We start from the raw sequence: 57671 nt of genomic DNA on the forward strand, positions 1-57671 counted from the left end.
AAAGACAGTGTAGAAAAAGTGGATGAAGGTTCGCGTCTGGTCGATGAATCGGGAGAAACCTTAAACGAAATTGTCGATGCCGTGGCCAAAGTATCAGATCTAATCGCACAAATTGCCTCTTCCAGCCAAGAACAATCGACGGGAATTGACGAGATCAATCGCGCAGTTGCTACCATGGATGAAATGACTCAGCAAAACGCTTCTCTGGTAGAAGAAACTTCTGCAGCTAGCCAATCGTTGAAAGACGAAGGTAAAGAGCTGCTCAAGTTAATGAACTTCTTTGTCACTGACGCTAACGTCGCTTCGTTTGAGTCAAACTCAGCCCCAAGAGTAGGCGCGAAGCCAACGAGTAATGTGAGAGATATACGATCAACCAAGGTCGCCAATACCACCTTTAACGCGCGTGAGGATGGAGACGAATGGGAAGAGTTTTAGCCCAAACTGAACGTATGAAATCCAACGAGTTTGAGTTTACCGACAAGGACTTTAAGTTTGTGCAGTGGTTTTTGCACAAGAACGTCGGTATTTATCTTTCCGACCGTAAACGCACAATGGTTTACGGCAGAGTAAGCCGCCAAATTCGGCGGCTTGGCTTGCAGCGTTTTGCCGAGTACAGAGAGGTCATCGAAAGGGATGACGAAGAGCGCATTAGCTTTATTAACTGTCTCACTACAAACAAGACCCAGTTCTTTCGGGAATACCATCACTTCGAATTTATGGAAAAAGTGATGATGAAAGAGTGGAAAAGCCAAGGTTTGAAGTCCTTGCGAATCTGGTCTGCAGGGTGCTCTACCGGAGAAGAACCCTATAGCTTTATCTCCTCTCTTTACCATTGTGGTGCGTTTCAGTGGTTTGATGAAATAGGAATTGTCGCCAGCGATTTAGATACAAATGTGCTCAATACAGCTAAAGATGGCGTCTATTCAGAAGAGGCATTAGACAGTATTCCCAATGGTTATTTAAAGCCTTGTTTTGTCAAAGGACGCGGGGATAGGCAAGGGCAGATTAAAGTATCGGGTACCTTGCAAAAGTTTATCGATTTTCGCCAGATCAACTTGCTGGATGAGTGGCCGTTTGAAAACGAGTTCGACATCATTTCTTGTCGAAACGTAATGATTTATTTCGACAAACAGACGCAAGAGAAGTTGCTAAGCCGTTTTTACCAACAGCTCAAACCCAACGGCATTTTGTTTATTGGCCACTCAGAAAGTGTGGGTGCATGTGCGCCCATGTTTCGCCATTTGGGTCATACCATTTATGTGAAGCAGTGAGGTGCTTATGTCTTATATGTCAGAACACCGCCATTCACCTTATGACAACACGCATTTTAGTCGTTTTTTTCATCCGACTAAGGGGCAGCACATGATCAAAGTGATGCCCGGTGGACTTTACTGTACCGATGAAGAAGAAATCATCTGTACCGGTTTGGGATCTTGTATTGCCGCATGTATGTGGGACCCATTTGCCAAAGTTGGAGGGATGAACCACTTTTTGTTGCCATTTGACAATAGCAATCAGGCGAGACACTGGCATCCAGATGAAATTGTCTCTACCGCGTCGCGCTACGGCAGTCATGCGATGGAGATGCTGATCAACGCTTTGTTGGCCAAGGGAGCCGTTCGGTCAGGGCTGAAAGTGAAACTGTTTGGTGGAGCGCAGATGTTAGGTCGACACTCGATGATTGGCGCAAAAAACGTCGAGTTTATTCTTAACTATGTGCAACAAGAAAGGTTAGAGGTAGAGGCCCATGATTTAGGTGGCATCGAACCTCGAAAAATCATGTTTGAACCGACAACCGGTAAGGCTTGGCTTAAACGCATCGCCTTTAATGAAGTGCACCACTTACAACACGAAGAAGAGAAATATGCCCGTAAGTTGGATGAAGAGAGCCATCGCCCTCACGATGATGATGTGGAGTTGTTTTGATGAAAAAAGTGAAAGTACTTGTTTGCGATGACTCCCCAGTGTTTCGAGCGCTACTTACCGAGTTGATTAACTCCGATCCAGACCTTGAGGTGGTGGCCGCGGCTGAAGACCCGTACCAAGCCAGAGAGTTGATTAAAATGCACAATCCAGATGTGCTCACCTTAGATATTGAGATGCCAAAGATGAATGGCGTCCAGTTTCTAAAAAACCTAATGAGATTGCGACCAATGCCAGTGGTGATGATATCGACGCTGACTCAGCATGGCGCAGAGCCAACACTTACCGCATTAGAGCTTGGAGCCGTGGATTACTTTCCAAAACCGTCAGTGGAAAATACCGCAGAAATGGCTAGTTATAAAAACTTAGTAAACGAAAAAATCAAAGTGGCCGCTGGAGCAAATTTAGATCAGTTATCCCACGCTCCCAGCAAAAGCGATGTTTTAGAAGTGACCTCAAAACACACTCAAGTTGAGGTGATCGCCATAGGCGCTTCTACCGGAGGGACAGAAGCTGTTAAGCAAGTTCTTTCGGCATTGCCAGCAGGTATTCCTCCAGTGATCATCACGCAGCATATCAGTAATAAATTTAGTGGTTCATTTGCGCAGCGTCTCAATGAAAACAGTCGACTGGATGTAAAGGAGCTTACTGCAAATCGCTCTCCATTGGTTAATGGGTGTGCGTACTTGGCTCCTGGCGATAAACATCTGGTTATCGTTAGGCGTGGTTCGCATTTGTATTGCCAGCTTGATGATAGGCCTCCAGTTAATCGCCATAAACCCTCGGTGGACGTAATGTTTGATGCGGTTGCAGAGACCGTCGGAGGCAACTCGATTGGCATCATTTTGACTGGTATGGGCCAAGATGGCGCACAAGGGATGCTGAAAATGAAGCAGAGAGGGGCTTCAACTATAGCGCAAGACGAGCGAACCAGCGTGGTGTGGGGGATGCCAAGGGTTGCGGTTGAAGTCGGTGCAGCGGACGTGGTCAGTGCACTGGAAAAAATTCCAAAATTGATATTTGAGCGGCTGTATCACAATTGAGTTAAGTGTGGCTGGGGACAGAAAGATGACAACGATAATACCCAAAAGAAACTTTATTCTGGCAATGACACTTCAGGTGATATTGCTAACCGTTAGTGCCTTGTATTTCTCCTCTATGTGGCAGCTTTCCCTTACCATAGTGGCTGCCGCCATACCGTGGTTTGTGATTCGTCAGGGGGAGTGTAAATCACATGCCGACACCGAAAGTGAACAACCTAAATCGTCCGAGCACGATGTGAGTTGTCTAAACAAAACCGATCCAATATTGCGAACACTTTCGGCCCAACTCAGTGAGCCTCTCAACAAACAGCAGAGCGTCGTCAACGAATCGGTAGAAACCTTGAACACTAGCTATTTTGAACTTCAAAAGGTCGCCGAAGAGCAAAATTTGATTACCGCAAGGTTGGTAGATCAGTTGGTGGGAGCGGGAAATAGTGAGTATGACCTCAGCAAAGTCCTACCCAAAACCGAAGCTATAATTACTCAATTTGTCGATACCCTAGTCAACATTTCGGAGAAGAGTATCTCTGCGGTACACAGCATTCACGATATGTCAGATAAGCTCGACAAAGTATTTCATCTACTGGAACAAGTTAGAGGGCTATCAGAACAAACGAATCTATTGGCGTTAAATGCGGCGATAGAAGCCGCGAGAGCTGGCGAAGCAGGGCGAGGCTTTGCCGTGGTTGCACAAGAAGTCAGAAACCTCTCCGTTAAAGCTGAGGCCCTTAACAATGAAATTGGTGATGAGATAAACGTGGCTCAGGAGACGGTTGAAACCGCAAACAAAACCGTCGGTGAAATGGCGTCTATCGATATGACCGAAGCGATAGAGTCGAAAGAGAAAGTGGATGACATGCTAAGGGGAGTGCATGAAATTAACCGCGAGGTCGAAGCCGAGGTTCATAAGATTAAGTCACTAGGCAGTAATTTAAATCTCCATGTCGACAATGGGATAAGAGCGCTTCAGTTTGCGGACATTATCATTCAGCAAGGGGATTACGCCAAGTTGTCAGTCACGTTTTTAGATGGGTTAACCGAAGTACTAAAATCGTATGCTGGCAATCGAATGAGTGATGAAGAGTTAGTGAGTGCATTAGACGAGATACGCTGTCATATCGACAATCGCTCTGCGCCAGCGGCATCTCAAGCAAGTATTGAAGAAGGTGAAGTCGAGTTATTTTAAGGAGAAAATATGTCTGTCGAAGCACAAGTAGATTCTGGAAGCAAGCAAGTGACTATAGCGGTAGAGGGCGCTTTTGGCTTCAACTTAGTACAAGATTTTCGCCGTTGTTATAGCGAAAAAAAGGATTACCGCTTTACGCTCGATATGAGAAAAGTGGATTACATCGATAGTGCGGGTTTGGGGATGCTGCTTAATATGCACAACTATCTAGAGCAGGATGATGGCATGATCCGCATTACCAATACCATGCCACAAGTGAGAAAAATTCTTCTTATTTCCCGGTTCGATAAAAAATTTAGTATCGAATAAATAGGGGGTTGTCCATGCATGTAATGATTATCGATGACCATGCAACAAACCGAGAACTCTGCCGGTTTATGCTTGATCATGTCGCGGAAAAAATTGAAACCTTCGAAAATGGTGAAGGTGTTGTAGAAGCGATGCAAAACATGGCAACGCTGCCTGACCTCATCTTGTTAGATGTAATGATGCCAATTAAAGACGGCTTTACCACGGCTCACGAAATTCGCCAGGCATTTCCAGACCAGCATGTACCGATAATTTTTCTTACCGCATTAGATGATCATGACTCTTTTGAACGCTGTTTGACCTTAGGCGACGACTTTATACTCAAGCCCGTAGAACGTAGCGTCTTGTTAGCGAAAGTACAAGCGCACTTTCGAATCGTTCGCATGCACAACGAGGTGACTGAGCAGCGCGACCAACTCAGAGTGTTTCACGAACAGGTTAGGTATGACTACGCCATCGCTGAATCCATTTTTTCTAATTTGATGGATGAGATGAGTGCACAGGTTAAGCATATCTATGGCATTAACTATATCTCAACGCCTTCCACCATCTTTAACGGCGATCTTATCGTCGTTGCCAACCGACCTCACGGTGGCGTTTATGTGATGATAGCGGATGCGACTGGCCATGGTTTGCCTGCTGCCATTTCAGCTATACCAGCGACGCGAGCCTTTTTCTCAATGGCCGCAAAAGGCTTGTCACTTGGCGAGATAGTGACGGAGATTAACGACTCTCTTACTAAATTTTTACCTTTGGGAATGATGTTAGCGGCAAGTGTTTTTGAAATTCGCGCCAATGGATTTGAAGTTTCGTGGTGGGGTGGCGGACTACCTGATACTTACGTATTAGATCAGGATGGAACGATTTGCAGAAGGCTGGTGTCGACTCATATGCCTTTAGGTGTATTAGAGCGCGACGAATTTGAAACGGATATCGTCAATCTTAAGTTAGAGCCTGACCAGAGAATTGTGTGCTACACCGATGGTGTCATAGAAGCGATGAACAAAACAGGAGAGCAGTTTGGCAATCAACGATTAGAATCCGTTTTATCAAATAGCAAAAATGTTATCCCCGCGGTGTTTGAAGCAGTAAAATCCTTTGTCGACCGACCGATGGATGACGACCTTTCCATATTGTCCATGCAGTTCCCAATTTCTACGGGTACGGCGGATAGCGGCAAGCAAAAAAGTCAGCAGTTATCAGGGCTTTCCATATCCTCGACATTAACTCTGCCGGCGGATGTACTTAGAGAAGCGGTCGTGATGAACGAAGTTCGTCATTTTCTCAACGGCGTAGTAAGAGGCGGAGCGGACCTCGATCTATTGTGTTCAGTGCTTTCAGAACTATTTGCCAACGCCATAGAGCACGGATTACTTGAGTTGGAATCGAGTATTAAAGAAGAGCCGGACGGCTTTTTTAAGTTCTATCAACTCAGAGAAGAGCGCCTGAAAACCTTGAGAGACGACGCTTGGGTGACACTAAATGTCGATTTTGACCACAAAAATGAACAGATGACATTGGTGATGGAGCACAATGGTGTTGGGTTCGATTATCAAAAATTAGAACGGGTAGATGGTGATCAAAGTCATGGTCGCGGCATTGTTCTTGCTTCAGAATTATGTGATTCGCTGCGGTATTCTAAGCAAGGAAAGTGTGTAACAGCCGTTTATAGTTTCGGTGCACCTCACCATTTTCCAAGCTCTGCATAATTAGGCAGAATTTACACTGTAAAGCTCGTTGCAATAGTGACGTATGCCCTAATTTGTCACATATTTAATACTGTAGATGACTCATTTTATATACACTGCGATAAACCTAAGTACTACATGTTGTATGCATAGGCGTATCACGAATGGGCAAAGTCAGGTTACACAATGTGGAAGAAAATCGTTAGTTTATCTGAAGACAATCAATCGGTTATCGCTAAACTATCGCCAGATTTTAATATTAGTAACAGTTTTGATAGTAAGGGGCTCTCCGAGGTGCTTAAAAGCCTTGGTGCCGAAGACTTCTTTGTGATTGAAGAAGAGGTCTCCCGTTTTATTAATCTCGCCAAAGAGGAAAAAGGGGAGTCTTATTCAGGTGTGACTGTCGCCGAAGTTCGTGATGCAGAGGTCAAGGTAGAGCTGAGCGAAAACGATATGCTCGCCAGCATGATTGTGACCGGAGCATATAAAGGTCAACCTTTAAAAGGGCCACAAATTGTAAAAGCGCTTTCCGATGCTCAGGTGACAAAAGGGATAAATAAACTGGCGTTGAAAAAGGTGCTGATGATGAGCCACCAACTCAAGCCCGGTGAAACCTTTACTCAGCCCGTCGCGCGCGGCAAAGACCCAGTACAGGGCAAAGATTCCAGATTTATCGCTATGGTAGCGGATCCGACAAAGCAGATCCTCGCACCTAAAACGGAAGGCGAAGGTAAAGTGGATATGCTTAACCTTGGCGAAACCATAACTGTTGCCGAAAACGATGTATTGATGAAACGTGTACCGGCAACAAAAGGGACGGCAGGAATTACCGTACAAGGCAAAGTGATTCCGCCTAAACCTGGCACTGATACCATTCTCAAACCGGGCAAAGGCTCGGAAATCTCTCCAAGTGATCCCAACCAACTTATCGCTGTTGTTTCTGGCATGCCTGTTATCAAAGAGAAAACCGTTGATGTAGAAGATGCCTTGTGCCTTCCTGCCATCGGCGTGGCGACAGGACACGTTAAGTTCAAGGGCAATGTCGTGGTGCTGGGCAATATTGAATCGGACATGATGGTTCGTGTCACAGGTTCGTTGACTGTCGGAGGTTTTATCGAGTCGGCAGATATCCAAGTACAAGGGGATATTGAAGTTGCCAAAGGCATTATAGGACACACTATGGGCGATGATGGCACTAAATCATGTGTGGTTAAATCCGGTGGCACAATTCGCGCAAACTACGCTCAGTATAGTGAACTTCAAGCATCAGAAAATATCGAGCTTGCGGTTCATTGTATGAATAATGAAATTCGGTGTGGCGGAGATCTCGTTGTTTGTGATAGCAATGAGCGCCAAGGCACCATAGGTGGCGGCAGTGCGAAGGCGGGCGGCAAAGTGACATGTGTGCAGTTGGGAGTGGAAGGCGACACAGCTACGGAAATTCATGCTTTTGCCCGCTTTGGCAGTATGAAAGAGCGTCAAAGTAAGTTTAAAGAGCACTATAACTTAGCCCAAGAAGCGACCATGGACGTGGTGCGCAAAGAGTTAGAGTTTAAGAAAAAACCAAAAGCAGAACGCAGTGAAGAAGTCGCGATTAAGATTGAGAAAATGAAAGCCCAATCTAACGAGCGCTTAGAAAAAGCCAAAGCGGCAAGAGAGCAGTTTGAAGCAGACTTTGAAGCGCTGCTGGAAGAAAACGTAGTGGAAGTGAAGAACAAGGTGTTTTCCCACGTTACCGTGCTCTTTGGGGATGAAAAAGTGCGAACTAAACGCTCTCATGGGCCAAGCCGTTTTAGTTTTGACCAGTTTGCTATCAAGTTTTCATCTCTACTTGGAGATGAAGCGTTCGAAGATGAAAACGATATTTAACGTCGGCACCTTATATTTGCTTTTTTTCCTATCTCTCAGAAACTAAAAAGCTGGCATTAAGCCAGCTTATTTATGGTTTGTCTCAATTAAGACTTTTTATCTGCATCTTTTTGGCAGTCTTTCCAATACTGAATGCGCACGCGATGTAATTGCGCTTTTCTTACTTTTTTCATTATGTCCCTCACTATAGCGATAGGGGCTCGTTATTGAGCTTTAACTTACTGTTTTATAATATTAATTGCCAACAGACTCTAACCGTGTTTCTACCTTCTCTCTACGATCCGAGTCACATAATCATTAAAGCACATTTCGCCCTCAATGACCGTGTCTAAATTGATACCAGTAGTGGTTCGTCAATTCAATGGCAACTTATCAATCTTCATGCAGATTTCATACCGTTGTTATCGTTCTGCAACGGAAATTTAAAGAATACGTCATCTACTTACTCTAGCCTTTGCTTGTCAGTAAGTGACTAAGAAATCAGTAACCTAGTCGCTTGCAGCAATAACTACAAACGTCACTTTCAAAGGAGTTGACCATGCAAAGGCATGATGAGCAAGATTCACAATTTACGCAGATGGTAGATGCGCGATTGTCTCGCCGCCGTTTTTTAACCGGCACTGCTGCGGTGAGTGCGGGAACGTTTTTAGCGCTTAATCCGGTTTCTAAGGCGATGGCCGCTAAAGAGTCCAGCCCACTATTAAACTTTGAAGCTGTACCTGCCTCCACGGCGGATACGGTTGTTGTACCAAAAGGCTATCAAGCGACACCGCTTATTTCATGGGGAGACCCTATTTTTAGCAGCGCCCCAGAGTTTGATGAAAGTGGCCTACAAAGCTCAGAAGTACAAGCCCTTCAGTTTGGTGATAACACCGATGGGATGAGCCTATTTCCTATCAGTGAAAACCGCGCTGTACTGGCTATTAATAATGAGTACACCAACTACGAATATCTGTTTGCCCATCAAGGCAAGGCAATGACCGCTGACGATGTCAAAAAGGCGCAGGCGGCCCATGGGGTGACAGTGGTGGAAATTGTTAAACAACAAGGTCAATGGAAGGTTGATCGATCCGGTAAGCGCAATCGCCGTATCACTGCAAATACGGAGATGATGCTAACAGGTCCAGCGGCGGGTCACGACCTGATGAAAACCGACCTAGACCCAAGCGGTTTAAAACCTTTAGGCACCTTTAACAACTGTGCAAATGGCGAAACACCTTGGGGAACCTATCTAACGTGTGAAGAAAATTTTCACGGTTATTTTGGTTCAAAACAGAAAGGTGGAGTATCCATATCCGCGGATCACAAGCGCTATGGCGTAAAAGCTGGCTCCGGACGTTATCAATGGCATGAGAGCGACGAACGCTTTGACATCAGTAAGCACCCCAAAGAGCCGCACCGATTTGGTTGGGTGGTGGAGATCGATCCTAACGACCCAACATCGACACCGCTAAAACGCACAGCAATGGGGCGATTTAAACACGAAAATGCGGCATTGGTGATCAATGGTGATGGACACGTTGTTGTGTATATGGGCGATGACGAACGCGGTGAGCACCTGTATAAATTTGTGTCTAAGGATCGTTATGAAGCTGGAAATACGGCTTTAAACCGCAACTTGCTAGAAGAGGGGACCCTCTACGTCGCTAAATTTGGTTTTGACAATGATGACGTTAAAGGCGAAGGCCAGTGGATAGAACTGACCTTTGGTAAAAATGGCTTAACTAAAGAAAACGGTTTTAATGACCAAGCCGAAGTGGTGACGTTTGCTCGCCGCGCAGCGACTCAAGTTGGAGCCACTACGATGGATCGCCCTGAATGGGTAGCGATTCACCCTGACGAAAAGCACGTTTTCTGTACATTGACCAATAACAAAAATCGCGGCGTAAAAGAGAATCAGCCTGTTGGCGGGCCAAATCCGCGCAAAGAGAACCACTACGGACAAATCGTTCGATGGATGCCGACAAATGGCGATCACACCAAGGCAAGCTTTACGTGGGATCTATACCTGATTGCAGGCAATCCTATGGTGCACAAGGGTACGCCATATGCGGGTAGTGCCAATATTGAAGTCGACAATATGTTTAACAGCCCCGATGGTATCGGTTTTGATAAAGCAGGGCGTTTGTGGATTCAAACCGACGGCAACTATTCAAACAAGGGAGATTTTGCCGGACAAGGCAACAACCAAATGTTGTGTGGTGACCCAGTAACAGGAGAGGTGAGACGTTTTTTAACCGGACCTATTGCTTGTGAGATCACTGGCCTCACCTTTTCTGCGGATCAAAAAACCATGTTTGTAGGTGTCCAACATCCGGGAGAAAAGGGCAAACCATCTCATTATCCCGCTGGTGGTAATAGCAAGCCGCGTTCTACCGTGGTGATGATTACCCGTGAAGACGGTGGTGTGATAGGGGCCTAACCCCGGCTTATCACATATAAAGGCGGGAGCACGGTCTCTCGCCTACTTTCCTTTTTGGTTTGCCTATTGTATACCTATTAAGTGTCTATTCATCTGTTGAATCTAATCTAGAGAACTAAGATACGTTCGCCAGTTTGTGAACGACAAAACATTCACATAACTTTGATGTACGTCGACTAACACAAATCGAGAATGTATCGATAACGTGAACAGCGCGCAGGTTTTTTTAAATTTGGGTGGTAAATCGAACGAGAGTATGAGTAATCTCATGGCAGGTGTTTAGGTAAGGACAGCGCTTAAAAGTAGCAAGCAAAGGTATGGAAACCGCTTTAATGGACATTGAATACAACTACTTGGAAATTCGGCGTCGCGTCGAACAAGTGATTCAGCGAGAAGCTGACGGGTCCTATTTCGCTGTTTACAATAACCTTGTTTTTAGAAGTGTTTTTCAACCAATTTTTGACTCCAACAAAGAGATCCTAGGTGTTGAGTCATTGATCCGAATTCGAACAACCTCTGGAGAGGCGGTCTCTCCGCAAGTATTTTTTAAAGAAGTTGAAGAGAACAACACCCATTGGGTTTTCTATACCCTGTTGTGCTCAGTGCTACACGTACTGAACTTTTCCATCTCTGCATTTTGCAAACACAAGTTATTTATCAATGTCGCCCCACCGATTTTTGAGCTGATATCCAATGATGATGCTGCCATTGCGCATATTATGGCGCGCTTGGAACAGTATCAAATTCGTCCAGACCAGATCACCTATGAGCTGATGGAAAGCAGAGGCCGCAGCCCGGAACTTGTATTAAAGGGCATGAAGAAAATGTCGTCACACGGGATTCATATCGCTATGGACGATTACGGGGTAGAGCACTCAACCATAGAGCGTGCCGAGTTAATCCGTCCTCACTATTTAAAACTCGATAAGAGCTTACTGGTTGGTAGCGAAAAAGCTGTGATAGAGGAAGTCAATTCGGCGGTGGCGCTGGCTCGTAAAGTGGGCGCAAAAACAATAGCGGAAGGTATTGAAACCAACGCCGTTCTGCAAATCTGCCAAGATGCCGGGATCGAGTACTTTCAAGGTTATTACCTCGCCATGCCGGAGAAGGCCCCACCCGTTAATGAACGTGTCGAATTGACGCAACGTAAAGAGAGGGGCTAAACGCCCCATCGTCTCATATAAGGAAGGCTTAAGCGGCAGTCAGCTGTGCAGCCAAGTCTTTACCATTACCTCGGAACTTATCTATCGTACTGGCGAAGTTTCCGGGAATGTGAAGAATTCTTGAATCAGGGTGCTGCGCAATGTAGACCAGCTTTTCGTCATCGCTTGTGAATGAGTCCCATTTTTCGTGGATTGCGCGGGCGAAATGTAACAGAACCGCCATCTTGGGTGATAGTTCTGCATCCCTCGGGTCGTGAAAGTGAGCAATAGCGTCAACCATTTTGTCTGGGAACTTCCACGTTTTTGCCAGTTGTGCACCAAGGGCAGGGGCAGACACGTCAAGCACCTCTTCTTGAGCATCAATTGGGTCTGCCCCCGCTTGAACTTTAGCGACAATTTCTTGTGCCTGCTCAGGCGTTAAGGTGTGGATCATAAGTTCACCGATATTGTGCAAAATTCCAGCGGTAAACACCTCATTGCCATCTAGATTGATTTCTTCGGCCAATTTACTGGCGATTACCGAGACTTCGAAGGTGTCGGTCCAATAGTCTTCTAAATTTAAAGTTGGCACTTTGGGAAATGAGCTCGACAGTACGGAAGCCACGACCAAGGTTCTTACTGGGCCAGTACCTACGCGAAGCAGAGCCTCATTGACCGACGATACGGTTTTGCTACCGCCAAAATGGGCTGAATTTGCCATTCTGAGTAATCGAGCACTGAGCACTTGATCCATAGCGATTTTCTTAGAAAGTTGACCAAAATCTACGTCGTCTTGGTTCACCATGTCTAACAACTCTTGAAGGACTTTTTGTAATCGGGGTAATTCGTTTAAGCGTGAAATTAAGCCGGCCTGACTCATAGTAAGACTCCTTATGGATCGTTGTGTTTATTTACTATAGGTCAGGAATTTTGATCTGCCCAAGTTTCAGGTAAACATCGGATTCAACAGAGATAGTTATTCTATTGGTCGCCAGCGAGAAGGGTTTGGATTTTCTCTGTTACGGAGTAAAAGCGCGCTGGCTGTTGGCGGTGTTTTTTACATACCAGATAGACGGGCTCTCGCACTTGCTTTTGAGGTTGGTAGATGGTCAGTTTGTCTTTTAAAGCGGCGCTTTCGACGGCAGAGTGAGGAAGTACCGTAAAGCCCAGTCCTTTGGTAACGGGTAAAAGGATTTGGTTTAACTGATTGATGTAACCGCTCTGTCGAATCGTACTCGGATCGGTATTGAGCAACTCAGTATTACCACATTGCTCAAAGTAGAGACAGAGGTAATGGTGAGCGTCGGGGTGATTAATCAGTCCCAGTTGGTTTAACGAGTCGACTGTGAGGAGATGAGAATCGAACATCGAGGGCAAGACAAGGCTCATGTACTCATGGCCTATGTGTTTACTCAGTAAAAGAGGATGATTGGGTTTTTCGGTCACAATACCAAAATCAAGCTCTCCGTTGACGATGTGTTCAAGGATTCGACTAGTAGGAGCAACTTCCAATTCGTTGATTAACTTGGGGTGTTTACATTGTAAATCCAGCAACATGGGGTAGAGTTTCTGGGCCATCGCCCCTGAACACGATATCCGGACTTTACCGGCCCATGGGTCATCCCCAGTGATAAGGCTTCTCAGCGCCTTTTCTTGTTGTTGTTGTGCTACCACATAACGGTAGACCTCTTTTCCCGCATCGGTTAGCTCAAATGACTTGTTCACTCTCTGTATAAGCGGTACACCACACGCCTGTTCCAGTTTTTTGATGTGCTGACTTACCCCCGGCTGAGTCATAAAGAGATGCTCTGCCGTTTTAGTAAAGTGGCCGATATCCACAAGCGTTTTAAAGGTGTGTAACCAGTGAGCGTTGAGCAAAAACAATATCCATAACCAAAAATTATCATAACAAGAATAATTGATAATTATTATTTTTCAATTAATGGATTTAGTATTTGCTATATCAAGAGTTCACCACTACTAACGAGGTCATAATGTCTGCTACCTATCCAAGATCATTTTCTCATATCGGTATATCTGTTCCTGATCTAGAAGCCGCAGTTAAGTTTTACACAGAGGTTTTGGGCTGGTATCTGATCATGGAACCGACGGAAATCGTCGAAGATGATTCCGCTATCGGCGAAATGTGCACGGATGTTTTTGGCGAAGGCTGGGATCGTTTTCGAATTGCACATCTATCGACAGGAGATCGAATTGGCGTAGAACTGTTTGAGTTTAAAAACCAAGAGAATCCAGAAGATAATTTTGAATATTGGAAAACCGGCATTTTCCACTTCTGTGTTCAAGACCCAGATGTTGAAGGCTTAGCAGAAAAAATTGTTGCCGCGGGCGGTAAAAAACGCATGAAAGCCCCGCGCTACTATTACCCAGGAGAAAAGCCTTACCGCATGATTTACATGGAAGACCCGTTTGGGAATATTCTGGAGATCTACAGCCATAGCTATGAGCTACATTACTCAGCAGGTGCTTATTCGTAAGTAAGTACTCGTTGTTAAGATTACACCCCCTAAAGGCAGGAAAAACTTAGTGTTTTTTCTGCCTTTTCTTTTTCTATCTACAGGCAGTGTCAGCGATATAAACGCGTATTAACACACAAAATTAAAGGATATTTGTCCATAAAACTCGACACATATTACGACAAGCAATCAGAAAATTTCCCGTGCACACCGATGAGAATTACTGTTATTATCGGCTCAAATAGTCGGGGAGCCGCAGTATGGCTGAGATCGCAAAGCGAGACCCGTTGAACCTGATTCAGTTAGCACTGGCGTAGGGAACTATCTATATCGGCGTCGCTTGGGAGTTTGCACTTTATGGTGTGATCGATATAGGCCAACTCTGACTTCATTTGAAGTATCCAGACCGGCAAGTTTCTCTACATCAGATTGAGGAGCATGCATGGCAACCACTACTAAAAACAATACCCCTATCGTACTTACAATCGCTGGATCGGATAGCGGAGGTGGTGCCGGTATTCAGGCTGATATTAAAGCCATTTCAGCGACCGGAAGCTTTGCCTGCAGTGCGATCACTGCACTAACCTCTCAAAACACCTTAGGCGTTTCCGCTATTTTCCCAGTCCCTCTTGATCATGTTTCCAGTCAACTAGACGCCGTGTTTAGCGATTTAGATGTGGTTGCCGTTAAAGTGGGCATGTTGGCGGACTCAGAGATCATTAAAGTTGTCGCAAGCAAAATTAGGCAGTACCAGCCGCAGTTTTTGGTTGTTGACCCCGTTATGGTCGCAACCAGTGGTGACCTGCTTCTTGCCACTGATGCTATTGATACACTAAAGCAAGAGTTGCTCCCTCTTGCGGATCTCATCACACCAAACCTTCCTGAAGGCGCTGCACTAACTGGGCGTTCAGTTCCAAAAATTGAAGCCGACATGGAAGCCATGATTGAAGAGCTTAGAGCTTTGGATGCTGGTGGTGTACTGCTAAAAGGTGGGCACTTAGAGCAGAGTGAATCGAGTAGTGACCTGTTGATTTTCCCTGACCGAGTAGAAACGCTCTCTGCCAAACGCGTGGCCACTGCAAATACACACGGTACGGGTTGCACACTTTCATCGGCTATTGCCTCTTACTTAGCGCAAGGAAACGAGTTACATAAGGCTGTGCATCTGGGCAAGCAATATATTACACAAGCTATCCTTCACGCAGATGAACTCAGCGTCGGAAAAGGTCACGGCCCAGTAAACCACTTTTTTACTGGACATCAGAATGTTCGCTGAACCAGTTTCCATAACTATTGAAGCCGGAGCGCTTACATATCAAGGCAACCAAAGTCCGACGCTCGCCAACTGCGACTTAACTTTTCCCGCGGGGAAGTGGACTTGTATTTTAGGTCGCAGTGGTTGTGGTAAAAGCTCATTGCTCAAACATTTAGCAGGTTTACTCGGAGAACAAGCGATCTGGCAAGGTGAAGTGACGGTTAATCCAGATATTCATCTGCCGAGTAATATCGCCTATATGGCTCAACAAGATCTTCTTTTGCCTTGGCTAAATGTCATTGAGAATGTCTGTCTTAGCGCCAAATTTGGAGAACAAAAAACACCAAATATTAAGCGTGCCCAAAGCTTGTTAAAAGCTGTTGGGTTAAAAGAGTACAGCTGCGCCAATATCAGGCAGTTGTCTGGAGGTATGCGTCAACGAGTCGCGTTGGCGAGAACCTTAATGCAAGACAAACCAATAGTTTTGATGGATGAACCATTTTCCGCCTTAGATGCCGTCAATCGATATCGATTGCAGACACTGTTTTCCGACCTTCTAAAAGACAGAACCGTGGTACTCATCACCCATGATCCACAAGAAGCGATACGGCTGGCCGATCAGCTTTATCTTTTACACGGTGTGCCTGCTAAGGGGAAAGAACTCAAGTTACCGGATTCGTCGCCACCAAGAGATCTCAATCGCGACAGCGTTGAACTGCAACAAATTATTTTAAAGATGTTGGAGGCTGACCATGAATAATCTTATCTCGCTAAAGTTGGCCGCGCGCGCGCAACAGGGAGCCAAATCACTTGATCACCCTTTGCCAAGGCTGATTATCACCTGCCTTGTGCTATTGGGGATCTGGCAGGGCATTGTTGAAATATTTGCCATGCCGTCATTTATCTTACCCCCTCCAGCAGCGGTGTTGGAGCGATTAATTGAGCGCTATGACGTGTTGCTGAAACACACCCTAGTCACCGGGCAAGAGATCCTTTTAGGACTACTACTCGGCTTAGTTATGGGACTGGTGTTTGCTTTGCAAATGCTGATGTTTAAGCCGGTAAAACGTTGGTTGTTACCCGTATTGATAGCAAGCCAAGCGGTGCCTGTTTTTGCCATTGCTCCAGTACTTATGCTGTGGCTTGGCTATGGCATCGCATCAAAAGTCGTTATGGCTGCCATTATTATTTTCTTTCCAGTGACGACATGTTGCTATGACGGATTGAGAAATACCCCCAAAGGCTATCTAGACCTCGCGCAGACTATGGGGGCGACTCGATGGCAGCGATTGAGGCATATACAGTTGCCCGCAGCTTTACCAACACTGGCTTCTGGCATTCGCGTCGCGGTGGTTATTGCACCTATTGGTGCCGTCGTTGGTGAGTGGGTTGGCTCCAGTGCTGGGCTTGGCTATTTAATGCTCCAAGCCAATGCTCGAATGATTATTGATGAAATGTTTGCGGCTCTATTTATTTTAGCTGCGCTGTCGGTGGCCCTTTACTTCGTCACGGACAAATTACTTAAAAAGCTTATCCCTTGGGAAAATGCATAACAAAAGGAAGTCTTCATGAAAAAAACAACGATCGCTACTGCATTATTTGCTGCGCTTCTCGCTTCTCCATCTATCGCGGAAGAAAAAAAACTAACTTTGATGTTGGATTGGTTTGTTAACCCCAACCACGGTCCCGTCGTGATCGCTCAGCAAAAAGGTTACTTTGCAGAACAAGGTGTGGAAGTCAATATACAAGAGCCAGCAGACCCAAGCACACCACCTAAGTTAGTAGCGGCGGGAAAAGTGGATTTGGCAATCTCTTATCAGCCAACGCTAACTATCGACGTGGCGGCTGGTTTACCTCTTATTCGCTCAGCAACATTGGTTGCTACACCGCTTAACACACTAACGGTATTAGACAACGGTAAGCACGACAAACTGGCCACTCTAAAAGGCAAAAAAATCGGTATTGCCATTTCGGGAAGCGAAGAAGCGACCATAGGTACAATGTTGAGCCAAGAAGGCGTGAGCTACTCAGACGTTGAGATCATCAACGTCGGTTGGGCCCTATCTTCGTCTCTGGCATCGGGCAAAGTGGACGCGATTTGGGGTGGTTTCAGAAACTTTGAAACTAACCAGTTGGCGATTGAAGGATACAAAGCGAAGGCGTTCTATCCAGAAGAGCACGGCGTACCAACTTATGACGAGCTAATTTTTGTTGCCAATGCTAATACTCACGACAAAGCAGCGATTCAAGCTTTTAACAAAGCACTAGAACAAGCGACCACTTACATCGTTAACCACCCTAAAGCGGCGTGGGAAGAGTTTGTCGCATATTCACCAGACACGCTTAACAATGAGCTGAACAAACGCGCATGGCGCGACACGCTTACGCGTTTTGCGCTGCGACCTTCGGCGGTAGACCACAAGCGATACGATGAATATGCAGAGTTTATGTACTCACAAAAACTGATCCCAGTGTTGCCTAAAGCGAAAGACTACGTGCCGGAGCTTGACCGATGAAATATCAAGACCTCATTGAAGCCTGCCAGTCTGACTGGCAGGAGTACACCGAACACACATTTGTTCAGCAACTTGCTCTGGGAACCTTGCCACAAGAGAGTTTTTTGCACTATCTCAAACAAGATTTTTTGTTCCTAAAACAATACGCTAGGGCTTATGCGTTGGCGATATACAAAGCCCGTACCTTAGAAGATATGAGACAGGCACTACCGAGTGTTCAAGCATTGGTCGACACAGAAATTGCTCATCATGTGACGTACTGTGCAGAGTGGGGATTAAGCGAGTCTGATTTAGAAAATGAACCAGAGGATTTTGGTACGGTGGCCTACACTCGTTATGTTCTAGACGCGGGAATGGCAGGGGATTTAGTCGACTTGTACGCCGCGTTAGCTCCGTGCTCAATCGGATATGCCGTTATAGGTAAAGCGTTGCTAAACAGTGCCGAGACCAAACTGGAAGGCAACCCTTACCGCAGTTGGATAGAGCTCTATGGCGGCGAAGAGTTCCAGACGGGTGTGGCTCAAGGAGCGGAACACTTTGACAGGCTGCTAAAAGAAATTGATATCAATAGCCAAAGAGGCCAAATCCTAGTTGAGGTGTTTAAAACCGCCACCAGAATGGAAGTGGCGTTTTGGCAACAAGGCATTAATGCTGGAGAAATCTAATGAACAAGCAAACCATTGTTTCTGCATTCAATCAACTTCGCGAGAGTAAACCTTTAGTGGTGAACATCACCAACTATGTGGTTATGAACAATTCAGCGAATGCTCTATTGTCCGTGGGTGCCTCGCCAATCATGGCACACTCTAGTCAGGAACTGGCTGAGATGATGAGTTTCGCCGGCGCGTTAGTCATCAATATTGGTACACTTGATAGCCAGTGGGTACCGAGAATGTTATACGCGGTAGAACAAGCGAACAAGCATGGTAAACCCGTTGTTTTGGATCCCGTTGGTTGTGGGGCGAGTCAACTGCGCACGGAGACGTCTCGCCAAATTGCAGCCAAAGCCGATAGCCTGATCATTCGCGGTAATGCATCAGAAATCATTGCCCTTGCTGGTGAAAAAGCACAGAGCAAAGGTGTTGATGCCCTTGATAGCAGTGATGATGCGCTTGGTGCGGCTTGGCATCTAGTAAAAGAGTACCAAGCGAGTGTCGTGATCTCTGGCAAGACAGACTTCATTGTAACTAAAGATGATGTCGTCAAGCTGGGTAATGGGCATCCTATGATGACTTATGTGACAGGGATGGGATGCACCCTTTCGGCATTAACTGGTGCATTTGCCGCTGTAGGCGATAAAACGGGTTTAACGGCCGCTGCGGTAATGGGGGTTGCTGGTGAGTTAGCTGCTGAGCGCTCTCGCGGGCCTGGTAGCTTCCAAATGAACTTGCTTGATGAGTTGTACCAGCTAGACGAATCTATCCTTCTCAAACACTTAATTGTGGAAGAGTAGGTATGAGCAATCCGTATCAACTCTATTTAGTGACAGACGAGAACCAAAGTGTAGAAACGCTGGTAAATGTGGTGAAAGCCGCTGTAGCGGGTGGAGTCACAATGGTTCAAGTCAGAGAAAAGCATGGAGATATTCGCAGCTTTATCGATAGAGCTGCTGCGGTGAAAAAGGCACTTAAGGGAACATCGGTTCCCTTAATCATTAACGACAGAGTCGATGTCGCTCTTGCCGTTGATGCCGACGGTGTGCACCTCGGTCAGTCAGATATGCCAGTGATTACGGCTCGTGAGTTATTGGGCCGTGATAAGCTGCTTGGCCTTTCGATTGAAAATGAACAGCAATTGGAACAAGCAGAGTCGCTGCCTATTGACTACATTGGGTTAAGTGCGATTTTCGCAACACCAACCAAAACGGATACAGTACGACATTGGGGATTAAATGGGCTCGCTTGGGCGCTTCAGCGTTCTTCTTATCCGGTAGTGGCCATTGGTGGTATCAATCAATCTAACATTACTGGTGTAAGTCGAACGGGCGTTCACGGCATTGCGCTTGTGTCGGCTATTTGCCATGCAGATGACCCCGAGCAAGCGGCGAGGCAGATTAAAAACCAGTTGGTCAGTTGATAACTCAACACCACCAATCTTCACAGTGGGAAGTGTAAACGGCAGACGAACGCTTAAAGAGTGGGAGGTTTTTACTCTCCCACCTTCGATTGTGACAACGCTATAAATCGCGCATTAAGATTTCGTACTCTTCGCAAGCTTCTTCGATTAAACGTCCAAGCTCGTCGGCGTCTCGATTACTTAGTACTAGTTGCCAAGTGTCGGTATTATCTTGTCCTGTTAGACGAGTTTGGCTGCCGCGTTTAACAAAGCAGAGTTGATCGAAATCGGACAAATGGTGTTGACGACTTTTCTCAATTTCAACGTCGATCATACCCACTGGATTTACTTTTACGTGCACCTGAGAGTGAGTCGAATCTTGTAGTAAATAGTCCCTGTATACTGCAATCATCACTTTTGCTCCTTTGATGTCTAGTCATCCTCTTCCAAAAGTTTAGGACAGGGAAAATCTCTGTGGGACGAATTTGTGATGAAGCTTGATCTTGGTTAAAAAATGCACAAATTTAATTAAAATGGGCTTGACGATTTACTCTCGGCTGAAGAATTAAAGAGTGATGATATTCAACTGGTTGAGTTTTTATTGTGAGATTTTCGTGCTACAAAATGGTCCGCAATGTGATAAGATCCGACCACTGTCAGCTTGACTCAAAGCATTTCTTTCGCTGACGATAATAATGACATTAGGATTCAGCATTTATAGGGAAGGTATGAATATTCGTTTTGTTTATCTTGTATTGGCCGTCGTGGGAACCGTGTTACCATACGGTGCCCTTTTTCCGTGGTTAGTTGAAAACGGATTAGATCTACCTCTGCTCGTTTCCGATATCGCCTCACACCCGCTCAGCCTTGTTGCTTGGTTAGACGTTGTTGTGGCGGCGGTTGCCTTACTGCTCTTTGCGAAAATTGATAGCCAGCGACATGGCATCTCTGGTTTTTGGTTAGTTTTGGTGACAACGCTGACGATAGGGGTTTCATGTGGTTTACCTCTATACCTCTATTTCCGAGAGAGGGATCTTTCCAAACAGCTCTAACCAACGATATTTAAACCTCTTTTCTATTCCACTTATCTAGGCATTATGCCTAGATATGATCTCTTTTTGCCCTTTGTCCTACGGGCATTTCCCGTAAAACTACTTGAATACCGATAGATTAATCAACAGTGTCTTCTTAGCGTGTCGATCTACACGCCCTTTAAAAAAACAGAGACAAACACGAGCCAATTATGCCAAGTCTACCAGTAAAAATTAATGGAGCTATAGTGGGGTGTGTAAGTACACACTTTAGCAATGGGCACTATGAAGCTTATATCTGCACAGAGTGTAAGTTTATGAATTTAGAGTATTGTGAATCGTTGCAGAAAGAGGATAAACCAGCGCGTCCCAGTCACTGCCCGGAGTGTGTAGTTTCTAGACAGTAGAGGATAGAGATACCGATTACAAGGTGATTTAAGGAGGCTAAAATGGAAAGGGAATATATCTACAAGGGTTTTGTCATACGTGAAGTTGGCGATCGTTATCAGCTTAAAATACGCGATGATCACACCGGACACCTCAAGCTCTACTATTCCAATGATGTGCGTTCGCTAACCAAAATAGTGGATGACTTGCGAAACTTTCAACGCCCCCCCAGTGAAAACAGTAAACCAAAGAAGCGATTTTGGAATGACCTGATTGAAGAAAGCTAACCCTAATAAAAAAGAACCTCATCGAAAAACTCGCAAGGCTCTCAATTTCAATTAACCAAAAATCAACTTCAAACCAAGCTATCGATAACTTACTCATCAACCGCGTTTGATCGCTAAAGAAGGTTCACAAATCTACTTTCTTTTAGTGATGCTTTTCCCTAGAAAATGGCGCATCTGCCCCTGACTGCTACATTCAAAAAAGCTTTTTACGTCAGTTAGGTATAATTTTATGGGAATCAAATATCAATCATATGTGGGCAGCGTTGATGACGCTTTGCCTTCGTTGCCGAGCCCAGCAATTGGTTCGGTGTCACTGAACACGCCAGTTGGCAATTGCATTGACCACTTTGGCAATATTTGGCTTGCAGATACCGCACACAATAGAGTGTTGGTATTTGACGGAAAGTTTAACAAACTGCTGGCAACATTTGGCAGTGTTGGGAGTGGTACGCAAGAGTTTAACATGCCATTTAGGCTACTTCCGCACCCCGAGAAGAACTGGATGTACGTCAGTGATATCGCCAATACGCGTATTCACATATTGGAATATGACAAAGCTTTGTTGATCCGTTCGATTAAACGTTTTGGTCAAGGTGGTCGCGCTAGCTTAAAAGGGCCAAATGGTCTTGCGTTTTTCGATGGAAAACTGTGCGTTGCAGACGAGTTTTATGAAGGTGAAGGCGGTGCTAGCCGGTTGGTGATCTTCAACGAGCAAGGAAAATGGCATAGCGAAATAGCGTCGATCTCTACAGAAGATGAAGATATTCACTTGTTATGGCCGCAAGGGCTTAGCACTGATGCTGAGGGTAATCTTTACATTGCAAATACTGGGTTTGGCAGCGTAGTTCGCTGCGATTGGAAGGGCAATGGCGTGCCTTTTGCCAGTGGCAAGCCTTACATCGACCACCTCGCTTTGGCTCGTGATGTTTCGGTGATAAAAAACAAGATCTTGATACCCGGTGGTGCGAACAACGCGATTGCCGCCTTTGAGATGGACGGGCGTCATGCAGGCGTGATCAGTGGATTCTTCTCTCCAATTCAGGTGACACAGGGCAAGGGCAAAAATGAGCTGCTGATCACCGAGCCAATACTGGCCCAACTGCAACGTCATCGTTTGGACCTTACTCAAGTGAAAGGTGGGGTCGAGGTTGGCACTGAGTTGATTGATTCGGTTGGCGACGAGAGGGATGGAGAAGGTCAGTTGCACTTTGTCACCGCGGCGACGGGTCATATCGACCCTAAATTGGCGAACTTGCCTGTCGAACAGCAAAGTTGGCTTGAAAGCTTGTGGAACAAGCAGATTCAAACTCAAGAATCTTGGTTTAAGCTGTTTCAGTCCGAACACACCCCTGCGCTGGTCAGTTTAACCTTGAACACTCAACTAGAATGGATGCAGCGCTGGCAGCAAACTTGGATGCGAATTCTTTTCAATGATTCGTTCGATGATCCAAAAGAGCTACTATGGATGGTGGATGCGGGTAACTTCCAGTTACAGGCGACCGAAACGGCTCAACACGATGCCGCTAGGCCTGCGAGTTTACCTTTACTCCCCGGTTCATTAGGGGTTGTGGCATATCGTCCCAAAACGCGTTTACCGGGCCAAATTGATGCTGATTTGCCAATGATTATTGTCGGAAACTACTTAACGGGAATCATCTCGGTGTATCAATATGACAACGCCATTGGCGAGCTAATCCCTTACACAGTGTTTGGTGGTATGGGGGATGACAAACATCAGTTTAACAAGCCGCAAGGTATCGCCGTTGATCCGGTGAGCAATGATATCGTTATCGCTGATTCTGGAAACAATCGAATTTCGCGCTGGAAAATCACCGAACTCGGCACGGCAAGTCAAGTTTCGGTTTTTGGCAAGCTAGGAGATGAAAGTGGTGAGTTTCACACGCCAACAGATGTGACGTTTGACTCTGAGGGGCATCTGTTTGTCACCGATCAAACCAACAATAGAATCGAAGTCTTTGACCAGCACAACAAGTGGATGTCTAGTTTTGGTCAAGAGGGCTACGGTAAGGCGAATAGTAATCTATTATTACCTACTAGCATTGAGTTTGATAATGGCTATCTATTTGTATCGGACTTAGTGAACAGAGCGATTAAAGTGTTTGATCTAAAAGGACAGTTTGTAGAAAGCTTCAGTGGGTTTGGCGCAAATCCCGAGACGGGACAGTTATGGATGCCGTACTTATTGCACGTCAAAAACGGGGTGATTTACTTACCAGATTGCGCACTTAATCGCATTAACATTTACCAGTATCAGTTTGAAGAGCAAGGAGAGCAGAAATGAACGATATTCTGAAAAAGGCTCGAAATAAAAGGCGCAAACATCAACAACAAGCAGAGCCGATAAGTATTCAGCAAAAAGAGTACAGCGAGCTAATTCTAGCTGAGTTTGAAGAAACGATTGAACACTGTAAAAGTGAGCAAAGCGCAGAAAGCAAGCGAGATAAGTTAGAACAGCTTAAGAGTAAGCATCAAGAGGTTAACAACCAACACTCTCTTACTGCGCCCAACGAACTTTAGGTAATGTTAAAGTGTCCTTTTTCACTAAACTGCAAGTTGGCAAGGACAATAAAAAAGGGTGCTGAAATCATCAGCACCCGATACACCTATAGGGGGGAAGGTGTAGAAGTTAAATCTTTCCCTCGCTTCCGCAAAGTCTAATTTTGTCTATAACAACCTCTTTCATCGCTGCCTTACCAGGGCTGATGTATTTGCGAGGGTCGTTGGCAGATGGGTTATCCGCAAAGTGTTGCTTCACGGCGTCAGAGAAGGCAATTTTTAGCTCAGTCGCTACGTTTACTTTGCAAACGCCAAGGTCAATACAGCGACGAACCATCTCATCGGGAACACCTGAAGCACCGTGTAAAACTAGTGGAATATCAACCACTGAACGGATTTTATCAAGGCGGTCAAAGTCCAATCTAGCTCTGCTTTGTACATGCCGTGGGCGGTACCAATGGCTACGGCCAGAGAATCGATCCCAGTTCTTCGTACAAACTCTGCTGCCGAACCCGGGTCAGTCATCAAGCATCCGCATCGTCGACAATCAGGTCATCCTCTTGGCCGCCTAGGCGACCTAGCTCAGCTTCTACGCTGGCATCGTATCGATTACTGAACTCGACAACCGAGCGAACAATGTCGATATTTTGGTCAAATGCATGGTGCGAACCGTCAATCATGACAGAGCGAATGCCGTGCTTAACCTTGTATTGAATATCAGACAACTCTTCATGGTGATCGAGATGCAATACCAAAGGCATGCTGTGTTTCTGCGCCGCTTCTTTACAGATACTGATTAGGTAATCCGTGCCAGCGTAGTCATAAGTGCCAGGTGTACCAGCAAGGATAACGGGAGAGCCCATTTCAGAAGCGGTTTCAACAATCACTTGAACCGTTTCTAAGTTGTGAACGTTGAATGCGGGAACGGCGTAGCCACCGAGCTGGGCGCGTTTAAGCATTTCGCGAGAAGAAATCAGATACATATAGCCTCCTGACGGGCTGGAGCGTCAGCGCTAAAAACAAGACGTCCGTTAACCCAAGAATTTTCAATAGAGAATTGAGTATTGATGGCAACCATAGAAGCGGATTTTCCTACTTCTAACGTACCGAATTGATGGTCAATACCCAGAGATTTAGCTGGCGTTAATGAGGCGCGAAGCCACGCCTGTTCGAAAGGTATATCAAGCCATTGATGAAGGTGCACAACGGCTTGGTTAAGAGTGAGTGTGCTGCCTGCCAAACTGCCGCAAGCAGTAGTGACAACACCGTCTTTTACTTCGACGGAGTGTTCACCTAGTTGATAGGTACCATCAGGCATACCAGCGGCACTCATGGCATCAGTTATTAGAGTAAGTCTTTCACCGCAGCAGCGGTGAGCGATATCAATAGCCGTTGGATGAACGTGGTGGCCATCGGCAATGATTTCTACAAAGCTGTCTGGGTGGCATAATCCCGCACCGACTACGCCGGGATCGCGGTGGTGAAGACCACGCATGCCGTTGTAACAGTGCACGATACCGTTAGCTCCGGCTTTTAGAGCGGCGTCGACTTGATCAAAGCTGGCGTCACTGTGGCCAATCATTACTTTGACCCCTTGCTCATTGAGGTATTCAATCGCTTGAATTGCACCGACTTTCTCTGCGGCAAGCGCGACGGTGATAAGTTGGTTATCGCTGTAGGAGATCCAGTTTTCTAATTCATCGAGAGAGAGCTCTCTAAACCACTCAGTAGGGTGGGCGCCCTTGTGACGCGCAGTGAAGTAGGGGCCTTCTAAATAGGCGCCAAGGAGTTCGGCTCCCTCTAACCCCGCGGCTTTGCTTTTTGCGACCTGTTTTAATGCATTGCGAATACGCGCAACGGGGGCGGTAACTGTAGTGGCCACAAACGCCGTTACCCCTTGCTGAGCAAAAAACAGAGACATGGTATTGAGCTGTCGTGGCTGGCATCCATTACGTCACAGCCCATTGCGCCGTGCACATGAGTGTCGATAAGACCCGGCATTAAAGACTGGTTCGGCAAATCGACACAGGAAGGATGACGTTCCGGGTCATATTGCTCAATCGCGACAATTTTTCCCGACTCATCAACGGATACAACTCCGTCTTCTAACCAAGTTTTACAGTGTAAAACTTTGGCCGCGTGATAGTGGGTAAGGTTAGATACCATCTTCTTCTACCGCTTGTTTTGGTTCGGCGTTATTGTTCATTTCGTCAAACAGCGAGGTAATGCCTCTATGTCCGCATTCAACTGCCTGTTGTCGGAATAGGGTCAGTGTTAGTTCGTCTCTTTCCAACAGCATTTCGGCTGCCATTTGCATATTGGTGCCTGTTACCACCTCAATATCTTGTCGCTCTTGGCTTAGTAGTGAAGCGGTTCTAAATGGCGTGCCACCAAGTAAGTCGGTCAGAAAAACAATGCCTTCTCCGCTATCTAGCTCTGAGATAGCGTTTCTCATTGCTTCTTCTAACTGAGGCGTGGTCATATCGACGGGGAAGTCAATCGCCTTGAACTGAGGCTGCTCGCCAATCACCTGAACGATGGCGGCTTCTAGACCCGAAGCAAAGGCACCATGACCTGAAAGTACAACTGCAATCATTTTCTTTTCCTTAATGAGGGCCATCCATTGGATGGCCCGAGAGCGTTAACTTGTTTATAGGAAGCCCATAAAGCGGCCAACAACACCTAACGTCACGGTAATACCGATCAGTTTGAGTGGACTCCAACCACGCTTGACCAGTGCGAACATGCACAAGGTGTAAACCAGTGGAAGGAAAGCAGGCATTAACTTGTCGATTACGTCGGCTTGCAGTTTTACTACTGCGTCACCGGCGGTGATTTCTGCTGTTGTTGATAGACGTACATAGGTCGCAACTAGCGCACCGATGACGGTCATACCAACCATTGATGCGGCATGCCCCACCTTCTTGGTATTGGCTTTTATCACTGGTATGGCAGCCACACCCATGCGATAGGCGTAATGCGCCAATCCGAAGCGAAGACCAAAGTGCACCACGTTAAAGAGAACGATAAAGAACACCGCACCCATGATGGAGCCTTGAAGCGCAAGGTCGGCACCGATACCGCCACAGATTGGCAACAGAGTTAACCAGAACATAGCGTCCCCGATACCACCCATAGGCGCACCGACCGCGATTTTGGTATTTTGAATACTGCTGACGTTCTGCTTAGAACGCTCCATCGCCAAGATGATGCCCATAACGAAAGTCACTAGGAATGGGTGTGTGTTGAAGAAACCCATATGACCTTGCATCGCTTTTGACAGGTCCGCTTTATTGGTGTGAATCTTCTTCAAAGCGGGCAGTAGACCGTAAAGCCAGCCTGAGGCTTGCATACGTTCAAAGTTGAACGATGCTTGCAGTAGCAGTGAACGCCAAGCCATGCGGTTGATATCTGCTTTAGTCAGTTCTACACCGACCTCTTTGTTCTCATACTCGTCTGCTGGAACTCCTGGCGCAGGTTGCACGGCCGGATCCGTTGCGCGTACATCAATTTCGTTACTTACATTAGATTCCATCTTCGTAGTCCTCTGCTGGAGCGGTTACAGGTGCGGGTTCGGTTTTACGCATAAAGTCAATGATTGCCATGGCCGTTGCGGCAGCAGCGATGGCGAGGATAGGAAGTTCAATCCACGCAGCGGCCACGAAGCCAAGAATGAAGTAAGGGATGTAGGCATTTTTCATCATGATCTTCATCAGTACTGCGAAGCCAATCGCAGGCATGATTCCACCAGCAACACCAAGCCCATCAATCAGATCTTTTGGTAAGGTTTCTACGATTTTGCCTGCGTGCTCGGCACCAAGGTAAATTGGAAGGAATGCACACAAGAAGTAGAAGGTGCCAAGTACTGCCAAGGCCATGTAGTTGATCTTTTCAATGCCGTTGGTATCGGCAGATTGCGCGTACTCGTCACACTTAGACATGACTGCTGACATCGCCGAGAAGAGTAGCGTGATGCCCATTTGTACTGCGACGGCGAACGGAACGGCGACACCGACGGCAACGTTAGGTTCTACTTTTGTTGTGATAGCAAACGCAGTACCCACGATGGTGCCTATGATTACGTTTGGTGGCTGTGCTCCTGCCAATGGGGCTAGACCCATCCAGATGAGTTCTAAAGTACCGCCAACCAGAATACCGGTTTGCAGATCACCTAGGATTAGACCCACTAACGGTCCCAAAACCACTGGTCGGTGGAAGTGAGTCAAACCGTTAAAGAGGTCAAGACCAGCGACAAAGGCTAGGATGCCTAGCATCAATGCCTGTAATAGTCCTATTTCCATAGCTGTTGTCCTTTTGTGTTAAATGAGGGAATAGAGGTTAGTTGCGCTTTCAGTAGGTACCCCTTGAATCGAGCAGGAGACACCTAGCGCTTTTAGTTTTTCAAATTCCGAAACGTCGTCAGAATCAACTGATACCGTTTTGGAAATTTGGTTTTTGCCTTCGGCGTAGTGCATGTTGCCGACATTGATATTGGCGATGGGAACGCCGCCCTCTACCAACTGGCGAAAATCTTTTGGAGTTTTGCAAACCAACAGGATGCGTTGGCGATCTGCGGCTTTGTGTATGGTGTCGATAGCCTTTTGCACACTCCAGAAACGGATGGCGATACCATCGGCGAGCACCATTTCCATCAAGTTTTGTTGAATGGTGTCTTCGGCCACCTCTCGTTGACGACGACAATGATGTTGGCATCGGCAAAGCCTACCCACTGAACTCCGACTTGGCCGTGAACCAAGCGCTCATCAATTCGACTTAAAACAATATTTGGCATAGGGTTGTCCTTATTAAAATAGTTTTTGTTTCACGTTGTTTTTATTGATATGGGTAGATGGTTACGCCTTGTACCACCCGGTTTACCTCGCCTGTCGGACAAGGGTTATCTGGTCCTAGGCCCAAGTTGAGCGACTTTTCAAACGCCAACATTTGGCAAAATACGATGTAGGGGAAGCAGAGCCATGCGTCATCTAGGTCGGTATGTCCAAGTTCAAACATCAACTCTGTATTGACGGGCTGTTGGCCCAATACCACGTGCAGCAAGGCTTGTTGATCCCCTTTAATCTCGTTAAATAGGTCCAAATCGTACTGCTGGGTATACTCATCACCAGAGAGCATCTGAATAACCAAGGCGCGCTCGTTGATAGTGAACTTAGGGCCGTGTCTAAAACCGAGAGTCGAATCGAAACAGGTCATCACTTGACCAGCGCTTAGCTCTAGAGATTTGAGCGAAGCTTCGCGGGCTAATCCGGCGAATCCACCGCTGCCAAGTACGATTAATCGGTCGTATTGGCCTTTGGCTATCGCTTTAACAGTGAGCTGCCACTGGTTGATTTTCTCTTGGCATAGGCGTGCGACTGTCTCAATTGGATCGTTCCAACTGCTTGGCATGGATTCACCAAAAATCGCTAATGTGGCCATCAACATGCAGCTAAAACTGGATGTCATGGCAAAACTCTTGTCGTTTGAACCATTTGGCATCAAAACGCAGTATGCGTTGTCTGCACCTAGTGCACGCTGAGATAAAGCGCCGTCTTGGTTACAGGTCAAAAACAGGTGATAGCTTTTGTCGACGATTTGGTCGACCAGCTCTACGGCTGCCACGCTTTCTGGGCTGTTACCTGAGCGGGCAAAAGAAACCAGCAAAGTGGGACGATTGGCATCCAAATACTGCTCTGGGTTAGAGACGATATCTGTGGTTGGGATCGACTCGACTCGGTGTTTCAGGCTTTTCTGAATAAAAGGTGCAGCGGCATCACCGACAAATGCAGAGGTTCCCGCACCAGTTAGAATAATGCGCAGATCACTCTGTTCGGTGAGAGGAGAAAGAAACTGGCTCAATTGGGAAAAGTGTTGCTGTAAACTCTCACTGAGCTCCAACCAAAGCTTTGGCTGTTGGGTGATCTCTCTAGCGGTATGGATGGCATTGTGTTCCTCCAACCACTGTGAGTGATAACTTAAGTAACTGGTCATCAGATGGTCTCCTTACTAACCGCTGAGTTGTAGAAACAGGCTTGGGCGTACATTTCCATCACTTCCATGACCTTATGGATGACGATGTCAGCGGGTGTGTTTTTAATTTGGTTTTGGGTTATGGCCTTAACTTGGTTAGGTAGATATTGACTTAACAAAGTGGTCGGCAGTGGTTGCTGGACAAGGTTGTCAAAAAGCGCGTGTTGAGCTTTTTGCACTGACGCATGAGTCCAGTAGTAACGAATTCGGTCACTCAAGCTGTAAGAGCAGTCAAGGTATTGCTGGTGGCCGTGACTGTGGTAGTGAGAGTGCCAGTAATCGGGCTCTTCACGCATGACGCGTTCAATGGTGTCGCGCAGGTGAGCCGACTGAACTGGTCCCAGCCACTCTTTTTCCGCTTGGTCTAAAGCGAATAGGGCTTCTCGCAAAGCAAACGTGAGTGCAGGTCCCACTTTGAGAATGGCAAAGTGATCTTGGACCAAAGAGTGGTACGCTGCTGGATTTTGGTAATCTGTCGAGTGCGCTTCGTAAACCAGATGGGGTTGGCTTTCGACCATTTTGGCTAGAGATTTGGCCTCTTTGTGGTCGTAGTGGTGAACCGTGTGGTGATCAAACTCAACACCGGGCTGTACTACTAGGCCAATTACTCGTTGCCAAACGTTGGCGAGACCGAGGTTGCTAAATGCCAGATGGTGAGCATTTAACGTTTCTTGTGCTTGTTGTGGCGTGGTGACTTGTAAGCTTCTTCTTCAAGAGATTCAAGGGCGCCACCCGGCGTTGGTACTTCTGTACCGACAACATAGACAGGCGCTTCACCTCCTCTGATCTTCCACGCTTTTTCTGCGACCTCACACAATCGAGCAGCGCGCTCTGCCATTAGGGTTTCTGAAAGCGGCAGAGTATCGTCTGAGCAAGGCATTGAACAGTCTAGGTGTATTTTGCTAAATCCTGCTAACACATAGTCGTTGATCAACTGGTCGGAAAGGGCCATGGCCTCTTCTGCGGTTTTGCTTTGCCAGCAGTTTGGTCCTAGGTGGTCGCCACCAAGGACGACTTTGCTGCGTTCAAAGTTGAGTTCGTCAGCGAGTGAGAATACGCAATCGGCAAAGTTGGCGGGTGTCATACCCGTATAGCCGCCAAATTGGTTTACTTGGTTTGACGTGGCTTCAATTAACACAAGCTGATCGTCTTTTTGGGCTTGTAGTATTGCGGCTTTCAAAACAAGTGGATGGGCAGAGCAAACGGAGTAAATTCCGATCGGAGCGCCTTGTTTATGTTTCTGTATCAATGAGATTAAGCTATTCATTGTGGCTTCCTAGTTTACGGTTTGGTCGGCGATGATGACGGTCACGCCGAGTTCAAGCAGAGCTTGATGTAAATCGGTAGGTATATGTTGATCGGTAACCAGAACGTCGATTTGAGCCGCAGCTCTTATGGTGCAAAAACTCTTGCGGCCAAATTTGCTTGAATCGGTAACCGCAATGACTTGACGAGAAACGTCACACATAGTGCGATTGATCTGTGCCTCGTTGCTGTCTGGTGTGGTCACTCCGGCTTCAAGGTCAAATCCATCTACACCTAAAAACAGCTTGTCGAACAGGTAAGAGCGGATCTGGTGTTCACCGTGGTGACCCGTCAACGAGCACGAAGCTCGACGCAGTTCACCGCCGACAACGTGGAGATCGACATTTTCATAACTGCTAAGTTGATAAGCCGTGTTAAGGGCATTGGTCATCACCGTGAGTTTTTGCTTATCAGCTAAAAATTGCGGCATCAACGCAATGGTTGAGCCCGAGTCGAGCATGATGGCTTCACCATCTTTAACCAGCTTTGAAGCGGCGAGTGCCAAAGACTGCTTTAAACTGCGGTTGAGCTGATCTTTTCGGTGTAAGGGCTGGTCGAACGCAAAATTGGGGTTAAGGGTTGCGCCACCGTAACAGCGAAATACACAGCCTTCTTTTTCCAATACGTTTAAATCGTGGCGAATGGTGACCGCTGAGACGTTAAAACGGCTTACAAACTCATCAACTTTACCCGCCCCATGCTGGCGGATGTGATTCATTATTTGCTGTCTTCGTTGGGCACTTGTCATACCTACCTCTAAATCTTTCACTTGGTTTCACTCTGAAGTGAAATTTGTTTCGATTTCTTTTGTTTGTATTAGAGCAGTGAAAGAGAAAGAAAAGTGAAAGCCAGATCACAAGGGGTGAGCTTTCGTTTTGGTGCTAAAAACCTTTCGTTTCATGCAAAGTGAAAGACTTTGCTTTCGATATGAGCCTAGTAGCGTTTTAGGTGGTGGGGCTTTTGTGGAAATTCACAAGCGAAAAAGCGAAAGGGTGGGTAAAAAACGTGCTGGAATGGGGGTTTCGAATTGGCGAATGACGGGGATCACAAAATGATAATTATGGGAATTTTCTAAGGGAAAAACTAAAGGTTTTTGTCGACGATATGGACGTCGATACCATGTGCAGTGAGTTGCTCAACGTACTGGTCGGAGATACCGCTATCGGTGATCAAAATATCCACTTCACTTAAACTGGCGATCAGGCAAAAGCTCTGTCTATCAAACTTGGATGAATCGGTGACGGCGATAACGGTCTGGGCCACGTCGACCATTTTTCGGTTGATATCTGCTTCACCGCGATGGGGGGTCGTGATACCTGTCTTGATATCAAAACCATCAACGCCAAGAAAGAGCTTGTTAAAACGGTAGTGGGTAAGCATCTCTTCCCCGCCCGCGCCGTGAAGGGAATAGGAGTTTTTCCGCAGTGTTCCACCGCATACCATGACCTCAATATCCGACTGGTTTGCCAGTTGATAGGCGATGTTTATGCCATTGGTCATCACCACTAAATGTTGACGGTTTTTTAGGTGCAGGGCGACTTGTTCCGTTGTCGAACCGGAATCGAGAATGATGGTATCCCCTTCGTCGACTAAAGAAGCGGCGTATTCACCTATCGCTGATTTAAGTGAGCGATTTAGCTGTTTTTTATCTTGTAGAGGCTGGTCAAAAGCGAACTGATTGTTTAAAACGGCACCGCCATAACAGCGAGTAATACAACCTTGTTTCTCTAAGACATTGAGATCGGTGCGAATGGTGACTTCGGATACGTCAAATTGCTGCGCAAACTCATTCACCTCACCTTTTTGGTGAGTCTGAATATGTTGCAAGATGGCTTCTCTACGCTGCGCAGTTGTTGTCATAACACTCGATGGAATAGTTTAAAGGCTCGATAAGAATAACCAGAATCACATTCAGATCAAATGGTTATTTTTTTAATCGGCATGTCTTAATCTATTCACGGTGAAAGCTAACCCTCCTTAACTCGGAGTCCACGCGTTGCGAATATCCGGCCAGCCCCAGTTGGTTAGTTCGACATCCTTGATAATGCCGTGAAAACGCAGAGTTTGCTTGTGTGAAAAGAAAGGGACTAACCAGTCTCGGCTGACGAGTATCCAGAATATAGGCTCAATACCAGCTATGTAGTCTTTCAATTCCGTATTAGCGCGCACTTCTCTCAAAGAACTGAGCATCCAGTCACTCATACTCGGGCTTAAACAGCTTGAATGATTGGGCTGTGAAACAAGCTGCTAAACGCCGAAGAATGAAAGTTATCATCAAGGTTAATGTTGGTAATAAGCATGTCTTCTTCAAGTGAGTTTAAGCGTGTCTGTTCGGTTAGCTCTCTATATGAGTAAGTGTTTACTATTACTTCAATACCAATCTTACTAAGGATGCTTTTGACTGCTTGTGCGATATTAAACAAGGTTGAATAGTCGTAAATCGCAATGGAAAGCGTCTTTGGCAATTTGACCTGCTCACCCTCCGGTCGCTTGACATAGGTCCAAAAGGGCAATAGGTGGCCGGATACTTCGTGTCCCCATTGCTTCTCTAAAGCTTGGATCTCTTCGAGAACCGTCTTGCTGTCCACCAAGTCTGCTAAGTACTTTCGCTGTGCGTCTGACAAGGATGACTTTGAAAAATGATTAAACAACATAAACAGGCAGCCATCTTCCACACGAGTCTGCTTTACGTCGCTGGCTTTGTGGTCGCTACAGTGTTGAGTGAGGTAATAATTGCACTCTTTGCTTTCTACTGATGCTTGTTGAGAAGCTTTAATACCTTGATGTGCATCACCGGATTCATCTAAGTGCCAAATTGTGACGACGTCGGTCAATGCTCTAGTCGCGTAATAACGTTCGAATGCTTGCAATCGAAGACGTCTATCTGAATGCTCAACGACTTCAAAACAGCCAGAACCGACGACATTTTTTCCAACGCCGTGAATCGCTTGATTTGGTGGTTGAATAGAGAATTTGATCCCAGAAAGTAACCCGCCAAAACCTAGATCAGGCTCCTTTAAATCAAACACGATCTGTCCGGGAACGGGAGAATAGACTCGCTCTAGGTGGCCAAGCTCTGCTTGATAATTGGTTAAAGTGGCCAAATGCTCAAAGAGTGTAACTATGCTATTGGCATCGATAGACTCACCGTCGTGGAAGGTGAGTCCTGGGCGAAGATAAAAGCACCATTGATATTTTTCTTCGTCGTAGTGCCAGTGGTGAGCAAGTTGCGGTTCCAACTCCCCCTTTCTATTACTTCCGACTAAGCAGCAATAGACTTGTCTAATTAAATAACGTTCGCTGGAACGGTGAGACTCATGCGGTAACAGGGCTTCAAAAGCCCTCTTGTAAGTCAGCTGAATATGCATACGACCTTCGCGGTATGTGGCACCAGATGTTCTTTGTAACAACCGCCCAAATGCACTCTGATCGTGATTTAAAATCGAGAGTGCTTTTTCATATTTCCCCGCGCGTATTCTCTCGGTAGCAAGGGCTTCCATTAGAGATTGTGGCTCTTGATGTAGCAGTAACGTTGAACGTTGATTGCGCCCCGGTTTTGGCTGCCAATCTAACCAGTGGAGTTCTTGCATTTGGTGCATCAAATTACGCGCATGCCTAGGGCTGGTGTACATAGATTCCGCTACGTCTGTAAGAGTCGTAAGCAAAGGCTTACCCACACCGAGTGGTGTAAGGCGTTGGTAATAGCGCAGTAAATTTAAGTCGGTCACATCAACTCCAGGTGAAGAGAGCAGCGGTCGGTATTAAGGCCGGAAGTCGCTTTGGAACCACCATTTTACCTTGTTTAGGGATTTGAAAATAAGAACAGCATCAAGTTGTTTGTTCCCCTTTTAAGGCATTTATTGCTGTAGGACATTGAAAACGACAATCTATCACAATTAACCGGAAGGATTTAGATACAAGTTGGCAGTGTTTGTTTTTCCTATTATCGGTCATACTGACGTTTCATTGGTTAGATTGGTGTTTAACCTTTTTAGCAAAGTAGTCTTCGCACTTTTATGCTCTATGACACCTCCAGTCTACGGCGGATTCTACTTTGCTCGTTTTCATTTTATTTCTCTGATACTTGATAGCTTTCGCTGATCTCTGCTTTCGCGCTATGATAATTGCGTAATAGATTGAGTTTGGGTGCAAAAAGAAAAGCGATGATCACTTGGAAACAAGCGTTACCGGATTTTGAATGGTTGATACATCAAGTTTGGTATTTGCAAGTAGAAGAAGGGGACGACTTACCAGCTTTGCCCAAGCTTATCCCGAACCCCAGAGCACACATTCTTTTAACTCCCGCTGCGCAAAAGTACTGCTACCAAAGTGATACCGACACCTTTTCAGGATTTGGGAGCCATTTACTGACCGCGAGTGATCAAATACTGACCTTACACGAGCAGTTTCCCCTTCAACGCTTTGGAATCACTTTGCAACCCGAAGGCCTGTATCACTTGTTTGGCGATACACATCTAGCGATCAATCAATGCCAGCAACCGGATTGGTTGGTAACGACATTTAACCCTTTTTTTCAATCCATCAAATGGAATGAGATCACCGCGGAAAAAGTTAAGACCCAGTTGTATGAGTTTCTGCAACAACAAGGCTTTGAACCTAAGCGGGACAAAGCCAGTCAACTGACCCGCTCGGTGATTTCTGTTATCGATGGCAATCGAGTTTCCGTGGCTATTGATTGTCTTGCAAAGCGATGTTGTGTTACCCGCAGAACTTTGGAACGTTCATTTAAACAGGTCACCGGATTATCGCTTAAGCAGTATCAAACTATGATGACGTTAGAAAAGATGGTGCTAGCCATTTACGAGCGTGGGCAAGTGACGGATTGGGCAGCGTTTGCACAAGAATTTGGTTTTAGCGATCAACCTCATTTGATTAGACATTTAAAAAGGCAGTTGGGTGCAACGCCAAGTGGTTACTTGTCTAACCGAGATTTGACCTTAGATATATACGGAGATTTTGAATAGGTCGCCAGTTTTTGTCGCAAATGTTCAATTCTAGTCAGCGCAAAATCTTTAACATCCCCTGCCTAGTAAGAGGAAACCGTATGTCTTTTTCAAAGCTTAAGCAGGGGTTTAGCATCCCATTTAATACAAACTGTACCATTCGTTTAATTCAGCACTCTGATTTAGAAGACGTCATTGAGGTGCTCGATGATCATCGAGTTAATCAGTATCTCTATTTTGCACCTGCGGATAGGTCTCTCTATACAGGGTACTTTACACCCATTATTGAAAATACCAGACAAGCTATTGCAAATGGCCAGTGGCCTGATAATCCGACGTTTGTCATTCGAGATAAAAACGGTCAATACATGGGAATGACTGCTGTCACCCGTGTGATGTTTTTAAACGGAAACTTTGAAGTAGGCTATCAATTGCCGTTTCACGCGTGGGGACAAGGAATTGCAACTTGCGCTTGTCAACTGATGACAAAGCTGGGCTTTGAAGAGCTCAAGGCTCATAAAATTGGTGCGGATTGCTACGGTAGTAATCTTGGTTCCTACAAAACGTTAGAAAAATGCGGCTACGCAAAAGAGGGGCAGCAGAGAAACTATTATCTGACAGATCAAGGTTTCGACGATAAGTTGATTTATGGACTCAGCAAACAGCGCTATTTTGACAGTGTATAGCTCAACCTAAGTAGCACGGGACTTTTATGGCGTTTTGCTTACAAATTCAAACGGTTTGATTCTATTAGTTTCATATCTTGATGTGCTATTTTATTACATGTTTTTATTTGCCTATTCAATGGTATAGCAATAGCTTAAGGTTTAGCAGAAGAGGAACATGAGCGAAGCAAAGCTTCTTCACTCGATGACTCTTCGACTAACCGAATCTCAGCCTCAATAGGAGCAGTCACTGCCGCTCTTATTTGGGTGTTGTTTTATCCAAAACTGAATAAGAAGAAATCGTGAAATACAAAGTTATCAAAGCCTATACCGACGCACCAGAGGTGCCGATTCAAATCTCAGTAGGTGAGAAATTACAGTTCGTTAAAGACTCCGAGTCTGATGGCCCTTGGGCTAATTGGATTTATTGTAAGGGCGTTGATAAAGAAGGGTGGGTGCCAAAACAAATTTTACAGTTTGGAGAATCTGAGCTTACCGTCACCCAAGACTACATCGCTACAGAACACAGCCTAACGGAAGGTGAAGTGCTTGTTAAAAAACGCGAGTTAAACGGTTGGATTTGGGCGGAAAAGGAAACAGAGTTGGGCCAGTTCGCGTGGGCTCCCCTCAACCACCTTATCCAGCTCGATTAAGAGGAAATGATGAAGCAGATACTTGTTTTTACTCTTATTGCCAATGCAGTATCTGCTTTATTGGTTGTTTCAGTTAACCATTTTACTGATTTTCTGGGCCTAAAAACTTTAGCCGATTACGCCTTTTTTGTTGTGATTTTGCTATGGGGCACGGCCGCATTGTTCTGGATGTATCCCCCTCAAGGTGGATTCGCTTCCTCAGATGATCGGGCTGAGAGTGTCGCCGATTCAATGGTGGATAGAAGTGAGTCTAATGCCATTGATGAATCACGTTACTCAGACAATACTCTTTTTTGCCTCAAAATGGCCTTGTCTGGTACCCCTGCTTTTCTGCTTTGCTTTTTAAGTTATTGGCTTTAATCCTTCTCTCTGTTAACTAACAAACTCACTGATAGCCTTTTTGCTTTATGTCGTGCTAGGCAAAGACAATTTATTTCGGGTTAGCTAAAATTATTAGCAGACTAATAATAGGAAGTTGGCTATGGAGAAAGTGATCGAGTTGAGTCGCTGGCACAAAGAGCATGTGAGATCCGAAGAAGAATTAATAGCTCTCTTTGGTGAAGTTAGCCAGTATTACAATGCCGAACCTTACCCCACGTATGATCAAAGAGTTGCCCGAATCACTCGACTCAAGCAAGCCCTTCTCGAACATCAAAAGGCGCTGGTACAAGCCATGTCGGAAGATTATGGTCAACGGAGCGAATTCGACAGCCGAATTTGTGACGTTTTGCCTTCGGTAGAGCATATTAATTACACACTGAAAAACCTTAAATCTTGGATGAAGAAAAGTAAGCGCAACAGCGGATTGTTACTCTTCCCTTCCAAGGTACAAGTGCTGTATCAGCCCGTCGGAGTAGTTGGTGTTATCGTCCCTTGGAACTTCCCAGTGTTTCTGAGTATAGCTCCGATAGTCACTGCGTTAGCGGCAGGTAATCGCGTTATGGTTAAGCTCAGTGAATTTACTCATCAAACTAACCAAGTTCTGAGTCGGATATTTTCCAGCGTGGAAGGCCACGTCTTTGCCATCGAAGGTGAGACAGATATTGCTAACTATTTTGCGCATTTGCCATTTAATCATCTCTTGTTTACTGGTTCGACAAAGGTTGGGCGACTGGTTGCACAGGCGGCTGCAAAAAATCTCACTCCAGTGACACTAGAGCTTGGCGGAAAGTCACCAGTCATAGTGGGTGATGATATGCCAATTGAAAACGCAGTAGAGCAAATTCTTCTGGGCAAAACCATCAACGCGGGGCAAGTCTGTGTAGCACCTGATTATGTGTTGTTGCCAAAAGGAAAAGAACGACGCTTTGTACGTGAGTATCTCAAGCGATATCAAGAGATTAATCAAACTGAGCCTAGCACAACCATTATCACCGAAGACCATTTTTTAAGGCTTTATGCTTGGTACAAGATGCGAAGAGCTTAGGTGCTTCTATACACACCCTAGATCGCAAACCAGATACGGGTCGCGTGATGGAACCTCATTTAATCACTGGTGTTACCGAAAATATGCTGGTGGCTCAAGAAGAAATTTTTGGCCCAATATTGCCCATTTTGCAGTATAGACACATTAATGAGGCGATTGCGTATGTGAAGCAAAAACCGCGCCCCTTAGCGCTCTATCTGTTGTCTGAAAACGAAGAAGAGATTGAACAGGTCAGCCAGCAAACCCACAGTGGCGGACTGGCTATCAATGATACCATTCTTCAGGTTGCTGCCCACGATGCTCCCTTTGGTGGCATAGGTGAGTCAGGAATAGGAAATTATCACGGATATGAAGGTTTTCAGCGCTTTTCTCATGCTAAAACCACGTTATCAACACCTATTTGGTGGCCTCGGACAAAGTTGGCTTTAAAACAGAAAAAATTAGTGGATAAAGTGCTTAAGTGGTTATTTGTACGATAGAAGTAACTATACCTGCTTTATTTTTCTAAGCGAAACCCCTACCATATGGGCTCCTTGCGATAGTGCAGGGCAAACAGTCGTTTTTCAAACTCATTTGATGAGAGAAGCTCATCAATCGAAAGTTTTGATTAACTAGTAGTAAATTCTCAGGGCGGGGCGAAATTCCCCACCGGCGGTAAACCCTTAGGGTGAGCCCGCGAGCGCTCGATTTTCGAGGTCAGCAGATCTGGTGAGAAACCAGAGCCGACGGTTATAGTCCGGATGAAAGAGAATAAAACACGAGTTCTAAGCAAAAAGAGCTCGTGCGTTTAGTGTTGGATTTTATCCCTCTTACCAAAGCCCTGATTCTGGTCATTTTTTGGAGTAAACCATGAATCAGCTATCTTTACTTGCCGAATTCGGCGACCCTATTCAACGTGTAGAAAATGCCATTGCCGCGCTTAAGCAAGGCCATGGAGTTTTGCTTTTAGATGATGAAGATCGTGAAAACGAAGGTGATATCATCTATTCCGCCGAACATCTTACCTCTGCGCAAATGGCACTGATGATCCGCGAGTGCAGCGGTATTGTTTGTCTATGCCTTACCGATGAGCAAGCGACGCGTCTCGATTTACCGCCTATGGTTGTCGACAACAACAGTAAAAACCAAACGGCGTTTACCGTTACCATAGAAGCGAAAGAAGGTGTGACGACCGGCGTATCCGCCCAAGATAGAGTAACTACCATTAAAACCGCGATAAACCCTAACGCTAAGCCTTGCGATTTGGCGAGACCGGGACATGTTTTTCCGCTCCGTGCTCGCAAGGGAGGGGTAATGGCTCGTCGTGGTCATACGGAAGGCACGGTAGACTTGATGCAGATGGCAGGGTTATCACCCGCAGGCGTATTGTGTGAAGTGACCAACCCCGATGGAACCATGGCAAAAACCCCAGAGATCGTCGCCTTTGGCAAACTGCACGGCATGCCAGTTCTGACTATTGAAGACATGGTTCTCTACCGCCAAAAGATGGACCTGAAATTAGCTTAAGGTTCACTGTTTGTTGTTTTGTAAAGGCAGCTTCGACTGCCTTTATTGTTTTGCGCCGATTTCAATCACGGTTGCTTTACATTGTAAATTTTACTTTCTGCAATCTTTCATCCTAAGCAACTTGTTGAAATGGCATTCTTGACATATACGTTATTAGATAAAAATAACAATGTCAGGACGGCTAAGATGGATTCTACAGAAACCTCGCAAGAAACCCCGGTCTTAACAAGCGAAAGTTCACCACCGAGCAATCGAATGGAAGAGCCTTTGACTCAAGTTAAATATGGTGAAGACGCGTTTTGTCATGTGGTGCCTTTAAGTGAAGCTGCTTTTCAGGTGGCTACCCCAACGGGCAAAGCGCTTAAATGCCGCTCTAAATACGTCGGTATTCACTCTAAAAACCTGCTGCTTTTCGAAATGCCAGATGTATCGCCAAAAGATGTGGCTATCTTTTTTCAACGGGGCTATGTGATCACCGCGTGTGTTATTTCTTCTATTGGTGGCGGGGAGCGTATTTACTTTAAGAGTAAAATTGAATACGTCGTTCAAGCTGGCGACAACAGCATTTTTTTGGTGACACTACCTTCTGCCACTCAAACGGCAGGTGGGTTGAGAGCAGAAGCGCGTTTGCAAATTTCACTAGATGGGGTGCTTGACCCCAATGGTCGAAAACAGATTTGCAAAATAAAGGATATTTCAAGACAAGGGTGCCTACTGCAAATTGAAAGGGATATCTGTCACTTAAAAGTGAATGACGCAGTTGAGATTACGGTTTTTGATACGGATGACCACTCTACTAGCAGTACGTTGACGGGACAGGTAAAAAACAAAAAATCATCGGCTCAGTATTGTAAACTCGGGATTTTGTTTGAAGAAGAGTCACTCGACAGTTCCAGCGCTTTGGTTGAACGCCTTCACTTTTGTCGAGTCACTCAGCAGTTTTCTTTGTAGTCCGGTCAGAACTTCTGCACCTCATTTCTTTGCGGGGATCTCGTCGGCGCTAAGGTAACCGTCGTTATTACTATCTAGACGACCAAAATGGTTTGCCAGTGGACCTTTTGCTTCGCTTCGAGAGATTTTACCATCGCCATTTTTATCCATCTTAGCTGGAAACATGCCACTTTTTCGATTTAGGCTTTTTGCGCTTGAAGAAGACGATGTTCTATTTGAGCTAGCGCTGTTAATAAAAGTCTGACTGGCTCTTTCGACATGTACTGGTTTAGCGACTTTAGTGATGTCTCCTCCGGTAACACAGCGAACCATGTTCTCGACTCTTACTGCATCGCCCTGTGGGCCATGTCCATCTGGATAGGGATTGCTGTTCCCCGATTTGGGGTCACTGCGCTGAGCGCCAGCTCCGTGTACATCGATCCATTGGCCGTTCATTTTCCCCATTGAACGTCCAAACGCGATGTAAGCAGCATTAGCACCATTGCGCATATTTCGATGTGTTGTACTGCTCCAATAATTTGCGTAGTCCGTCTCACCTGCTTCGTTGGTGATTGCCGTTATATGGAAAAGTGGATCAATAGCCGCTGAAAAGGAGGTTTCGGGTGAACGGGTGTAATCTACAATGGAGTGCAGTTCTTTTATATCGGGCAATCGCCAATCTGAATGACCAGCCAGTTCTAAATTTTCACAATATTTAAGTGCCTGTGGCCATTTCATACTGCTTTGGCTATCAGAACGTTGCCAAGTAAGACCCGTCGAGTTGTCTGTGATTGTACTCTCATCTGTATTGACGAACTGATTGCTGCCGTAGGCAGGGTTATCTCTGACTAGCAATACGTAGAAGGTCTTTCCGCTTCCTCCTCGGCCGCGCATTCCATACCCTTTGATTCGACCATCAATAAAGTTAACCCCAAAAACGGTGTCATCGCGAATCATGGTTTTAGAAACGTATTTAGTTGAAGAGACAAACTGACTGTCGATCAAACGCTCTCCTGCTTGCGTATCACCAGAATTGATCGAAAATACGGTCTGGTCTAGGAAGGGAACGAGGTCAATGTTTCCACTTTGCCTAATTCCGCTAGGATCTTGACCATCAAACAATATGAGGGAGTAAAGTTCTTTAATATTTGGTAATCGCCAGTCATTGTACCCAGAGAGCGACAAGGCGTTAGCGTAGGTTATCGCCTCTTGATAAGTCATTTTATCCGTGGCGTTGATTTTGCCATCACCGTTGGTGTCAGTGGTTTGAGTCCACATTAAACCCGTAACTGTGTCGGTAACCGTGCCGTCATCGTTTACGTGATAGCTTGGCTGATTCCCTTGGTACTGGGCATCCTGACCCGTAAAAGTCGAGTGACTAGGACAAGAGGAAAGCACGCGCTTTTCGTCAAAACACTGAGTCTGAGAAGTATCAACGATCGGATAGCTGATATCGGCGAAAGCGTGAAAGCTGAGAAAGGCGAGCAAAGGTAGGGTATTTACAGTTTTCATAAACATTCCATGTATGTAAGCGATGTAAATATTCTAGAAACAAATAAGTAAAGCAGTGCTAAAGCGCGGTAAAGAAACGTAAAGTTAGCGTCTCTTAAACCGACGACGAAACTCGCTAGGGGTGAGTCCCATCAGTTTTACAAATACTTTGCGACATGCACTGGCATCTTCGTAACCCGCGTTTAACGCAATGAACTCAAAACTGTCGTTAGAGGCTTCAAGCCTGTCGCACATATGCTGTACCCTAACTTTTTGAATATATTGCACTGGCGTTATCCCCGTCGCTTTGACAAAACGACGTTGAAAAGTTCGTATGGTTAAGTTCACTTTAGCTGCGAGGTCACCTATCGGTAAAGGATGCCGGATTTGATTGCTAATATATTGCTGAACTTCGATGATTCGCTTATCTCCATGCAAATAGCTTGGAGTGAACTGTTGATAGTAGGTTTGCCGTCTTGGTGCCGTATCTATAACGAGTGTCTTGCCAAGATCTCTTGCTACTCTTTCATCGCTAAACCGACTGACTAAGGCCAGCGCCAAATCTAACCAAGACATCATTCCGCCAGCACTGATTACATCCGAATGGTCGATAAGAATGGCATCAGGTTCCAAGGTTAGTTGAGGGTAGTTGTGTTTAAAGGATTCAACTAACCCCCAGTGGGTAGTTAATGACTTTTGCTGGGCGGCATGAGTTTGAGCCAACAAAAAAGCACCAGCACAGGCAGAAGTCAAAATGGCGCCTTGCTGGTGGTGTTGGTCTAGCCAAGAAGAAAGTGCGGCTTGTGGTTTTGAGTAAAATTCGGGGTTGGTACTTGGAGGCAAGAAGATCACAGCATAATGTTCGTCGACAGCGGTAAAGCTATCGACGATTTTAGGGGCAAAATTTACCTCTAAGCCCAGTCGCTCGCAAAGGCTATTGGCCATTTCAAACAGCTCCTTCCATCCGTAGATAGCGGACATTGAAGCAAACGGATAGTGACAGATAGCAATGTTGACGGTTGACATAGGGTGTGTCGTAAATGAACTGTTTTGTGTCATTTTAGACTCTGTTGGCAGGTTATAAAAGTGCAGATAATGGATTTTTCATTCACACGACTTTAGAGAAACCAAAAAATGAGCAAAACAGCATTAGTGGTCATTGACCTACAAAACGACTATTTCCCTCAAGGTAAGTACCCACTTTGGAACACGGATAACACGCTAAACCAGGTATTGAAAATGATCGCGCTTGCGAATGAGAAAGGGATGCCGGTGATACATGTTCAGCATGTTGCCGATCCAGCTCTTGGTCTAGCGCCATTTTTTGTAAAAGGAACGGATGGCGTTGAGATACACTCAAAAATTGTCGACGCTGCCCCGCAAGGAGAAGTTGTTGAGAAAACTCGTGCCGATAGTTTTGAAGGTACCAAACTAAAAGAAGTACTTGAAAAACACGCGGTAGAGGAGCTTTTGCTATGCGGTATGATGACGCAAAACTGCGTTACCCATACTGCTCTATCAAAGTCTGCACAAGAATACAAAGTATCGGTTGTTATGGATGCCTGTACTACGGTTGATGAAATGATCCACAAGATTGCACTCAATGCCATATCGACCAAAGTCGAGTTGGTGACGGTGGATGGATTGGTGAATGCCTGAGTTAAGTTAGACTTGAGTTAAGTTAGAATAGGTAGGTGATATTTTACCCACAACAAGGAATCATCGCTGAAAAACAAGGGTTCACTGTTTCCACTAGGGCAGCGAACCCAACTCAGAGCGGGAAACGCGTTATCACTGATACGAAGTTCCCCCGCTAAGATTAAAATTTCGGTTAAAGCGTCGGTATAAGCGGGCTTAAACATTTGACCCTGTTCGAAACGCTCTATCTGCACTACCTCATGGCTAAAGCGGTGTAAGGTTTGTATTACATTGGGGTAGCTAGGCCAATCGTGATAACGCGTGTTCATCCTTACCAGCTCACTGTCTTGCGGATGAAATTGATTGAGCTTTACAAATAAAACACACCCCATTTGGCTATATGGTGCATGGTGACTGCCGGGTGGGTTTCGCACATAAGTCCCCGCAGGGTAGTGGCCGTGATCGTCACTGAATGTACCACTAAGTACTAAAATTTCTTCGCCGAGGGGATGAAAATGACGCGGAAAGTGGGTGTTTGCACCATAGGTGACAATGCTAGTTACATGCCCTTCTTCAGCAGCTTCGCGCTCTAAAGGTTTACGCCATACCCCACTAGACGGACTGTTCTTCCACTCTTGTTTGTTGATATCGATAGCGATCAACTGAGAAAAATCCATGTTTAGCATTTACGACACTCCAGAAAAGCAGGACGGTTTTTGTTGCTAATAAATCCTAATGTTAGACTGGATTTAAGATAAGGAGAACTTGATATGAAAGTTGCGATTGTTGGTTTAGGGGATATTGCCCAAAAAGCTTACCTGCCGTTAATGACTCAAATGGAGGCGGTAGAACCTATTTTTTGCACTCGTGATGCTGAAGTGTTGGCTCGGTTACAGAAGCAGTATCGAGTGGACAAAGGCTATACTGACTATCGTCGACTTATAGAGGCCAAGCCAGATGCTGTTATGATCCACGTAGCGACGTCGGCGCATTGTAAAATTGCTGAGTTTTTCTTATCACAAGGCGTTCCGACGTTCGTTGACAAGCCACTGGCAGAGAATGCCCAGCAAGTTGAATCTTTGTACGAAACCTCAGCTCGCTATCGACAACCGCTGTACGTTGGATTTAATCGCCGTCATCTCCCTTTGTTAAATGAGTATTCTCCTGAGCTAAAGCAAGGCCAGTGTGGAAGTTTGCGCCACTTAAGGTGGGAAAAAAACCGTTTTAATCTCACCGGAGAACTACGAACCTTTGTGTTCGATGATTTTATTCATCCTTTGGATAGCATTAACTTAAGCCGAAAAGCAAGCCTTAATGATGTTTGGTTGAACTATCAAACGGACGGAAAAAAGTTATCGCGCATAGATATAAGCTGGCAAAGTGGGGGCACTTTGCTGCAAGCTTCGATGAATCGACTCAATGGCACAACCGATGAGCACATCTCTTTAGGCTATCAAAACGCAAATATGGATTTCATCGGATTTACCAACGGAACCCAGTGGCAAGACAATCAGCAAACCGCTATCGCCTTAAAAGATTGGACGCCTATGCTTGAAAGTAAAGGCTTCGGCGCAATGATCAGGCATTGGTTATCAGTGGTAGAAAATGGTCGCCTAGATACCGACATTATTGAGCGTAACATTGCGAGCCATCAACTTGCAGAAGCGATATGTCAGCAAATAGGTAAAACACTGAACAGAGTGTAAAACTGTTCAGTGTTTCAGTATTTCAATCCCAGCTAAGCTTTCTCTTTATCGCGGTAGAGGGAAAGTTATGAATCAAAACAAAGTTAAATGGGGAATTGCTGGACTGGGGAACATTGCTCACCGCTTTGCTGCGGATTTGGTGAATGTGACGGCCAATGGGGAGCTTGTCGCAGTCGCATCTAGGGAGCAGAGTCGCTCTGATGCCTTTGCCAAGCAGTACGGTGCAACAAGCGCTTACGGCAGTTACCAAGCACTGGCGGAAGATGAGAACGTCGACGCTATCTACATCGCTACCGTACACCCCTATCACAAGCCATTGGTTGAGCTTTTTCTCACACAAGGTAAGCATGTGTTGGTTGAAAAGCCTGCTTTTACCAACCTTGAAGATTGGTTGGAGATGGACGAGTTAGCAAAAAACAAGGGGCTGTTGTTGGCCGAAGCAATGAAAACCGTCACTTTCCCCGCTTATCGCAAGCTCAAGAATTTCTTGCTCAGCCGACCGATAAAAGTTGAACATTTACAAGCTGGATTTGGTTCTAAGCAGGAGTTTGACCCGAACTCATTTGTGTACAACCCAGCGTTGTGTGGTGGAGCGACCTTAGATATCGGTGTATACGGTCTGTGGCTCTATTTTGACCTCTGTTTTTCCCTTGGTTATGCTCCTCTGCTAGACGCTTCGTCAATACGTACCGAAAACAGGCAATCTAAAGTGGATGAAGATACCGTGTTTAATTTTGGTGGAGAGTTTGCCGCCAATATCCAAGCCTCATTGGTAAGAGATATTCCCAATTTTGCTCGTCTTACTGGCCCAGAGCTAGATATCACGATAGAAGGTAAGTGGTGGAACCCGACTCATATTAAAGTCAGATACCAAGATGAGTACTTTGAGATTGTCGAGCCCGCAAGAGGCGGTGGTTTTGAGTTTGAAATAACCCATGTGGGTGACTGCATACTCAGTGGAAAAAAAGAGGCCAGTTGGCTACCCATGACAGTAACGGGCAAAGTGATCGCGTTTACTGAAGGGCAACTGGCGAAACACGGCTATGGCTATCTAACGAGACAACCAAATCAGCACAATGAAAAATGTACGCAGAAAGCTAGAAATTTATGAAGCCATTTTTAGCCGCTTTGGGCTAGGGACCAGTACTTGCACTGTAGCGGAATTGGCCCAGATACTCCATTTCAGCGAGCGACATATCCAAACCGTATTGAAAGCCCTTCGTCAAGATGATTGGATTGAGTGGTTGGCGGAAAGTGGCAGAAGCAAACGCGCAAGTTTAAGGTGTAAGATTGAGCCAATCGACGCTTGTTATCAGTACGTCGACGCTGTTAGCGATGCAGGTAACGTCGACCAAGTACTTAATCTATTGAGCTTTGGCGGGCGAAATGCGAATACCGAGCTTAAAAGGTATATCAGTAAAACCGCTGATAGCACTGTAAAACAGGCTATTCTTCCTTTTCATCGAACCATTAATGAACTTCACCCCCTGCTAGCAATGCAGCGGACGGAGCGCTTTATCGTGACTCAAATATGTCAGCGCTTAACCAAAGTGGAAGACGGTGAGGTAAAAGGGGATTTAGCTCATCATTGGCAAGTAAACAGCGATGCCACTGAGTGGCGTTTCTATCTGCGCCGAGGTGTTGTCTTTCACGATCAATCACCCCTTACCAGCAAAGCTGTTGTCGAATGTCTGACGTCCATGATCGCTCATCCAAGGTGGCAAGGGGCCTTTACCCACGTTACCTCGGTAATAGCCACGAGTGATGACGAGTTAATAATAAAACTTAACCAGCCCGATTGGCACATTGGCCGACTGTTAGCACAGAGTGAGGCGTCGATTTTCCGCTTTAAAGATAAGCAACTGATTGGTAGTGGAGCCTTTCACCTTTCTGTCTGCTCGCAGAGCATGCTCAGGCTAGAGCGATTTACTCAATACAGTTCGGAGCTTGCGCTGTTAGATAAAGTTGAACTCTGGGTTTATGCGGATTGGGCCAACGATAAACAGTGTGCCCAAAACCAAATTAATATTCGCTTACCAGAGGTAATGAAGACTATTTCAGGAAGTAGCACTGCTCAGTTTTGGGCGATTAGAGGAAATCGCCAAAAGCACATTGATGCTTGGTTAGAAACGCTGAAAAAATCGGAGTGTAAAACCAAAATAAGCTTTGAAAACAATAATGAATGCAAAGCGACTATGTTGGAGCATTGCCATCAAACATTGCCCTCCCATTGTACTGAAGTCAGTTATGGCAACTACCAAAACGACGTTGATGTGATGTTTTTAAGTACGTTAGAACAAGACGATTCACTGGCGGCTATGTTGAGTTTCCTCTACTGTTTTCCGTTCGAAAATAGCCTTTCAGATCAGCAGCTTCGACAGTTTTTCCAGAAAAGATTAGAGATCAGGTCGTGTGGCAATGCCACAAAGGCGTTAAGCAAAGTCGGTGATTTGCTGCAATGGTTGCAAGAAGAAGGGGTTTTAAAATCACTTAAATTTCAGCAATTTCAGTTGTCTGTTTCAAGTACCTTGTTTGGGGCTGAAATAAATGGCTATGGGTGGTGTGATTTAAGCAAATTATGGCGTTCTTCAACGAGCTAACTAACCATCAGCTGCCTATAATTACAAAGGGTATCTTGAACAAGCCCTAAGCCTAAGGAGGCAAGGATGGAACTTCGCAATAACAAAGGTGAAGTCACTCACGTGGCAGACAACCTCACTCTCAAAGAGATCGAAGATTTGGGCTTTACCATCGATCTCGTTGACGAGAAATTTGACCCAAACGAGCATTGGCAATCTGGAATGGAAAGGGATGAGGATCCACTTAGTAACTTTAAGTTCTAGATAGCGTTAATAAAATAGTGGCTGGAGGTTAGCTACCTCCGGCCTTTGTTTTTTAGTTAGAGTTGTGAATATCACTGAAAAAGAAAACGGCACCTTGAAGGTGCCGTAACTAGGCTTGATTAAACTATAAACAGATCTAGCTCTTTCTTTTGAACGCTAGCGATCTGTGATAACTCAGAAGAGGCCTGAAGGATTTCGTTGATGCCTGAAACATTTTTCTGAACAAGATCAAAAGCTTGTGAGGTGTTCTTTGAAATGTCTTCTGTGACACTGAACTGCTCTTGTGCGGCAGTAGCTACGAGTGCGTTGACATCAGAAATGGATTCGACAGAACGGGTAATATTTTCAAAAGAAGCTTTTACATTGTCTGCAAGCTGAACAGATTGCTCAATCAATTCAACATTGTGAACCATATTATCTTGAGCTTTTTCAGATTGGTTCTGCAGCTTTTCGATGATTTCTTGGATGCTAACGGTTGAACTTTGTGTTTTCGAAGCTAGGGTGCGCACCTCATCTGCAACAACGGCAAAACCACGACCTTGTTCACCAGCGCGTGCCGCCTCAATTGCAGCGTTAAGCGCAAGCAAGTTGGTTTGCTCAGAAATAGAGTTGATCACTTCTATTACGGTGCCAATTTCTAACGCATATTGTCGCAAATCATTCACTATTTGGGCGCTGCCGTTAACCGACTGACTGATAGAACTGGTTAAGTTGATGTTTTCTTCTAAGGTTTGCTTACCAGAGTTGATGTGTTGTCTCGCGCCTCTTGCTTCTTCATCGGCAACAATCGCTTGTTGGCTGACTTCTTGAGAAGTGGAAGAAAGCTGACTAATTGCTGTCGAAATCTGTTCTACTTGTGATAGTTCGTCATGGGCGTTGTTCTTGGTTTCATTCATGGTGACATTGAGTTGCTGTGCCGCAGAAGAAACGTTTTCAGAGATTGAGTGAGTGTTTTTAATAAGTTCAGAAAGCTGATTGGAAAGCTGGATAAGAGACAAATAGATGCCAGACTCTTTACCAGTTTCTCTCAAGTTTAATTTAAAATTACCTTGTGCCATCTTTTTCATAAGTGACGCGATTTCGCTTGGCGTACCGCCGACGGGCTTGAGAACCAGTTTATCGATTAGGTAAAGTAAGACCAAGATGGATAACAACAAGAAGCCAATACCAGTGGTAATGGAAGTGGTTAGCTGTTCGCTAGCACTTTCTTGTATTTTTTCATCAGTGGCAAAGTTGACGACACTCCAACCACTTACCTCAATTTTACTCCCAAATGCGGTAAACTTAACGCGGTTTCCATTAATTTGAGCGGTATAGGAAACTTCTTCCTCTCCCGTTGCAAATATTTTGTATTTTGGTCTTTCTTGATTGATATTTTTACCAAAAAGTTCTGGGTAAGGTGCGAATAATATGATTCCAGTTGGAGAATATATAAAAGTATCTTTCTTTTTTGATAAAGAACTAAATATAGAGTCAACTTTAATCGTACTCATAATAGCAATATCATCAGTTAATCTTAAAGATATACTTACGACAGAGTTACCTGTTGTAGAAGAAGTAAAAGGTTCAGAAACAAATCGTTTTTTTCCCTCCACAAATAACGCTTGATAGTAAGAACGATTGAGAGATTTTACGTTGGTACCCAATTGCTCCCCACCACTGTGGTACAGATCCCCGTTGCGTCTAAAAAGATAGACACCATCACTGGTTTCACCCTGAATATTTTTTAGTGCGATCAACTGGGTAGATGCATAACCAGAGAGAGTATCGCCAATAACATCAGCAGAAGAAATTTTGACGGAGGAGAGGTTGCTGAGATAGGTTTCGAATTTCTCATCCAAAAACAGTTCAACACCGTGATTGGTTTCTTTAACTATTTGCTTAGTTAAGTTGGAGCTCTCTGATTGGAATGCGTGATAACTGATTGCGATAAGAGTGATAATGACGCCCGCGATTAATGTGCCAAGGACACTCATCAAGTGTAATTTAAACTTACCCATATTATTCCTTTTTTCTTCTATTCTTAAAAATATAACAATTAATAAACTTACCTAATACATTGTTTAACATGCCATTCTATTCCATTTGGAACTGAAGCATTGATCACAGGAATAGTATCTATTTCTTACTTTATTTTAATAAATTGATCTTGATAATTATTAATTTGATTATCTATTTTAAAGTTGAGATTTTTAATTTAGTGGCACATGAAATCTACTTGTGATTTTTATTGTAAATAGTGATTTATATCCACTAAATTAAAGTTGGTTTTGAGTGTTTTATTAGAAAAAATATTTTTTAATAATTACGTGATAATTAGAACCTTGCCAAACTTCTTTAATTTCCAATGTGTTGCCGTTACTCTGTATTGATTTTGTTAACAACAAGAGCAAGTTATGGAACTGGACATCTATCAAGTTGATGCATTTGCACAACGCCCCTTCGAAGGCAACCCCGCAGGCGTATGCATTGTAGAAAGTGCTTTATCTGAACAAATGATGCAGAAGATTGCCGCAGAAATGGCCGTCTCGGAAACGGCATTCTACTGTTCTAAAACACAAGAACTTCGCTGGTTTACCCCAGAGATAGAAGTGGCGTTATGTGGACATGGCACTCTGGCCGTTGCTCACGTATTGCAACAGCTTGGACAAGCAGAAGAAAGCATAGTTTTTGAGACAAAATCGGGCCCATTAAGTGTCGCATTTAGCGCGTCTCAGATTGAGATGGACTTTCCACTGCCTAGGTTAAACAAAGAAGAAAATGAAAACCGCTTCCTCAAACCGCTTGGAATAGCAAAAGACGAAGTGGTTTGTTCGTATTCTTTCGATAATAAACTAATGATAGTTGTCAAAAAAGACGTTATAGTACAAAAACTTACGCCAGATTATTCTGCTTTAAAATCTTTGCAAGGGCGTGGAATACTAGTGACGGCTTTGAGTTCTGACTCAAACCTTGATGTGATTTCCCGTTATTTTGCACCTTGGGTCGGCGTTAACGAAGATCCGGTCACGGGGTCTGCGCATTGTGCGCTTGCCCAGTATTGGTGTGCGGAACTGGAACAATCAAAACTTCAATGCTTTCAAGCATCGGAACGCGGTGGAAGGTTAACCGTCACCAAGCTTAACTCGCAAAGAGTTTTGCTCTCTGGGCAAGCTGTGACCACGTTGAAAGGTAAGATGTATTTATAGGGCGTATTGGTAGAAACTCTCGCTAATCAAATCTTGTACTCAATGCAATAAGGAGAAAACAATGAGTCGTATTATGTATCCTTCCCCATTGACCAAAGGGGACAAAATTGCCATCACCGCACCGTCATCTGGTGTGCCGACAAAGGTGCATGAACGACTGGATAAGGTGCTAAATTTTCTGAGGCTTCAGGGCTTTGAGGTAGTAGAGGGCAACTGTCTTAGAGAGAACCATCAGCACGTTAGCGCAAGCGCAGAAAAGCGTGCAGAAGAGTTAATGAGTTTTTTAACTGATGATTCTATTTCTGCGGTCATGCCACCGTGGGGTGGTGAGTTTGCAATGGATCTATTGCCATTACTCGATTTTGAAAAGTTGAAAAACACGCGACCAAAGTGGATCTCTGGTTATTCGGATACCAGTACGATTTTAACCGCTATCACTACGCTAGCTGGGTGGGCAACATTACACGGTACAACTTTGATGGAGCGTCATCCCAATCAAGAAGATGACCTAAGCCAAAGCATGATGTTTGCCCATACCTTAAAGGCGGGCGACTCCATTTTACTTCAAGCGTCAACTCATTATCAGAAGCAAGGGAAACCTTTTGCGGAGTATCCTGACTGGACATTTAATCTGACTGAGAAAACTCAATGGAAGCGCACCGGTTTGAAACATGGCGCTTTTAGTGGGCGTTTAATTGGTGGTTGTTTTGACATTATGCTCACCTAGTTGGTTCGCCTTATTTTGATATCCACGCATTTCACAAACAACACGCAGATAAGGGGTTAATTCTGTATCTGGAAAACGTAGAGATGTCGGCAACCACTTTAAAGCGTGCGTTAATGGCGCTCAAATACAAAGGTGTGTTCGAGCAAATCAACGGTCTTTTAATTGGTCGTAATGCAGTGGTTGATAGTGAAGAACAACCCCTTAGCAGTGAACAAGCAATGTTAGACGTAGTATCCAACCTTCCCATTCCAGTTATCTATGACATGGATATCAGTCACCTTCCTCCCAATTTAACGTTAGTTAACGGAGCGATTGCTCATGTAGACGGAGACAAGGACCAAATAACGCAGGTATTGGATTAGGTTAGTTCAGTTAAAGAGCTTCAGATGCCCGATGGCATCTGAAGTTGATGTGTTCTAGTTTTGTTCTCCCATACGCGATTTAGTCAATTGAGATAACGGGTGAGCATTGGCGAAGAACCATGTTATTCAAAGGGTTAAAAGCGCTTTTTGTAAACACCATCAAACGACAGTAGCTTAATCTCAAGTCGCGCACCGAAGTATCGGACCTTAATGATGGGCTCTTCTTTGCCACTTAGCTTTTTGGCTAATGCTTCTAGAATTTCTGCCATAAAGTCCTTCACGGGTTGATCCGCTCGTGCCAAATATTGCTCTATTTTTTGCTGTGTCATTTTGCACCTAATTAAAGTGTGACTGGTCTTTTAGCCATTTTTAACATTGGGTTTAGAGGCTTTCAGAATCGATAATCAAGCCTAATGAACCTACTATTTACAAAAGAATGTCCAATTCAATATTAAGTGAGTGAGCACTAACAAGCTTTGCAACACTTATCCTTGGCTCGTTTTACTACTACTTCCGCTTAGTAGTGAAGTGGTTTCTCACTACTAGTGGCAACAGTCCGAACAGTATAAGTAAAGCTTTGTTAACGCTACTAGGGCTAATAAATTAATTAACAAATCAATGTGCTAACTTGTTTTTCAATGAATACGAAGCAAAAAAGATGTGTGGAAAAAATTCAAATAGTAGGAACATATTTTCGCATTAGCTTATGTTAAAGACCGATGATGTGGGTGCTCAAGAAAGGCAAAAAACAGGGTACTGGAGAATATCGTGTGTTGGCTTAGACTGTGATATAGTTCGTGCCCCGCTAATTTAGAGAGAAATAAGATGAACCCGAATAAAGAGATACAGCAGCTAAAGAACCGCCTAGATACCTGCCAGCGTAAACTAGATGCTGCCAAATCTCGCGGAGATCAACCGATGATCTCTAAGTTTACGGATGAAATTGACACCTTGACCAAGAAGGTCAGTCGCCTTAAGCACAAGCAAGAATACGATTTGAACAAAGAGCGCAAATCACTACTTGATATGCCTTTTTCTCGCGAGCTAACAAAGAAAGAGCAAGCGGACCTTGGTAAGCTGAAAAAATCAGTGAAAGGTTTGGTTGTTGTTCACCCTCTGACTAAAATTGGTAAATCACTGCGCTTAGATGCAATGACGGGTTTTGCGCCAAAAGAGTTTTAAAAAGTTATCAGCCGTGAAGTGGCTGTTACGACATAAAGTGTGACTCGGTAAAACGAGACAAAAGGCAGCGATAACGCTGCCTTTTGTGTTGATTTAGCAGGGAAGTTATCAAACTGAAATCAAACTTACTGCTTCTACTTCAATTCTATTTTCAAACAGTGTTAATCTGGCGAAACCAATGTCCTGACTGCGGTTGTATTCAGGGATGGAATGGTCAAAGCCGTAAGCCGTTGCTGGAGCCATGTATTGGGTTACTCCTCTGCTTGTCTCAACAATAGTGGCGTGTCCGTGACCACATATGACTTCTTTTACCCCTGTTTGTGACAAGATCTCGATAACTGTCTCGTCGTTTTCCAAACAGATGGCTTGCATCCAGTCCGAACCGACCCTAATAACAGGGTGATGAATCACTACGATAGGTTGCAGAGATTTTCGTATTTGCTTTTTGAGTTTTGATAGCGAATTTCGGTTTACTCGGCCAGAGCCAGGGGAAGTGATGGGTCAATTGGCTTTTGGCTCGAATCCACAAACAGAAAGTCTCGTGTGCCGATCCTTGCTTTGTCAGTAACGCGAATATTGGTGTTTTTAAACTCGTTGATCATTAAACCCAAGTCGTCGTGATTCCCTGCGATGGCATAAATTGGCGTGTCTGTTATAAAGCGGTCAACGAACTTAGCAAGTTTTAGGTAGTCACCTTGTTTGGGGGAGCAGCATAGATCTCCAGTCATTAAAATCGCATCACAACTTTTTGATTCAGAGATCGTTTGAAGGGCGAACTCTACATTCTTGTAGCTGGTTTCATCACTGAGATGACAATCGGTAATTTGATAAACAACAGTCATAATCTGAGCTGATAATCCTTAATAGAGTTTAAGCCGATAGCATGTCTGCAAAGGACTTGCTTGGCAACAAAAACGATGGTGGCAGGTGACGGATACGAGATAGGGCAAATATTTATCAGAAGGGGATCAAAGCAATAACTGATAGATGTATAGCCACTGGTTTGGATTGGGTACATCCATGGTGTTTGTCACCTTTTGGAGTTGCTTTGCCCCCACTTTTTCAAGCAACTTAATACTGGGCAGATTAGTCTCTAAGCAATGGAACTCGACACACCTTATGCCATACTTCTTCTTCAATACTGGCAAGATCACATCCAGAATCTTATGAATAATCCCTTGCCCACATGCGCTATCCGACAACCAGTATCCAAGTTCACAGGCTTTAGCGCGGTTATCTATATGTTTAATCCCAAAAACACCACAGAAGGCACCGTGATTCAAAATGGCAAACCACTGCGCTCCGTTGTCCTTTTGCGATATTCGCCTAGTGATGTATCGCTCTGCACTGTCAATGGAGATGACTTGTTTTTCCCATGGCATAGATAGGGAAAGATTGTCTCTGCTGCTATCGACACACTGAAATAGTTCGGGTGCGTGCTTCAAGCAAAGAGGAGTGAGAACGATAGAAGCGTTGATGATCAATAGATGTCCTTAAACCAAGACGATATCGGATTTAATAGTTGAACCGTATTAGTATCTTTACTTTGCCGAACGGTCGTCATTTGTCAGTTGAATCAATGGTTAGCAATTTTAGAATAGATGACAATATCGTCGAGTTCTCCGCTAGGCAACTTACGTGCTCGGCGCAGCGTTCCTTCGTATTGGTAGCCATGTCGCTTTGCAATTGCCAAGCTTTTGAGGTTTGATTTTGCTGCTTTGATTTCAAGCCTTTGCGCACCTAACTCTTGAAATGCGTACTGTTCTACTGCTTGAACGGCTTCGGTTACATACCCTTTTCCATGATGTTCCGTACTAAGCCAATAACCCATTTCGAAAAATGGAATTGTCTTGTCTCTAATGATCAAACCAATTAAACCTAAGAATGTCATCGACTCTTTTTCGAATATCGAAAAGCGCAGCTCTTTTTCAAAATTTTGATAGTTATCGATAGCTTTAAGGGTACTCTCAATGGTCGCTTCGTGAGTTAAGTTGTCGGGAACCCAATCTAGATATTTGCCTAGTTCGTGCTGACTTTTAATAATGGCGTCAAGTAAGAGTGGCTGATGCTCTATTGCTGGCGGTAATAGGAGTAGTCTCTCTGTTTCCATTTTAAGTCCTTGGACGTTGAGTTTTATGCCTTCAAGATACTAGGTTTATATTTTATTTGAATCAATAACTTAATATAATTTGAATTAACTGTAGTTAATGTAAGGGTATTAGATTGAAAGTTGTTATTATGCGCCACGGCCGACCTGAGATGGATCTCGATATGCTGAAAAAAACCAAAATGAGCAGTGAAGCTGTAGGAAATATTGTCGTTGAGTACGAAGATGTCTCCTTGGCCACAGATTCATTTCCCACCAGCGCAGCACTAAACATAGCAAGTCAATGTAATGCCTCTGTAAGCAGTGACCTAACCCGAGCGATTGAATCGTCTCAGCGATTAAACGTTGGCGATGACCACGCCACAATGTCGATCTTTCAGGAGTCAACCATGCCTTATTTTGAGTGGAAGAAACCCAATCTTCCCTTTTTTACATGGGCGTTGACGTACCGCTTGCTATGGCTATTGGGCTTTGCAAAAAACGGTGAGTCTATCCGTATCGCAAAGCAAAGGGCGCGTGAGTGTGCCGATTATATCGAGAGCCGAAGTGCCGAATGCGGAACGCTTTTGGTGGTAGGGCATGGCATTATTAATCGACTGATCATGACAGAACTAAAAAAGAGAAAATGGACACTTTCGGAGAGCAATGGTGACGACTATTGGTCGTACCGAGTCATGTCTACCGACTTATCTGCTAGCTGATATCTATGGTGGCTGAGGGTGACATAGTCGTACCGACTGTCCCTTGTGCCACCTTGCCTAAATGCAATCGAGGTTAGATTCCCTATGCAAGGTGATTCCGATTTTCTCGAGCAACCATTCCATCTGTATTATTTATAAGAGCG

The 57671-nt window shown here is 45.1% G+C and carries 56 protein-coding genes, 7 pseudogenes and 2 riboswitches; of the genes and pseudogenes, 39 read left to right on the forward strand and 24 right to left on the reverse strand.

All coding sequences use genetic code 11. The features are described from left to right. From BLO31_RS06680 to BLO31_RS06725, 10 genes are all read left to right on the forward strand, one after another. Positions 1-435 (forward strand): methyl-accepting chemotaxis protein (locus BLO31_RS06680; RefSeq protein WP_245688405.1); only part of this gene is annotated, 435 nt, incomplete at its 5' end. Beyond that, positions 420-1271, forward strand: a complete 852-nt coding sequence (locus BLO31_RS06685; protein WP_070963775.1) for a CheR family methyltransferase — start codon at positions 420-422, stop codon at positions 1269-1271. The genes BLO31_RS06680 and BLO31_RS06685, both read left to right, overlap by 16 nt. Positions 1272-1278: 7 nt before the next feature. Continuing rightward, positions 1279-1926, forward strand: a complete 648-nt coding sequence (locus BLO31_RS06690; RefSeq protein WP_070964460.1) for a chemotaxis protein CheD — start codon at positions 1279-1281, stop codon at positions 1924-1926. Further along, the gene (locus BLO31_RS06695; RefSeq protein WP_070963777.1) at positions 1926-2966 is read left to right on the forward strand and encodes a protein-glutamate methylesterase/protein-glutamine glutaminase; all 1041 of its coding nucleotides are present in this window, start codon (positions 1926-1928) and stop codon (positions 2964-2966) included. The genes BLO31_RS06690 and BLO31_RS06695 overlap by 1 nt, the downstream gene beginning before the upstream one ends. A gap of 25 nt (positions 2967-2991) precedes the next feature. After that, on the forward strand, positions 2992-4152 hold the full coding sequence (locus BLO31_RS06700) for a methyl-accepting chemotaxis protein (RefSeq protein ID WP_070964462.1): 1161 nt from the start codon (positions 2992-2994) through the stop codon (positions 4150-4152). A gap of 9 nt (positions 4153-4161) precedes the next feature. Further along, positions 4162-4461, forward strand: a complete 300-nt coding sequence (locus BLO31_RS06705) for an STAS domain-containing protein (protein WP_070963780.1) — start codon at positions 4162-4164, stop codon at positions 4459-4461. Between the two features lie 14 nt (positions 4462-4475). Continuing rightward, complete coding sequence (locus tag BLO31_RS06710; protein ID WP_070963782.1) at positions 4476-6170, forward strand: ATP-binding SpoIIE family protein phosphatase; 1695 nt, start codon at positions 4476-4478, stop codon at positions 6168-6170. A 165-nt stretch (positions 6171-6335) separates the two neighbouring features. After that, on the forward strand, positions 6336-8018 hold the full coding sequence (locus tag BLO31_RS06715; protein WP_070963785.1) for a flagellar assembly protein A: 1683 nt from the start codon (positions 6336-6338) through the stop codon (positions 8016-8018). Positions 8019-8556: 538 nt separating this feature from the next. Then, positions 8557-10440 carry a PhoX family protein gene (locus BLO31_RS06720; protein WP_070963788.1) on the forward strand — a complete coding sequence of 628 codons (1884 nt, stop codon included), beginning with the start codon at positions 8557-8559 and terminating at the stop codon, positions 10438-10440. 317 nt (positions 10441-10757) lie between these two features. Next, positions 10758-11603 (forward strand): EAL domain-containing protein, encoded by an 846-nt coding sequence (locus BLO31_RS06725; protein ID WP_084659634.1) that lies wholly within the window; start codon positions 10758-10760, stop codon positions 11601-11603. A 28-nt stretch (positions 11604-11631) separates the two neighbouring features. Here BLO31_RS06725 and BLO31_RS06730 read toward each other — a convergent pair whose 3' ends face one another. Together BLO31_RS06730 and BLO31_RS06735 are read right to left on the reverse strand one after the other, a co-directional pair. Then, on the reverse strand, positions 11632-12462 hold the full coding sequence (locus BLO31_RS06730) for an HDOD domain-containing protein (protein WP_070963793.1): 831 nt from the start codon (positions 12460-12462) through the stop codon (positions 11632-11634). Positions 12463-12563: 101 nt separating this feature from the next. Beyond that, positions 12564-13460 (reverse strand): LysR family transcriptional regulator, encoded by an 897-nt coding sequence (locus BLO31_RS06735; protein ID WP_070963795.1) that lies wholly within the window; start codon positions 13458-13460, stop codon positions 12564-12566. A gap of 116 nt (positions 13461-13576) precedes the next feature. Here BLO31_RS06735 and BLO31_RS06740 point away from each other — a divergent pair, with 116 nt between their 5' ends. The 8 genes and pseudogenes from BLO31_RS06740 to thiE all read left to right on the forward strand — a co-directional run bounded on the left by BLO31_RS06740 (position 13577) and on the right by thiE (position 19906). Continuing rightward, the gene (locus BLO31_RS06740) at positions 13577-14080 is read left to right on the forward strand and encodes a lactoylglutathione lyase family protein (RefSeq protein WP_070963797.1); all 504 of its coding nucleotides are present in this window, start codon (positions 13577-13579) and stop codon (positions 14078-14080) included. Between the two features lie 215 nt (positions 14081-14295). Further along, positions 14296-14396: riboswitch (TPP riboswitch) on the forward strand. Positions 14397-14501: 105 nt separating this feature from the next. Next, positions 14502-15335: a bifunctional hydroxymethylpyrimidine kinase/phosphomethylpyrimidine kinase gene (thiD, locus tag BLO31_RS06745; RefSeq protein WP_070963799.1), complete on the forward strand. Its 834-nt coding sequence runs from the start codon at positions 14502-14504 to the stop codon at positions 15333-15335. Then, entirely contained in the window at positions 15325-16074 is a 750-nt protein-coding gene (locus BLO31_RS06750; protein ID WP_070963801.1) for an ABC transporter ATP-binding protein, read from the forward strand. The genes thiD and BLO31_RS06750 overlap by 11 nt, the downstream gene beginning before the upstream one ends. A 55-nt stretch (positions 16075-16129) precedes the next feature. After that, positions 16130-16867 (forward strand): annotated as a pseudogene (locus tag BLO31_RS06755) (ABC transporter permease); the annotation flags it as partial. Positions 16868-16882: 15 nt separating this feature from the next. Next, complete coding sequence (locus BLO31_RS06760; RefSeq protein WP_070963805.1) at positions 16883-17830, forward strand: ABC transporter substrate-binding protein; 948 nt, start codon at positions 16883-16885, stop codon at positions 17828-17830. After that, complete coding sequence (gene tenA / locus BLO31_RS06765; protein WP_070963808.1) at positions 17827-18495, forward strand: thiaminase II; 669 nt, start codon at positions 17827-17829, stop codon at positions 18493-18495. The genes BLO31_RS06760 and tenA overlap by 4 nt, the downstream gene beginning before the upstream one ends. Then, positions 18495-19283, forward strand: coding sequence for a hydroxyethylthiazole kinase (gene thiM, locus BLO31_RS06770; protein ID WP_070963810.1), 789 nt, complete (start codon positions 18495-18497; stop codon positions 19281-19283). Before tenA ends, thiM begins: the two co-directional genes overlap by 1 nt. Before the next feature lie 2 nt (positions 19284-19285). Then, complete coding sequence (gene thiE / locus BLO31_RS06775; RefSeq protein ID WP_070963813.1) at positions 19286-19906, forward strand: thiamine phosphate synthase; 621 nt, start codon at positions 19286-19288, stop codon at positions 19904-19906. Between the two features lie 100 nt (positions 19907-20006). On the opposite strand, the gene BLO31_RS06780 is transcribed toward thiE, so the two are convergent. Beyond that, positions 20007-20297, reverse strand: a complete 291-nt coding sequence (locus BLO31_RS06780) for a hypothetical protein (protein WP_070963815.1) — start codon at positions 20295-20297, stop codon at positions 20007-20009. Between the two features lie 316 nt (positions 20298-20613). Here BLO31_RS06780 and BLO31_RS06785 point away from each other — a divergent pair, with 316 nt between their 5' ends. The 4 genes from BLO31_RS06785 to BLO31_RS06800 all read left to right on the forward strand — a co-directional run bounded on the left by BLO31_RS06785 (position 20614) and on the right by BLO31_RS06800 (position 24128). Then, complete coding sequence (locus BLO31_RS06785; protein WP_070963818.1) at positions 20614-20937, forward strand: DUF2834 domain-containing protein; 324 nt, start codon at positions 20614-20616, stop codon at positions 20935-20937. A 428-nt stretch (positions 20938-21365) separates the two neighbouring features. Beyond that, a complete protein-coding gene (locus tag BLO31_RS06790; protein WP_070963820.1) occupies positions 21366-21590 on the forward strand; it encodes a hypothetical protein in 225 nt (74 codons plus the stop codon). A 229-nt stretch (positions 21591-21819) separates the two neighbouring features. After that, on the forward strand, positions 21820-23892 hold the full coding sequence (locus BLO31_RS06795; RefSeq protein WP_070963823.1) for an NHL repeat-containing protein: 2073 nt from the start codon (positions 21820-21822) through the stop codon (positions 23890-23892). Then, positions 23889-24128, forward strand: a complete 240-nt coding sequence (locus BLO31_RS06800) for a hypothetical protein (protein ID WP_070963825.1) — start codon at positions 23889-23891, stop codon at positions 24126-24128. The genes BLO31_RS06795 and BLO31_RS06800 overlap by 4 nt, the downstream gene beginning before the upstream one ends. A 109-nt stretch (positions 24129-24237) precedes the next feature. Here the strand turns inward: BLO31_RS06800 and BLO31_RS25285 are convergent. The 13 genes and pseudogenes from BLO31_RS25285 to BLO31_RS06855 form a co-directional block, all read right to left on the reverse strand. Next, positions 24238-24632 (reverse strand): annotated as a pseudogene (locus BLO31_RS25285) (class II fructose-bisphosphate aldolase). Continuing rightward, positions 24632-25090 carry a class II fructose-bisphosphate aldolase gene (locus BLO31_RS25290; protein WP_483855405.1) on the reverse strand — a complete coding sequence of 153 codons (459 nt, stop codon included), beginning with the start codon at positions 25088-25090 and terminating at the stop codon, positions 24632-24634. Before BLO31_RS25290 ends, BLO31_RS25285 begins: the two are co-directional and overlap by 1 nt. Further along, positions 25081-26273 (reverse strand): annotated as a pseudogene (gene nagA, locus BLO31_RS06810) (N-acetylglucosamine-6-phosphate deacetylase). Before nagA ends, BLO31_RS25290 begins: the two are co-directional and overlap by 10 nt. Continuing rightward, on the reverse strand, positions 26263-26703 hold the full coding sequence (gene agaF / locus BLO31_RS06815; protein WP_070963828.1) for a PTS galactosamine/N-acetylgalactosamine transporter subunit IIA: 441 nt from the start codon (positions 26701-26703) through the stop codon (positions 26263-26265). Before agaF ends, nagA begins: the two are co-directional and overlap by 11 nt. Before the next feature lie 54 nt (positions 26704-26757). Then, complete coding sequence (gene agaE, locus BLO31_RS06820) at positions 26758-27642, reverse strand: PTS N-acetylgalactosamine transporter subunit IID (protein WP_070963830.1); 885 nt, start codon at positions 27640-27642, stop codon at positions 26758-26760. Then, the gene (gene agaW / locus BLO31_RS06825) at positions 27632-28408 is read right to left on the reverse strand and encodes a PTS N-acetylgalactosamine transporter subunit IIC (RefSeq protein ID WP_070963832.1); all 777 of its coding nucleotides are present in this window, start codon (positions 28406-28408) and stop codon (positions 27632-27634) included. Before agaW ends, agaE begins: the two co-directional genes overlap by 11 nt. An 18-nt stretch (positions 28409-28426) precedes the next feature. Further along, positions 28427-28899: pseudogene (gene agaV / locus BLO31_RS06830) on the reverse strand (PTS N-acetylgalactosamine transporter subunit IIB). 41 nt (positions 28900-28940) lie between these two features. Beyond that, positions 28941-30095 carry an SIS domain-containing protein gene (locus BLO31_RS06835; RefSeq protein WP_070963834.1) on the reverse strand — a complete coding sequence of 385 codons (1155 nt, stop codon included), beginning with the start codon at positions 30093-30095 and terminating at the stop codon, positions 28941-28943. Next, positions 30095-31401 (reverse strand): annotated as a pseudogene (locus BLO31_RS06840) (D-tagatose-bisphosphate aldolase, class II, non-catalytic subunit). The gene BLO31_RS06835 and the pseudogene BLO31_RS06840 overlap by 1 nt, the downstream one beginning before the upstream one ends. A 9-nt stretch (positions 31402-31410) precedes the next feature. Further along, positions 31411-32187, reverse strand: a complete 777-nt coding sequence (gene agaR, locus BLO31_RS06845; RefSeq protein ID WP_070963837.1) for a transcriptional repressor AgaR — start codon at positions 32185-32187, stop codon at positions 31411-31413. Positions 32188-32522: 335 nt separating this feature from the next. Then, positions 32523-33299, reverse strand: a complete 777-nt coding sequence (gene agaR / locus BLO31_RS06850; protein ID WP_070963839.1) for a transcriptional repressor AgaR — start codon at positions 33297-33299, stop codon at positions 32523-32525. A 117-nt stretch (positions 33300-33416) separates the two neighbouring features. Beyond that, positions 33417-33629, reverse strand: coding sequence for a hypothetical protein (locus BLO31_RS25000; protein ID WP_342668969.1), 213 nt, complete (start codon positions 33627-33629; stop codon positions 33417-33419). A 20-nt stretch (positions 33630-33649) separates the two neighbouring features. Continuing rightward, a complete protein-coding gene (locus BLO31_RS06855) occupies positions 33650-35167 on the reverse strand; it encodes an SgrR family transcriptional regulator (protein WP_342668970.1) in 1518 nt (505 codons plus the stop codon). Positions 35168-35602: 435 nt separating this feature from the next. Between BLO31_RS06855 and BLO31_RS06860 the strand changes: the two genes are divergently transcribed. The 7 genes and pseudogenes from BLO31_RS06860 (at position 35603) to BLO31_RS06890 (ending at position 41604) form a co-directional block, all read left to right on the forward strand. Beyond that, complete coding sequence (locus BLO31_RS06860) at positions 35603-36424, forward strand: AraC family transcriptional regulator (RefSeq protein WP_070963841.1); 822 nt, start codon at positions 35603-35605, stop codon at positions 36422-36424. An 80-nt stretch (positions 36425-36504) separates the two neighbouring features. Beyond that, positions 36505-37089 carry a GNAT family N-acetyltransferase gene (locus tag BLO31_RS06865; protein WP_070963844.1) on the forward strand — a complete coding sequence of 195 codons (585 nt, stop codon included), beginning with the start codon at positions 36505-36507 and terminating at the stop codon, positions 37087-37089. A 281-nt stretch (positions 37090-37370) separates the two neighbouring features. After that, positions 37371-37721, forward strand: coding sequence for an SH3 domain-containing protein (locus BLO31_RS06870; RefSeq protein WP_070963846.1), 351 nt, complete (start codon positions 37371-37373; stop codon positions 37719-37721). Positions 37722-37727: 6 nt separating this feature from the next. Next, complete coding sequence (locus BLO31_RS06875) at positions 37728-38081, forward strand: hypothetical protein (RefSeq protein ID WP_245688406.1); 354 nt, start codon at positions 37728-37730, stop codon at positions 38079-38081. Positions 38082-38202: 121 nt separating this feature from the next. After that, a pseudogene (locus tag BLO31_RS06880) lies at positions 38203-39626 on the forward strand (coniferyl aldehyde dehydrogenase). Between the two features lie 138 nt (positions 39627-39764). Further along, positions 39765-39903: riboswitch (FMN riboswitch) on the forward strand. 93 nt (positions 39904-39996) lie between these two features. Continuing rightward, positions 39997-40653 (forward strand): 3,4-dihydroxy-2-butanone-4-phosphate synthase, encoded by a 657-nt coding sequence (gene ribB, locus BLO31_RS06885; RefSeq protein ID WP_070963850.1) that lies wholly within the window; start codon positions 39997-39999, stop codon positions 40651-40653. Positions 40654-40839: 186 nt separating this feature from the next. Continuing rightward, entirely contained in the window at positions 40840-41604 is a 765-nt protein-coding gene (locus BLO31_RS06890) for a PilZ domain-containing protein (RefSeq protein ID WP_070963852.1), read from the forward strand. A gap of 21 nt (positions 41605-41625) precedes the next feature. Here BLO31_RS06890 and BLO31_RS06895 read toward each other — a convergent pair whose 3' ends face one another. After that, on the reverse strand, positions 41626-43095 hold the full coding sequence (locus BLO31_RS06895) for an Lcl domain-containing protein (protein ID WP_070963854.1): 1470 nt from the start codon (positions 43093-43095) through the stop codon (positions 41626-41628). Positions 43096-43179: 84 nt separating this feature from the next. After that, positions 43180-44133: a GlxA family transcriptional regulator gene (locus BLO31_RS06900; protein ID WP_245688407.1), complete on the reverse strand. Its 954-nt coding sequence runs from the start codon at positions 44131-44133 to the stop codon at positions 43180-43182. A 75-nt stretch (positions 44134-44208) separates the two neighbouring features. Between BLO31_RS06900 and BLO31_RS06905 the strand changes: the two genes are divergently transcribed. Then, on the forward strand, positions 44209-44733 hold the full coding sequence (locus BLO31_RS06905; RefSeq protein ID WP_070963856.1) for a cysteine hydrolase family protein: 525 nt from the start codon (positions 44209-44211) through the stop codon (positions 44731-44733). 17 nt (positions 44734-44750) lie between these two features. Here the strand turns inward: BLO31_RS06905 and BLO31_RS06910 are convergent, their stop codons facing one another. Continuing rightward, positions 44751-45398 (reverse strand): cupin domain-containing protein, encoded by a 648-nt coding sequence (locus tag BLO31_RS06910; RefSeq protein WP_070963858.1) that lies wholly within the window; start codon positions 45396-45398, stop codon positions 44751-44753. A gap of 84 nt (positions 45399-45482) precedes the next feature. Here BLO31_RS06910 and BLO31_RS06915 point away from each other — a divergent pair, with 84 nt between their 5' ends. From BLO31_RS06915 to BLO31_RS23740, 4 genes are all read left to right on the forward strand, one after another. After that, entirely contained in the window at positions 45483-46418 is a 936-nt protein-coding gene (locus BLO31_RS06915) for a Gfo/Idh/MocA family protein (RefSeq protein WP_070963861.1), read from the forward strand. Positions 46419-46485: 67 nt separating this feature from the next. Further along, on the forward strand, positions 46486-47529 hold the full coding sequence (locus BLO31_RS06920) for a Gfo/Idh/MocA family protein (protein ID WP_070963864.1): 1044 nt from the start codon (positions 46486-46488) through the stop codon (positions 47527-47529). Next, the gene (locus BLO31_RS06925) at positions 47495-49018 is read left to right on the forward strand and encodes an ABC transporter substrate-binding protein (protein ID WP_070963866.1); all 1524 of its coding nucleotides are present in this window, start codon (positions 47495-47497) and stop codon (positions 49016-49018) included. Before BLO31_RS06920 ends, BLO31_RS06925 begins: the two co-directional genes overlap by 35 nt. 66 nt (positions 49019-49084) lie before the next feature. Then, positions 49085-49261, forward strand: coding sequence for a hypothetical protein (locus tag BLO31_RS23740; RefSeq protein ID WP_175443180.1), 177 nt, complete (start codon positions 49085-49087; stop codon positions 49259-49261). Positions 49262-49380: 119 nt separating this feature from the next. Here the strand turns inward: BLO31_RS23740 and BLO31_RS06930 are convergent, their stop codons facing one another. After that, positions 49381-51261, reverse strand: a complete 1881-nt coding sequence (locus tag BLO31_RS06930) for a methyl-accepting chemotaxis protein (protein ID WP_070963869.1) — start codon at positions 51259-51261, stop codon at positions 49381-49383. 396 nt (positions 51262-51657) lie between these two features. Between BLO31_RS06930 and BLO31_RS06935 the strand changes: the two genes are divergently transcribed. The 3 genes from BLO31_RS06935 to BLO31_RS24290 all read left to right on the forward strand — a co-directional run bounded on the left by BLO31_RS06935 (position 51658) and on the right by BLO31_RS24290 (position 53538). Beyond that, on the forward strand, positions 51658-52449 hold the full coding sequence (locus BLO31_RS06935) for a PhzF family phenazine biosynthesis protein (RefSeq protein ID WP_070963871.1): 792 nt from the start codon (positions 51658-51660) through the stop codon (positions 52447-52449). A 61-nt stretch (positions 52450-52510) separates the two neighbouring features. Then, positions 52511-53176 carry an LD-carboxypeptidase gene (locus BLO31_RS24285; RefSeq protein WP_245688408.1) on the forward strand — a complete coding sequence of 222 codons (666 nt, stop codon included), beginning with the start codon at positions 52511-52513 and terminating at the stop codon, positions 53174-53176. A gap of 20 nt (positions 53177-53196) precedes the next feature. Next, positions 53197-53538 carry a S66 peptidase family protein gene (locus tag BLO31_RS24290; protein WP_245688432.1) on the forward strand — a complete coding sequence of 114 codons (342 nt, stop codon included), beginning with the start codon at positions 53197-53199 and terminating at the stop codon, positions 53536-53538. A gap of 134 nt (positions 53539-53672) precedes the next feature. On the opposite strand, the gene BLO31_RS06945 is transcribed toward BLO31_RS24290, so the two are convergent. Continuing rightward, positions 53673-53867, reverse strand: coding sequence for a hypothetical protein (locus tag BLO31_RS06945; RefSeq protein ID WP_070963873.1), 195 nt, complete (start codon positions 53865-53867; stop codon positions 53673-53675). 496 nt (positions 53868-54363) lie between these two features. Between BLO31_RS06945 and BLO31_RS06950 the strand changes: the two genes are divergently transcribed. Further along, positions 54364-54720, forward strand: a complete 357-nt coding sequence (locus BLO31_RS06950; RefSeq protein WP_070963876.1) for a YibL family ribosome-associated protein — start codon at positions 54364-54366, stop codon at positions 54718-54720. A 108-nt stretch (positions 54721-54828) separates the two neighbouring features. On the opposite strand, the pseudogene BLO31_RS06955 reads toward BLO31_RS06950, so the two are convergent. From BLO31_RS06955 to BLO31_RS06965, 3 genes and pseudogenes are all read right to left on the reverse strand, one after another. Continuing rightward, positions 54829-55562 (reverse strand): annotated as a pseudogene (locus BLO31_RS06955) (metallophosphoesterase family protein). Positions 55563-55688: 126 nt separating this feature from the next. After that, on the reverse strand, positions 55689-56204 hold the full coding sequence (locus BLO31_RS06960; protein WP_070963878.1) for a GNAT family N-acetyltransferase: 516 nt from the start codon (positions 56202-56204) through the stop codon (positions 55689-55691). Positions 56205-56296: 92 nt separating this feature from the next. Beyond that, complete coding sequence (locus BLO31_RS06965; protein ID WP_070963880.1) at positions 56297-56830, reverse strand: GNAT family N-acetyltransferase; 534 nt, start codon at positions 56828-56830, stop codon at positions 56297-56299. Between the two features lie 113 nt (positions 56831-56943). On the opposite strand from BLO31_RS06965, the gene BLO31_RS06970 reads away from it, so the two are divergent. After that, a complete protein-coding gene (locus tag BLO31_RS06970; RefSeq protein WP_070963883.1) occupies positions 56944-57528 on the forward strand; it encodes a histidine phosphatase family protein in 585 nt (194 codons plus the stop codon). The last annotated feature ends 143 nt before the right edge of the window (positions 57529-57671 follow it).

Source organism: Vibrio sonorensis (assembly GCF_001854765.1).
GTDB lineage: Bacteria > Pseudomonadota > Gammaproteobacteria > Enterobacterales > Vibrionaceae > Vibrio > Vibrio sonorensis.

Excerpts from the sequence above, each read along its gene's own strand:
- BLO31_RS06685 (WP_070963775.1), top strand. The coding sequence starts at position 420 with ATGGGAAGAGTTTTAGCCCAAACTGAACGTATGAAATCCAACGAGTTT.
- BLO31_RS06690 (WP_070964460.1), top strand. The coding sequence starts at position 1,279 with ATGTCTTATATGTCAGAACACCGCCATTCACCTTATGACAACACGCAT.
- BLO31_RS06695 (WP_070963777.1), top strand. The coding sequence starts at position 1,926 with ATGAAAAAAGTGAAAGTACTTGTTTGCGATGACTCCCCAGTGTTTCGA.
- BLO31_RS06700 (WP_070964462.1), top strand. The coding sequence starts at position 2,992 with ATGACAACGATAATACCCAAAAGAAACTTTATTCTGGCAATGACACTT.
- BLO31_RS06705 (WP_070963780.1), top strand. The coding sequence starts at position 4,162 with ATGTCTGTCGAAGCACAAGTAGATTCTGGAAGCAAGCAAGTGACTATA.
- BLO31_RS06710 (WP_070963782.1), top strand. The coding sequence starts at position 4,476 with ATGCATGTAATGATTATCGATGACCATGCAACAAACCGAGAACTCTGC.
- BLO31_RS06715 (WP_070963785.1), top strand. The coding sequence starts at position 6,336 with ATGTGGAAGAAAATCGTTAGTTTATCTGAAGACAATCAATCGGTTATC.
- BLO31_RS06720 (WP_070963788.1), top strand. The coding sequence starts at position 8,557 with ATGCAAAGGCATGATGAGCAAGATTCACAATTTACGCAGATGGTAGAT.
- BLO31_RS06725 (WP_084659634.1), top strand. The coding sequence starts at position 10,758 with ATGGAAACCGCTTTAATGGACATTGAATACAACTACTTGGAAATTCGG.
- BLO31_RS06730 (WP_070963793.1), bottom strand. The coding sequence starts at position 12,462 with ATGAGTCAGGCCGGCTTAATTTCACGCTTAAACGAATTACCCCGATTA.
- BLO31_RS06740 (WP_070963797.1), top strand. The coding sequence starts at position 13,577 with ATGTCTGCTACCTATCCAAGATCATTTTCTCATATCGGTATATCTGTT.
- thiD (WP_070963799.1), top strand. The coding sequence starts at position 14,502 with ATGGCAACCACTACTAAAAACAATACCCCTATCGTACTTACAATCGCT.
- BLO31_RS06750 (WP_070963801.1), top strand. The coding sequence starts at position 15,325 with ATGTTCGCTGAACCAGTTTCCATAACTATTGAAGCCGGAGCGCTTACA.
- BLO31_RS06760 (WP_070963805.1), top strand. The coding sequence starts at position 16,883 with ATGAAAAAAACAACGATCGCTACTGCATTATTTGCTGCGCTTCTCGCT.
- tenA (WP_070963808.1), top strand. The coding sequence starts at position 17,827 with ATGAAATATCAAGACCTCATTGAAGCCTGCCAGTCTGACTGGCAGGAG.
- thiM (WP_070963810.1), top strand. The coding sequence starts at position 18,495 with ATGAACAAGCAAACCATTGTTTCTGCATTCAATCAACTTCGCGAGAGT.
- thiE (WP_070963813.1), top strand. The coding sequence starts at position 19,286 with ATGAGCAATCCGTATCAACTCTATTTAGTGACAGACGAGAACCAAAGT.
- BLO31_RS06780 (WP_070963815.1), bottom strand. The coding sequence starts at position 20,297 with ATGATTGCAGTATACAGGGACTATTTACTACAAGATTCGACTCACTCT.
- BLO31_RS06785 (WP_070963818.1), top strand. The coding sequence starts at position 20,614 with ATGAATATTCGTTTTGTTTATCTTGTATTGGCCGTCGTGGGAACCGTG.
- BLO31_RS06790 (WP_070963820.1), top strand. The coding sequence starts at position 21,366 with ATGGAAAGGGAATATATCTACAAGGGTTTTGTCATACGTGAAGTTGGC.
- BLO31_RS06795 (WP_070963823.1), top strand. The coding sequence starts at position 21,820 with ATGGGAATCAAATATCAATCATATGTGGGCAGCGTTGATGACGCTTTG.
- BLO31_RS06800 (WP_070963825.1), top strand. The coding sequence starts at position 23,889 with ATGAACGATATTCTGAAAAAGGCTCGAAATAAAAGGCGCAAACATCAA.
- BLO31_RS25290 (WP_483855405.1), bottom strand. The coding sequence starts at position 25,090 with ATGTATCTGATTTCTTCTCGCGAAATGCTTAAACGCGCCCAGCTCGGT.
- agaF (WP_070963828.1), bottom strand. The coding sequence starts at position 26,703 with ATGATTGCAGTTGTACTTTCAGGTCATGGTGCCTTTGCTTCGGGTCTA.
- agaE (WP_070963830.1), bottom strand. The coding sequence starts at position 27,642 with ATGGAATCTAATGTAAGTAACGAAATTGATGTACGCGCAACGGATCCG.
- agaW (WP_070963832.1), bottom strand. The coding sequence starts at position 28,408 with ATGGAAATAGGACTATTACAGGCATTGATGCTAGGCATCCTAGCCTTT.
- BLO31_RS06835 (WP_070963834.1), bottom strand. The coding sequence starts at position 30,095 with ATGACCAGTTACTTAAGTTATCACTCACAGTGGTTGGAGGAACACAAT.
- agaR (WP_070963837.1), bottom strand. The coding sequence starts at position 32,187 with ATGACAAGTGCCCAACGAAGACAGCAAATAATGAATCACATCCGCCAG.
- agaR (WP_070963839.1), bottom strand. The coding sequence starts at position 33,299 with ATGACAACAACTGCGCAGCGTAGAGAAGCCATCTTGCAACATATTCAG.
- BLO31_RS25000 (WP_342668969.1), bottom strand. The coding sequence starts at position 33,629 with ATGCTCAGTTCTTTGAGAGAAGTGCGCGCTAATACGGAATTGAAAGAC.
- BLO31_RS06860 (WP_070963841.1), top strand. The coding sequence starts at position 35,603 with ATGATCACTTGGAAACAAGCGTTACCGGATTTTGAATGGTTGATACAT.
- BLO31_RS06865 (WP_070963844.1), top strand. The coding sequence starts at position 36,505 with ATGTCTTTTTCAAAGCTTAAGCAGGGGTTTAGCATCCCATTTAATACA.
- BLO31_RS06875 (WP_245688406.1), top strand. The coding sequence starts at position 37,728 with ATGATGAAGCAGATACTTGTTTTTACTCTTATTGCCAATGCAGTATCT.
- ribB (WP_070963850.1), top strand. The coding sequence starts at position 39,997 with ATGAATCAGCTATCTTTACTTGCCGAATTCGGCGACCCTATTCAACGT.
- BLO31_RS06890 (WP_070963852.1), top strand. The coding sequence starts at position 40,840 with ATGGATTCTACAGAAACCTCGCAAGAAACCCCGGTCTTAACAAGCGAA.
- BLO31_RS06895 (WP_070963854.1), bottom strand. The coding sequence starts at position 43,095 with ATGAAAACTGTAAATACCCTACCTTTGCTCGCCTTTCTCAGCTTTCAC.
- BLO31_RS06900 (WP_245688407.1), bottom strand. The coding sequence starts at position 44,133 with ATGACACAAAACAGTTCATTTACGACACACCCTATGTCAACCGTCAAC.
- BLO31_RS06905 (WP_070963856.1), top strand. The coding sequence starts at position 44,209 with ATGAGCAAAACAGCATTAGTGGTCATTGACCTACAAAACGACTATTTC.
- BLO31_RS06910 (WP_070963858.1), bottom strand. The coding sequence starts at position 45,398 with ATGCTAAACATGGATTTTTCTCAGTTGATCGCTATCGATATCAACAAA.
- BLO31_RS06915 (WP_070963861.1), top strand. The coding sequence starts at position 45,483 with ATGAAAGTTGCGATTGTTGGTTTAGGGGATATTGCCCAAAAAGCTTAC.
- BLO31_RS06920 (WP_070963864.1), top strand. The coding sequence starts at position 46,486 with ATGAATCAAAACAAAGTTAAATGGGGAATTGCTGGACTGGGGAACATT.
- BLO31_RS06925 (WP_070963866.1), top strand. The coding sequence starts at position 47,495 with ATGAAAAATGTACGCAGAAAGCTAGAAATTTATGAAGCCATTTTTAGC.
- BLO31_RS23740 (WP_175443180.1), top strand. The coding sequence starts at position 49,085 with ATGGAACTTCGCAATAACAAAGGTGAAGTCACTCACGTGGCAGACAAC.
- BLO31_RS06930 (WP_070963869.1), bottom strand. The coding sequence starts at position 51,261 with ATGGGTAAGTTTAAATTACACTTGATGAGTGTCCTTGGCACATTAATC.
- BLO31_RS06935 (WP_070963871.1), top strand. The coding sequence starts at position 51,658 with ATGGAACTGGACATCTATCAAGTTGATGCATTTGCACAACGCCCCTTC.
- BLO31_RS24285 (WP_245688408.1), top strand. The coding sequence starts at position 52,511 with ATGAGTCGTATTATGTATCCTTCCCCATTGACCAAAGGGGACAAAATT.
- BLO31_RS06945 (WP_070963873.1), bottom strand. The coding sequence starts at position 53,867 with ATGACACAGCAAAAAATAGAGCAATATTTGGCACGAGCGGATCAACCC.
- BLO31_RS06950 (WP_070963876.1), top strand. The coding sequence starts at position 54,364 with ATGAACCCGAATAAAGAGATACAGCAGCTAAAGAACCGCCTAGATACC.
- BLO31_RS06965 (WP_070963880.1), bottom strand. The coding sequence starts at position 56,830 with ATGGAAACAGAGAGACTACTCCTATTACCGCCAGCAATAGAGCATCAG.